A 56122-nucleotide genomic window follows, 5' to 3' on the forward strand; every position below is an offset into this window, starting at 1 on the left:
CTCCAGGGTGTGAACGATGTCCCGACTCACCGGTGAAGCATCAACTGGGAACGATGTCCCGACTCATGTGAGAACTATGTCGTGAAACTAGACACCCCCTCGCGCACGCATCGATGTTTCAAGAAATCGCACAACACCCCCGGTCTCAGGACCGGGGGTGTTTTTGTTTTCCGATGCGCCGGATTCGGCCCCGGGCTAGGCGGGCGGGCGAGGGCTCTCCGGCTGCCACCACCCCATGTTGGGGTTGATTACGAACCGCCGGCCCGTCACCTCCGTGGGCGTGATCCGCACCAGGTGCGCTTTCACGCCGGGTTCCCACTGTGCCAGCCCGAATGGGGCGTCAGCCGGGTCCACGTGTTCCGGGGTGCCTTTTACCACGACGCTCCACGCTATGGTGCCGTAATCATTCAGACCGTCCGCTTCCATGACAACCGGCGAGCCGACGGTGACTGCATCGAGCTTGGTTCCGGGTGCCGTGCGGAAGAGGATGGTGGCATTGTCCGGCATGAAGTTCACCGGAAAGATCTCCGGCTTCCCGCCGCTGAGGACTGCGAGCCTGCCGATCGAGGAACTTTGCAGGCAGGCCCAGCAGTCGTGGAGGCTCATGTTTTCTGTTTCAGGGTGATCTGCTGGGTTGTTCATGGCCTGAGAATACCTACGGACAGCGGGGGCCAACAGGGCCCTTAGGCCTGCCGTTCCGGAACTCCGGCAGCCCGCTCCGCGGCCGTCAGCGATTCGGCCAGGGTGGCCACCGCTGCCGGGTAGCCGGGGTGGCCGCTCTCGGCAAGCCGGTCGGCATCCCGCATGGCCTTGATCAGGGCTGACGTCTCCGGGAGGCTCACGTCTGTGAGTCCCGGATACTCGATGGCACAGCCCGGGTCCAGCTCGTAGCGCCGCCACCGCGCCAGTAGTTCCTGATGTTGCACCTGCGCCGCCCGGTGGCGGGGGAGCCGCAGCCTGGCATCCCGCCGACGTTCGCGCCATTGCGAGAATCTGGGAGCTCCCCGGTAGCCTGCCACGCCGGCCGCAGTGGCGGCCAGACCCAGCAGCAGGCCAGCTGGAGGGGCCATGAGCGTGGGGATCAGCAGGGACGGAACGGCAACGGCTGCCCCCAGGAAGACATCCCAGAAGAGCTGGTCGGGGCGTTCCGCCATCGTTCCGTCGTCCGCATGCCGCCTGACAACCAAGGCAGTACAGGCCACGCTGACCAGCAGGACTGTGCCGCACACGAAGAAGACCCAAGCACCCTGGAACAGGAACAGAGCCGCGGCAGACATCGAAAACACCTCCACCTGCCCGGCCGGGGAATGGCTGGACTGGTAATTCCATTGCATCCCGTGTGGACCCCGGGGTCAATGGGCGGAGGACCGGCCCTGTCAGAGCCCGGCCAGAAGTCCTGCCGCGCGTTCCAGGGCTCCCGGCACCAGTGAGTAGTAGGCCCACGTGCCCCGCTTTTCGCGGTGCAGCAGGCCAGCGTCCACCAGGATTTTCAGGTGGTGGGACACCGTCGGCTGGCCGAGGCCCAGCGGCCCCGTCAGGTCGCACACGCAACGTTCCCCGGCTGCGGAGGCCTTGACAAGGGACAGCAGCCGCAGCCGGTTGGGATCGGCGACCGCCTTGAAGATGCGGGCCGCCTCGGCGGCCGCCGGGGCGGACAGCACAGGGCCTGCTTCCGGTGGGCAGCACGCGGCAATGGAATCCTGGACTGTCGGGGCGGTCATGGGTCCATTATCCCCTGAGATCGACACGCATCAATATATGCGGGGTGCGCGGTCAGTCGTCCGCCCGGTGCGGCACTACGACGTCGTCTGCCGCTTTGCCGGCTGTGGGGAACAGCAGCAGGACCAGAGCCAGACCTACCGCACCGCCCACCGCCTGTGCCGCGATGTATCCGGGGGCCGAGCCGGGTGCGATGCCGGCGAAGGTGTCGGTGAAGATGCGGCCCACGGTGACCGCAGGGTTCGCGAATGACGTGGAGGAGGTGAACCAGTAGGCGGCGCCGATGTAGGCACCCACGGCCGGCGCCGCCAGCATGCCACGTGAAGTGCGGGCCAAGGCGAAAATCAGCAGGATCAGGCCGGCAGTGGCCACCACTTCACTCAGCGCGTGCGCGCCGGTGAGGCGGTCCTTACTGGAGAAGGAGGTTCCGACGTCGAACATTGCGTTCGCGAGCACGCTTCCGCCGATGCCGCCCACCACTTGCGCCGCGCTGTAGACCCCCACTTCGGGGAGGGTCAGTCCGGCCCCACTGCGCCGCCCCAGGAGCCAGTCCGCCAGGGAGACCACCGGGTTGAAGTGTGCCCCGCTGACCGGCCCGAGCATCAGGATGAGGATGGTCAGCCCGAAGACAGTGGCAGTGCTGTTTTGCAGCAGTTGCAGGCCGATGTCGTTCGGAGACAGCTGTTCCGCCATAATGCCGGAACCCACCACAATGGCCACGAGCAGTCCGGTTCCGAGCAGTTCAGCGGTGGCGCGACGCCAAAGCGGCGGTTGGAAAGAAGTCATGCACCACAGCTTGACGCATTTGCATTACCTCAGTCAAACTTGAGGCAATGAAATTTGAGGAAAATTCAGCCCTGGAGGAGCGCGTGGCGAAGCACGCTGCCCTGGCTGATCCCGCACGCCTTCGCATCGTGGATCTGCTGACCCTCGGCGACCTCTCGCCCTCAGAGCTGCAGGCCGAACTCGGGATGGCATCCAACCTGCTGGCGCACCACCTACGCACGCTGGAGCAGGCGTCAATGGTGACGCGCGGCCGGTCGGAGGCTGACCGGCGCCGGACCTATATCCGGCTTGCTCCCGCTGCCCTGGACGGGCTGGCGCCCGGAGTAACGCACGCGGCCCGGCGGGTCCTCTTCGTATGCACAGCGAACGCAGCCCGCTCCCAGTTGGCGGCGGCGCTGTGGAGCCGGATGAGTGAGATTCCTGCGGTCTCGGCGGGCACGCATCCGGCAGAGGCGGTCGCGGCCGGCGCGGTGGACATCGCGTGGCAGCACGGGGTCAGGTTGCCGGACGCGGTGAAGCCGCAGCACCTGGACGAGGTGGCGAGTGCGGACGACTTCGTCGTTACCGTCTGCGACAACGCCCACGAGGAACTACCGTCCCTCCATGCCGTGCACTGGTCTGTGCCGGATCCCCTCCGCCGCAACAGCAGCCAGGCTTTTGCGGATGCCTACCGGGACCTGGAAGCCCGGATCGCGGGGCTGGCACCCCGCTTGCGGGCCGCATAAAGAACATATTGACATCCATCGATATCTCCGGCCATACTCGCTGTATCGATCCTCATCAATGTATTTGTGGGGACGGCAGCGGCCGGATGCAACCCATCCACAGCACCATTACTCAAGGAGAACTCCAGTGACCACTGAAACCCCCAAGAAGCCGTCCGTCCTGTTCGTCTGTGTCCACAACGCCGGCCGCTCCCAGATGGCTGCCGCGTTCCTGACCACCCTGGGCAAGGGAGCCATCGAGGTCCGCTCGGCCGGGTCGCAGCCCGCCGACAAGATCAACCCCGCTGCGGTGGAAGCCATGGCGGAGCTGGGCATTGACATGTCCGCCGAGGTTCCCAAGGTCCTCACCACCGAGGCGGTCAAGGAGTCCGACGTGGTGATCACCATGGGCTGCGGCGACGAGTGCCCCTACTTCCCGGGCAAGCGCTACGAGGACTGGGTGCTGGAAGATCCCGCCGGCAAGGGCGTGGAGTCTGTCCGCCCCATCCGCGACCAGATCAAGACCCGCATCGAGCAGCTGATCACCGAACTCGTGCCTGCGCAGCACGCGGACGCCCAGTAGCCCGGCCACTACCCCAGGAGATCCCATGAGCAACGAACAGCTGATCATCGTCGGTTCCGGCCCGGCGGGTTACACGGCGGCAATCTATGCGGCGCGGGCAGGGCTGCGGCCATTGGTCCTGGCCGGCTCCGTCACCGCCGGCGGTGCGCTGATGAATACCACCGAGGTGGAGAACTTCCCCGGCTTCCCGGGCGGAATCCAAGGCCCTGAGCTCATGGACGGGCTGCAGGAGCAGGCTGAGAAATTCGGCGCGAGGGTAGTGTTCGATGACGCCACGTCAGTTGACCTGACCGGCCACCTCAAGCGCGTGGTCACCGGAGCCGGCGAGACCCACGAGGCACCCGCCGTCATCCTGGCCACCGGCTCCGCGTACAAGGAACTCGGGCTGCCCGAGGAGAAGAAGCTCAGCGGGCACGGGGTGTCCTGGTGCGCGACGTGCGACGGTTTCTTCTTCCGTGAGCAGGACATCATCGTGGTGGGCGGGGGTGACTCCGCAATGGAGGAAGCGACCTTCCTGACCCGGTTCGCGAAGTCCGTAACCGTCGTCGTCCGCAAAGACGAACTGCGTGCCTCCCGCATCATGGCCCAGCGCGCCAAGGACAACCCCAAGATCAGCTTCGCCTGGAACTCTGCCGTCACCGCCATCCACGGCGAGGAGAAGGTCACGGGCGTCACCCTGACGGACACACGCACCGGTGAGACGCGTGCCCACGCTGCCACGGGCCTGTTCGTCGCGATCGGGCACGTTCCGCGTACCGAGCTGCTCACCGGCCAAGTGGAGCTGGACGATGAAGGCTACATCAAGGTTGATTCACCCACCACGGTCACCAACCTCTCCGGCGTATTCGCGTGCGGCGACGCAGTCGACCACCGTTACCGGCAGGCCATCACCGCCGCCGGAACAGGATGCGCCGCCGCGCTGGACGCGGAGCGCTACCTGGCGGCGCTGGAGGAAGCGGACAGCATCGCCACCGCTCTTGTCGAGGAACCCACCCACAACTAAGGAACCGCCATGAACGGACAGAACAACCTTCCAGTCGCCGTGATCGGAGCGGGACCGGTAGGCCTTGCGGCTGCGGCGCACCTGCTGGAGCGCGGCCTTGAGCCGGTCGTCTTCGAGCAAGGCACGACGGCGGGTGCTGCCGTTGCCCAGTGGCGCCACATCCGCTTGTTCTCTCCGTGGCGGTTCAACCTTGATGCCGCAGCGGTGCGGCTCCTGGAGGAATCCGGCTGGGAAGCGCCGCGTCTGACGGCGCTTCCCTACGGCGGCGAACTCCTGGACAACTACCTTGAGCCGCTGGCCGCGCTGCCGCAGATCGCATCCCGGTTGCACACCGGTGCTCGGGTCACTGCCGTGTCGCGGCAGGGCCTGGACAAAACGCACGTGAAGAAGCGGGATGACGCGCCCTTCGTGGTCCGGGTCCAGCACGCAGACGGGCGCATCCGGGACCACGCCGTGGCAGCTGTCATTGACGCCTCCGGCAGCTGGTCTGCCCGGAATCCGCTGGGAACGTCCGGCCTGCCCGCAATCGGGGAAGAGGCCATGGCGGACCGAATCTCCGCTCCCCTCCCGGACGTCCTGGGCCGCGACCGTGCCATGTTCGCCGGCCGCCGGGTGCTGGTGGTGGGCGCCGGCCACTCCGCGGCGAACACCCTGATCAATCTCTCGGACCTGGCCAGGGAAGAGCCCGGTACGCGGATCCTCTGGGCCGTCCGCGGCGGGTCGGCGGACAAGGTCTACGGCGGCGGGGACGCAGACGGCTTGCCCGCACGGGGCCAGTTGGGCTCCCGCCTGCGGCGCCTCGTCGAGGCGGGCCGGGTCGAATTGCACACCGGTTTCGGCATCGCGTCGCTTACTTCCGCCGGGCCGGGCGTCACCGCCGGTGCGGTAGACGGCCGCGCCTTGGAGGCCGACGTCGTCATTCCCTGCACCGGGTTCCGCCCTGACCTGGACATCCTCCGCGAACTGCGCCTTGACCTGGACCCTGCGGTGGAAGCGCCGATGCAGCTCGGCCCACTGATCGACCCCGAATTCCATTCGTGTGGAACTGTACCGCCGCACGGCGCGAAGCTCCTGGCCCATCCGGACAAGGACTTTTACATCGTGGGCATGAAGTCCTACGGGCGGGCCCCGACCTTCCTGCTGGCTACCGGCTATGAACAGGTCCGGTCCGTGGCGGCCGCCCTGGCCGGAGACCGGGAAGCGGCAGACACCGTCCAGCTTGAGCTTCCGGAAACCGGCGTCTGCTCCACGGATGCGGGCAGCAGCTGCGATACCCCGGCACCGGGAGACATCCGGGGTATGGAGGAAGCAGAGGCAGCATGCTGCGGCGCGCCGGAGCCAGTCCTGGTCGGCTTTCCCACCGGGCTGGTCCACGGCCGCTCCGGCGCCAACTGACAAATCCGGCATGGCAGTAGACGACGGGTCGAAATGACCGAACAACGCACAGCCCTCGGCTTGCAGGACAACGCCGAGGTTCTACACCGCATCGCCGGCGACCGCTTGAGTCCGCTCCGCCGGGTCCGATCTACTCCGGCAAGCGATACGAGGACTGGGACCTTGCAGACCCGGCCGGCCGGTCCTTGGAAGCCGTCCGGGAAATCCGTGACCTAATCCATGACCGGGGCAAAGTCCTGGCTGCCTCCCTGCTTACTAATCAGACCAAGGAAGAAGAATCCTCATGAGCACTCCAGACATTGCACACGCCGGAACCAAGCCGGCAGTCCTGTTCGTCTGCAGCAAGAACGGTGGCAAGTCGCAGCTGGCGGCCGGACTGATGCGGCAGCTCGCGGGGGGTTCAGTGGACGTTTATTCGGCCGGGACCAAGCCCGGAAAGGACCTGAACCCCTTAGCTGTCGAGTCGCTCGCGGAGCTCGGCATTGACCTGTCCGGCGAATACCCCAAGCCCGTCACCGGCGCGGTGGAAGACACCGTGGATGTCGTCGTCGTACTTGGCACCGAGGCGAAACTCGACCCGAGGGAAGGGGTTCGCATGGAGGTCTGGGAGACAGATGAGCCGTCGGAGCGGGGCATTGAGGGCATGGAACGCATGCGCCTTGTCCGTGACGACATCCGGCAGCGTGTGGAGCAGCTTCACCAGGAACTGACACGCAGCTGAGTTCAGCCGGTACGCTCGAAGCCATGAGACTCAAAATGTGCAGCATCCACGTTAAGGAACCCGCCGCCGCCTACGAGTTCTACACGGGGACCCTTGGCTTCGACACGCTGATGGCCATGCCGGAACACAACCTGTTCATCATCAAGGACCCCGGTGCGGCGGAAAACGCAGCGGGCCTGCTGCTGGAACCCAGCGACAATCCCATCGGTGCGGACTACATGAATGCCGTGCACGACGCCGGCCTCCCGGCAATCGTCTTCGGGGTGCCCGACGTCCGGGCCGAGCACGAGCGGCTGGTGCAGGCCGGCGTGACGTTCAAGCAGGAGCCCGAGGAGGGCCCGTTCGGCGTCACCGCAGTGTTCGACGACGGCTGCGGCAACTACGTCCAGCTGCACCAGGACTAGATCCCAGAGGCTTGTTCTCACATCCGCGCCGTCCAGGTCCAGATCCGCGAACAAGCCTCTGGTTCGTGTGGGTGGCGTGCTACTGCGCCTTGCGGGCTTCCTTCTTGGCGGCTTCTTCCTTAACGCGCTGCGCTTCGGCGCGGACGGCGGCGTGCGTGGCGCGCTCGGTGACCAGCCACTGGGGCGGAGCCTGTAGCAGTGCGGTGATTTCCGCCGTCGTCAGCGCATCCTCAACACCGCCGCGGGCCAGGCCGCTGATGGAGACATTCAGCTTCTGTGCCACCACGGGACGGGGGTGCGGGCCGTTGCGGCGGAGCTCCGCGAGCCACTCGGGCGGGTTTGACTGGAGCTCGGCGAACTCTGCCCGGGTGATAGTGGATTCCTGGAACTCCTGGGGCGTGGCGGGCAGGTAGATGCCAAGTTTCTTGGCAACGGTGGCCGGCTTCATGGACTGGGAGTTTGCAGAGGTCATGCTTCAAGGGTATCCGGGCGGGCGGTACTGTGAAGACGTGCCCACTGACAACACCGCCCCGCCGAACGCTTTCGAAGACGCTGACGCGGGGGAGCAAGCGGCGCCCCGGACCCTCCGCATCGCGTATGTGCCGGGGGTGACGCCCGGCAAATGGATCCGCAGGTGGGAAGAGCGGATGCCGGGGGTGCCACTGGAGTCATTTATGTCCGACGACGGCGCCCAGACCGCCGCCGTTCGTAACGGTACGGCGGACATGGCCTTCGTCCGGCTTCCCATCGAGCGCGAGGGCCTCAGCGTCATCCCCCTGTACGAGGAACAGCCCGTTGTGGTGGCGCCCAAAGGGCATGAAATTTCGGTGTTCGAGGAAGTGGCCCTGGCCGACCTGGAGCAGGAGTCCTTTCTGGATGTTGCTGCCCTGGGCGGGCCGGAAGCCACGCTCCAGGTGGTTGCCGCGGGCGCCGGGCTGGTGGTCCTACCCATGTCCGTGGCCCGCCACTTCAACGTCAAGGACACCGTGGCGCGGCGGCTCACCGGCGCCGAAGGGACGGAAATCGCGCTGGTGTGGCCGGCCGATGCAACAGACGAGATCATCGAAGAATTCATCGGGATCGTCCGCGGGCGCACGGCCCAAAGCTCCCGGCAGCCGTCCGCCCAGCCGGTCAAGGAGAAGAAGGAGCCAAGGCCGGACCGGCGCGGAACCGGAACAAAGAAGGCGCCGAAGGTGGCCCAGCGGTACGCGCCCAACCCTGACAAAGGCCGCGGGAAAGGCTCGCGCAAGAAGGGCAAGCGCTAGTTCCGGGACGGAAGCTAGTACCGGTTTCGCTGAGGAGGCCGGCCCGCCCGGGCCTGGCGCACCTTCCGGGCCCGCAGGACGCGGCTGATGATCGTGGGCAGCAGGGCGAAAAGCAGCCTCTTCATGGCGTGGCTCCTTGGCTGGGATGTCGGGGAAAGGCGAGGGCCACCCTTCCCGACGGAAGAGCGGCCCCCTGTGGTTTGTCCTAGGTGTTTTGGACGTTGGTTTTGGCGTCGGTGGCGCGGTCTTTGACGTCGGTCGCGGCGTGTTGGCTGTCGGTCTTGACGTGGTCGGCTGCGTCGGCCGCGGTGGTTTTGAGGTTTTCCATGGCTTCGCGGGCTGGTTCTTTGAGGTCTTCGGCCATGTCTTTGGCGGCTTCGGTGACCTGGTTGGCCAGGGGTTGGGCTGCGGTTTTGAGCTGGTCCGCGGCTTCGCGTTCTTTTTGGCTGGCCGGGATCAGGGAGGAGACGATCATCCCGGCGCCGAAGGCGATCAGGCCCGCGGCGAGGGGGTTGCCCTGGGTTTTGGCTTTGACCTGGTCCGGGGCGTGGGAGACCGCGGTCCCGGCGTCGGAGAGCCGGGCGGCGGCGGTGTCCTTGGCGTCGTGGAGGGTGCCGGTGGTGTGTCCGGTCCCGGTGTGCAGGGTGTCCTGGACGCGGGTGGTGGCGTGGTCTGCTGTGCCCATGATTTTCTCCTTCACGCCGGTGAGGGCCTCTTTGGCCTTGTCGGTTTGGCGGTGGACGATGTTGGACGGGCTGACTTTGTCCGCGACGGCGTCCACGTTGGTTCCGAGGCGGGCGCGGGTGGCTTCTATGTCGGAGCGGATGGCGTCCGGGTTCTCGTTGGTCATCGGTTTACCTCACCTGGTTTGAGGGTCGGGGGGATTTCGGAGAGTGTTTCGCCTGTCTGGGGCAGGCCTTTGACGTGTTTGAGTTCCTTGCGGCCGGTCGCGGCGAGGACCGCGGCGGTAATGCCCCAGATCACCGCGAGGATTAGGGCGGCCCAGCCCAGGGGCATGAGGGCGCCGAGGGCGAACATCAGGGCCAGGGAGAGGAAGAGCAGGACGAAGTGTCCGGCCACGCCGGCGCCGGCGAGCATGCCGCCGCCTTTCCCGGCGCGGGTCGCGGATTCTTTCGCTTCGGCCTTGGCCAGTTCCACTTCCTGGCGCATCAGCGTGGACAGGTCCCGGGTCACTTCACCGAGCAGGTCACCGAGGGAGGTGTTCTCCGCTTTCTGGTGCGCCGCGCTGCCCTCGCCACTGACTGGACCCGCGCCGGCGGGAAACTCCGAATACTGGCTACTCACAGGTGCCGTCCTTCCTGAGTCCCGTACGGGTCGTTGCCCGCCCGGGTGCTGTCAGTGCTGAAGGGGTCATCCTCGTAGCGGAGTGGGGTGTCCTCTGCTGTACCGCCCGGAAGGGTGGAAGTGGATACCGGGGCGCCCGAGCCGACAGTGGGCTCGTCGAACAGACCGGCGTCTGTTCCGGCTGCGAAGACGGTCTCCTGCCGGATGCGCTCCTGCTGCGGCTGGTAGTGCCGGGGCGCGGTGCCCTGGCCCACTTGCGAGGCTGAAGTTTCGGGGGCTCCGGCGGTAAGGCCACGGGTGAGGCGGCCGGTGAGGACTCCGGCCCCTGCGGCGAGCAGGAGGAAGGTCCCGGGGCGGTTCCGGGCGAACGACTGCACCTCGGTCAGCAGCGAGCCCGGGTCGCGGTTTTCCAGCCAGTCGGCCAGCGTTGAGGTGCGCTGGGCGGCCTCACGGACCAGGTCGGCGGCGACTCCCGGCTGGTCCGGGGCGGTGGCCATGCGGTGCAGTTCGCTGGAGATGTTCCGGATTCCTTCGGCGGCCTTCTGCTGCTGCGCCCCGGCCTGGCTGCTCAGCCCGGTCCGGGCCTGCTCCAGCAGGTCCTGGGCGCTGGCCTTTGCCTCGGCGGCAACGTTTGCCGCTTCCTCCTTGGCCGTGGCGGCAACATCCTGCGCCGCGGACTTCGCCTGCCCGGCAACCTGCGAAGCCTCTTCCTTCGCAGCATCCTTCCGGGAGGCGCCCGCGGTCCCGGAAGCGTCAAGCGTTCCGGGGGTGCCTGCAGCGGGGGGCGCGTAGGTTTCCGGTGCTATGCCCGTTTCCGTTCCGTACGGGTCCGCAGCATACGGATCTGCCGCGTACGGGTCAGTCGAGGCGGGCTTGGGGGTCTGGGGCCATTGGTTCTCTGTCATCGGGCTCTCTTTCAGGAAATGTCAGCTGGCGATCAAGAACCAGCAGTGCTGGCGGTTAGTAAGCAAGGTTACTAATCCGATACTAAGCACACTTCCCATTCGATGCGCAAGGGGTTCCCGACTGCAGGCCCCGTTTCACCGCGACCACTTGCATGCATGATGGTAAGCATGCTTATTGTAGAGGGGTAGCGACGAAGGGTAACCCGCCATCAACAGGAAGGCTGGGAGAATGACCAGCGATCTTGATCCGGACGCCCGGGACAGCTATCGCCTGATCACTGTGGCGGCCAGGATGGTTCAGCGGCGCCAGGACGACGCCCTGGCTCACCTGGGCCTGACCCGCGCGGCCGTCATCGCCCTTGAGGGGCTTGCCGACGGGCCGTTGAACCAGGAGCGCCTCGCAGAGGCTGTGAGGGTCCAGAGTCAGACCCTGGGCCGTGTCCTCACTCGGCTTGAATCGGCCGGCCACATCACCAGGCGCCGCCAGCCCACGGACCGGCGCCAGTTCAAAGTCGAGTTGACCGACGCCGGCATGGCCGCGCTGGAAGCCGCGCGCCAGGCGGAGGTCAACGCCTACCCGGACGATCCCACTATTGACTGGAAGATGCTCCGCGAAGAACTGTCCAAGTTCGTTCGCGCCGTGCCCGTGGGCCGGTCGGCCGGAGTCATCCCGCTGGTGCAGCCCGAAGACCGCTGGGGGAACCAGGGGCATGAGCCCCCGCGTCGGCCGGAACCGCCGCATCACCGGCGCTTTGGCCGGCCCCAGGGATAGGACGCCCCCAGCGTAGGCGGGCTACGCTCCGCAGGCCTCCCGCAGGGAGTTGACGGAGTCTGACGGCACCTGGTCTCCGGACTCGGCGATCTGGCGCATCGGCGTCGTAATTTCTGCGGGAAGGCCTGCCGTGGCGGCTGCGTCCACGAGTCCACCCAGGACTTGTTTGTCGGACGTACTGACCAGACCGTCCTTGATGACAGCGCAAACCTGGCGGGTCACTTCGTCCGCGGCGGCGGATGCCACCTTGGACCCGGCCTCGCTGGCGGCGCTGCCGGCCGCATCCCCGACGGCACCGCAGCCGGTGAGGAGGAGGAGGGCGGCAAGGGGCAGGGCAGCGGGTTGGAAGTTCATGGTTCCAGCGTATCCGGCCGGACCGCCAGACGGGATTTTGGCCTCCCGGGAGGAGCGCGCAGGTGCCGCGGGTTTATCGTGGGAGGAAAGACAGCCACGCCTGCCCCTGATCGGGCGGGCGTCTTGGTGTCTAATTCCACTTGAGAGAGAGCTATCCAATGAACCGGTCTGCCTGCTGCCGCATCTTGCGCGGCGTAGTCCATGCCCCCGCCGTCCGGAGCGTGCACGCATGAGCACCCAGGGACCCGCCGCGCCGGTGAAGCGCGAGACCTTCTCGACCCGCAGACTCTTTATCCTGTCCGCCATCGGCTCCGCCGTGGGGCTGGGCAACATCTGGCGCTTCCCGTACATCGCCTACGAAAACGGCGGCGGCGCATTCCTCATCCCGTACCTGGTGGCACTACTGACCGCCGGTATCCCCCTGCTGTTCCTGGACTACGCCGTTGGCCACAAATTCCGCGGCTCCGCGCCCCTGGCCTACCGGCGCCTCCACCGCGCCGCCGAGCCGCTGGGCTGGTGGCAGGTGCTGGTCTGCTTCGTCATCGCCGCCTACTACGCAGTGATCATCGCGTGGTCCCTGATGTACATGATCTTCTCCTTCACCGAGGCGTGGGGCGACGACGCCGAGGGCTTCTTCTTCGGCAACTTCCTCGCCGTGGCCGAGACGCCCGGGGTGGGCTTCGATTATGTGCCGTCCGTATTCTTCCCGCTGCTGGTGATCTGGGTTGCGGTGATCGCCATCATGGTGGCCGGCATCCGGAAGGGTATCTCCCGGGCCAACTCAATTCTCCTGCCGCTGCTGATGGTCATGTTCCTGCTGCTGGTGGTCCAGTCGCTCTTCCTCCCGGGTGCGGCACTGGGCCTGAATGCCTTCTTCACCCCGGACTGGACGGCACTGGGCAATGCTTCGGTATGGGCCGCAGCATATGGCCATATCTTCTTTTCGCTCTCCGTCGGCTACGGCATCATGGTCACCTACTCCTCCTACCTCAAGCGCCGCACCGACCTGACCGGATCCGGCATGGTGGTGGCGTTCTCCAACTCCGGCTTCGAGATCCTTGCCGGTATCGGCGTGTTCGCGGCCCTCGGCTTCATGGCCCAGGCAGCCGGCTCCGGCGTTGATGACGTAGTCACCGGTGGCATTGGACTGGCATTCATCGCCTTCCCCACCATCGTGTCCCAGGCGCCGTTCGGCGCCGTCATGGGCGTACTGTTCTTTGGCTCGCTGGTGTTTGCCGGAATCACGTCGCTGATCTCCGTGCTGGAAGTCATCGTCTCCGCTGTCCAGGACAAGCTGGGCTGGGCCCGGGTGCGCACCTCCGTGGTGGTGAGCGTCCTGGTGGCCGCCGTCTCGCTGCTGCTGTTCCCCACGGCCACCGGCCTCTACCTGCTGGACACGTCGGACGCCTTTGTGAACAGCTTCGGCATCACCCTGGGCGCGCTGGTCACGGTTGTTGTGCTGGCATGGTTCCTGCGCAAGCTGCCCTTGCTGGCCCGCCACCTGAACCGGACCTCCACCATCAGGATGCACCGGGGCTGGATCGCCCTGATCGCAGTGGTGGTCCCGGCCGCCCTCATCTACATGGTGTACAACGAGTTCGCCACCAAGATCGCCGAGCCGTACAGCGGCTACCCGGACTGGTTCCTGGCCGTGTTCGGCTGGGGCATGGCGGCGGCGCTGGTGGTGCTGGCCCTCGCGCTGACCTTCATTCCATGGAGCAGCCGGTCCAAGTTGAACTATGACCCTGAATACGACGCCCTGGTGGCGGAGGAAGCAAAGGAAACAGCACCGTGACACCCGTTGCCATCACCATGATGATCATTGCCATCCTCACCGTGTGGGGCGGCCTGGCGCTGTCCCTGCTGAACCTCAAACGCCACCCCGAGGACGAGGGCGCCCTCCCGGAAGAAAACGCCTGGGAGCTCTAGCAAGGGACTTTTGGCCCCCTGTGGGATGCGTGCCGGTGATGGGATACTGAGGCATCATCAGCACTTCGGCCCATGGGGGGCTCCGCGTCATGATCCTGGACATCGCCACGCTCCGCGTCGCCTTCGTGGTAATAGCGGTGGTCCAGTTGTTCCTTTTCTACTTCTCCGCCTACCGAGTCACGCGCTCCTCCTACAGTGGATGGTGGTGCGTGGCGCTTGGCTTTTTCCTGGCCGGGTCCGCCGCTTTCCTGCTGGACGGCACCCCGCACCAGGCGTGGGCCAATCCGGTGGGCAACGCGCTGCTGGCCCACGGCGGAGTGGCGGTGTGGGCGGGAGCCCGTTCCCTGCGGACAGCACCGCCCAAGGGCTGGATCTCCGCTGCGGTCCCGTTGTCAGTTCTCGTGGCGGGCCTGGTGGACGATCCCGCGAACAACAGCTGGGCCGGCGGAGCGGTCTTCCTGGCCGCGATGAGTTTCACCGTGGGACTCTCCGCACGCGAGCTCTGGCGGCTGGGTCCTGACTACTCACGGGTGCGCATCCCGCTCGCCTCGGCCGCAGGCATCCTTGCTGCCTTTTATGCAGCGCGGCTGGCGGTGTTCCTGGCGGAAGGGGCGGAAGGGGAGCTTTTCAACGGCCTCTTCGGGTCCGGTACCACCACCCTGCTGAGCATGATGCTGCTGGTGGTGGCTTCGTACAGCATGCCCGCCCTGAGCAGCGAGCAGCACACCCGGGCACTCCGCCTGGTGGCCTCCCGGGACGACCTGACCGGACTGCTGAACCGCAAGGCGTTCCTCAGCCTGGCCGCCGCCCAGCTCGGTTCGCGCCGCGCAGCAGGCCCGGGGGGTGCGCTGGTCCTGGCTGACCTGGACCATTTCAAGTCCGTGAACGACACCTACGGCCATGCGGCGGGGGATCACGTCCTGCAGCGTTTCGCGGATGCCTGCACCGCCACGGTCCGGAAGACGGACCTGGTGGGCCGCTACGGCGGCGAGGAGTTCGTTCTCCTTATTCCGGGCGCCGACGCCGAACGGGCGGAGGACGTTGCCGCCGGCATCAGCGCGCGCCTGGCGGAAGCATCGGAGGCCGAAGGGTTCGAAATGCCCACCGTCAGTTACGGGATTTCAACGTACGACGCCGGGACGTCCACCCTCGAGGACGCCATCGCCTCCGCGGACAGGGCCTTATACGTGGCCAAGTCGCGGGGCAGGAACAGGAGCGCGCGCAGCGAAGGCTGAGCTGACCCGGGTGGGAAAGCCGCGCGGGTTCAGGCGAGTTCGCCGAGCCGCGCAATGAGTTGGTCGGCCTGCGCCAGGTTGCGGGCCAGCTTGGCGCGCTGGTGAACCGCCTTCTCCTGGAATGCCGCGAGTCGGGCGCGGTCCCGGTCGGAAAGAGTTCCGGGGCCTGCCGTAAGGACGGGAATCAGTTCCGCCATTTCCTCCAGCGAAAACCCCAGGGGCTTCATCTGCATGATAACCAGCAGCCGCTCGCAGTCCGCGTTCGTGTAGACGCGGAAGCCGCCCTCGGTGCGGGACGAGGCCGGAAGCAGTCCCACTTCGTCATAGTGCCGGATGGTTCGCAGCGAAAGCCCGGTGCGGTCGGCCAGCTCCCCGATATGCATGGTGGCGGTGCCGGTGTTGGTAGAAATAGTGTGCCTCCTGGTCAATCGGCTTAAACCCTACCATCACGTTAGGGTAGAGTTTGAGCGAGGTGGGACCAAGCTTAAAGGTGTTCCCCCCTTTTCGGTGCATTGATGCGCCCCCACATTCTTCGAAAGTGCGATGGCGCTGTAGTGCGTCCTCCCGACCATGAACGGAGCCAGCAATGGCCGTCAAGACCGCCGGGGATGCCCCTGCCTACACGCCGGAACAGCTTCAGTCTGTCCGGGAAACCCTGAAGTCGCCGGGGCGGCTGAAGACCGAGGTCCTCGCGGGCCTGGTGGTGGCGCTGGCCCTGATTCCTGAGGCTATCGCCTTCTCGATCATTGCCGGCGTGGATCCCCGGCTTGGCCTGTTCGCCTCCTTCACCATGGCCGTGACCATCGCCTTCGTGGGAGGCCGCCCGGCGATGATTTCCGCGGCCACCGGGGCGATCGCGCTGGTCATCGCCCCGTTGGTGAAGTCCCACGGTGTCGACTATTTCATCGCCGCCGTCGTCCTGGCCGGCGTCTTCCAGGTCGTCCTGGGCGTCTCCGGCGTCGCCAGACTGATGCGATTCATTCCGCGGTCCGTCATGGTGGGCTTCGTCAATGCCCTGGCCATCCTGATCTTCATGGCGCAGGTTCCTGAACTGATCAACGTGCCGTGGCTGGTGTACCCGCTGACGGCGCTGGCCCTGGTCATCGTGTTTGGGCTGCCGAAGCTCACCAGGGCCGTTCCAGCTCCGCTGGTGGCGATCGTGGTGCTGACGCTTATCACCGTCCTTGCCGCCGTCGCCGTTCCCACCGTGGGGGACAAGGGCGAGCTGCCCGAATCCCTGCCGTCCCTGTTCATCCCCAACGTGCCGTTCAACCTCGAGACCCTGCAGATCATCTTCCCGTTCGCGCTGGCTATGGCCTTCGTGGGGCTGCTGGAATCGCTGATGACTGCAAAGCTCGTGGATGACGTGACAGACACGCGCTCCAACAAATCGCGCGAGGCGTGGGGCCAGGGCGTGGCCAACATCGTTACCGGCTTTACCGGAGGCATGGGCGGCTGCGCGATGATCGGCCAGACCATGATCAACGTGAAGGCGTCCGGCGCCCGCACCCGCATTTCCACACTCCTGGCTGGCGTCTTCCTGCTCATCCTGGTGGTGGTGTTCGGCGGAGTAGTGTCCGTCATTCCCATGGCCGTGCTGGTGGCCGTGATGATCTTCGTGTCCTGGGCAACGTTCGACTGGCACAGCATCCACCCGCGCACGCTGAAAATGATGCCCAAGAGCGAAACGCTGGTCATGGTGGCGACCGTCGTGGTCACTGTTGCCACGCACAACCTGGCCATCGGCGTCGGCGTCGGCGTGCTGGTGGCGATGGTCCTCTTCGCCCGGCGCGTGGCGCACTTTGTCACGGTCGAGCGCACCGTAAAAACAGTGGAGGGCCGGGAAGCCGCCACTTACGTGGTCAACGGTGAGCTCTTCTTCGCGTCCTCCAACGACCTCTACACCCAGTTCGAGTACGCCCACGACCCGACGCAGGTGGTGATCGACATGCACGCCTCGCACCTGTGGGACGCGTCCACCATCGCCGCCCTGGACGCCATCATCGAGAAGTACCGACACCACGGCAAGGAGGTGGAGGTGGTGGGACTCAACGACGCCAGCCTGCAGATCCGCCACCGCCTGGGCGGAAAGCTCGGCGGCGGCCACTGACAAACGCGCCACTGATAAAATAGCGGCGCTGCAAGGCGGCCATTTTGCTGGTCAACCAGCGCCGTACCAAAGTAGGGAACCACACACATCATGACGGCAGGCGGTTCACCCCTCGGAACCTCGGAGAGCCGCCCGGGCGCGCCGGAAGCCGGCACCGCGCCCGCCGGCCACCGCGCCTACATCGGCACCGCCCAGGGTTTCCTCGGCGCCCTGATGATGTTCGTGGGATCCATCGGAACCGGTTGGATCGCCAACGGCTCGCCCATGATCCGGCAGCCTGTGGTCATCGCGTTGCGGACCGAAGGCTGGGGCGTGGCCGTGTCCACCATCCTTCTGACCGCTGGAGCCATGCTCCTGATCCGCTCCTGGCTCCGGCTTGGCCAGCGGGTCGCCGGCTGGGGACAGCATTCCCTGCGGTCCGTGGTCATCGCGGTGTCCGCCTGGTCGCTGCCCCTGATGTTCTGCGTCCCCGTCTTCTCGCGGGATGTCTACGCGTACACCGGGCAGGGCCGGCTGGTCCGGGAGGGACAGAACCCCTACGAGGTGGGCATCTCCACCCTGAGCAATTGGTTTTCGCTCGGAGCCGACCCCGCCTGGGCGGAAGCCCGCACCCCCTACGGCCCGTATTTCCTGTGGCTGGCGCGCGGGGTGGTGGGGCTGACCGGCGCCCAGCCGGACCTGTCCGTCCTGCTCTTCAGGCTCTTGGCCGGCGTCGGCGTGCTGCTGTGCGTGATCTACGTGCCCAAGCTGGCCGAACTCCACGGCATCAATGGTGCCCGGGCGCTCTGGATCACCGTGGCCAACCCGCTGTTCCTGATCAGTTTCATCGCCAGCGCGCACAATGACGCGCTCATGGTGGGGCTAGCCGTCGCCGGCGTGTACTTCGCCGCTACCCGCAGGTACATCCTGGGCATCCTCTTGGTGACCGCCTCGATCGGCATCAAGCCCATCACTGTACTGCTGCTGCCCTTCCTCGGCGTGATGTGGGCCGGGGCCTCCGCCACCTGGCCGCGCAAGTTCCTCATCTGGGCCGCAACGGCGGGGATCAGCTTCGGAGTCCTGCTGCTCAGCGGCCTGCCGTACAACCTCGGAACGGGGTGGGTGTGGGCCATCATGGACCCCACGCCCGGGTACACCGGTTATTCACCGTCAGGCTTCCTGGGCCAGCAGGTGGAGATGCTGGCCAACGCGCTGGGGCTCCCGGGCGGGACGTTTGCGGACGTGCTGCGTACGGGCCTGAAGTGGATCGCCATCGGCCTGGTGCTGCTGCTGATGTTCCGCGGCGACTATTCGCGGGCGGTGCGCCGGATGGCATTGGCGTTCACCGCCGTCGTGATGCTTTCCCCCATCATCCAGCCCTGGTACATCCTGTGGTTCCTGCCGTTCCTCGCCGTCACCGGCATCCGCGACGACTGGCAGATCCGCTCGCTCTACGTAGTGGTCACGTTCTTCGTGGTGTTCGGCGCGCAGGACCAGCTGTCCGTGTGGTCGTTCGTGGAGCTGCCCATCGACGCGTCCTCGCTGGCGTTCGTCACGGCCCTGGCGTTCACGTTCTACCTGCTGGTGCTGGATATCCACACCCGGAAGCTGCTGATCGAAGGGAAGCCCCAGGACCTGGCCAGGCAGGGGTGGCGCTGGGTCCAGGAGCGGCGCGCAGCCGCCCGTCAGGCGCCATAGCGGCGGCCCGCTAAGCGCCTAACCTAAGCGCCTACGCGGCGATCCGCGCCGCAGGCTTCCGGCCGAGCTCGGCCGTCCGTTGTACCGACCACCACAGCAGCACCACCAGGAGCACGTTGCGGGCGGTGAGGACAGCTGCCATCACTGGGTGCGCGTGGATCAGCGGGGTGTAGAACAGCGGGTAAATCACGAAGGTGGTCATCGCGATGCCCATGAGCAGCGCGGCGGGCACCTTCCAGCGGTCCCAGTCGTGGGTGAGGCCGGCGATGATCACCGGGGCCAGCCAGATGATGAACTGCGGCGAGCCCACCTTGTTGAACACGATGAACGCGGTGACCATCATCAGCGAGCCTTCGAGGAACAGTTCCTCGCGCTCGGCGCCGCGTTTCATGGCGCGGACCAGCAGGATCGCGGCGCCCACAGCGGCCAGGATGAGGAGAGGCTGCATCAGCACGGCGGCGGCGGACGCACCCGGGCCGTAGACCTCGGTGGAGTTGATGGCGGTGTTGTCCGCCATCTTCGATCCGGCAATGTTGAACACGCTCAGCCACACCCAGGGCGTGGAGAACGTGGCCTCCAGCTGCATGCCGCGGTCGCCCTGGTTCAGGAGGAAGTCCAGGATGTGCGGCAGGCCGCCGGACAGCCAGGTGCCGAGGGCCACTACGGCGGTGACGGCCACGCCGGACAGGAACACCTGCACCCGCTTCTGGCTGGCGATCAGGATGGGCACAAGCACGGCCGCCGGCCATACCTTGATCCAGGTGGCGATGCTGAGCAGGAGGCCGGCCGCCACGGGCCGCTGCGCCGCGTACAGCAGTGCGACGAGCACGATAGGGGCGGTGATGCCCTCCACCCGGGCAAAGCTGAGGTAGCCCATGAACACGGTGAAGAACAGCCACCACCAGGCAGGGGCAACGCCACTCACGCGCCGCCGGCCGCGGGTCAGGATGTAAAGTCCGGCGGCGTTCAGCACCGTGATGATCAGGAACCAGCTCAGCAGGTACATGCTGGGCCCGGCGATATTTGCCAGGAAGATCGGCACCTGCGCCAGCACCGGATAGACCCAGGGGCTGATCTTTCCTTCCAGGTCCGCGGGGTTGTACCCGTCCATGGCCCACTGGCGGTACTGCTCGGTGTCGCTGAACGTCTCGCCGTTGAGGAAGAAGGACGCCATCCAGCCCAGGAAGTAGAGATGGACGACGGCGAATCCCCACCACACGCTCGAGGGGCGGGCGAACCAGTCCACCACCTTGGCGGGGAGGACTGTGCTGCGGACCGTCACCAGGCGGTCAAAGAACCTCGTGGAAATCTCAGGACTCCTTGAGCGCGGGGGCGGCGGCGGGGGTCTTCCTGCCCAGCAGGTACAGCCGGCGGACGCTCCAGAGGAACAGCACCACCAACAGGACGTTGCGGATGCTGAGCACCAGAGCCATCCAGGGATTGTTGTGGCTGAGGGCGTCATAGAACAGCGGGTAAATGAAGTACGTGGCCACCGCGATGACAATCAGCATGGTGGCCGGCACGCGCCATTCACGCCAGCTGTGGGCCAAGCCCACAGCGACGGCCGGGCCCAACCACACCATGAACTGGGGGGAGCCCACCTTATTGAAGACCACGAACGCCGTGGTGAGGCTGAGCGCGCCGGCCAGGAGCAGCTCGGTGCGGTCCACGCCGCCGTACTGGTTGCCGTTGTGCAGCGCCCAGAAGGTCAGGCCGGCCACGAGCAGGGCGGCGAGGACCAGCAGCGGCTGCATCAGCACGGACATGGCGGCGGTGCCCGGACCGTCCACCTGCATCGAGTTGATGTCCGTGTTCATGTACATCCGGGAATCCCCGATGTTCAGGACGGACAGCCACAGCCACGGCGTGGTGAAGGTCGCCTCCAGCTGCATGCCGCGGTCGCCCTGCTGGGTGAGGAAGTTCAGCAACCTGGGGACGCTGCCCAAGGTGGCTGCCAGCGCGACGACGCCCGCCGTCGTCGTCATTCCTGCCAGTACCACCAGCAGGCGGTTCCGGAGCACCGCGAAGAGGGCCAGCATGACGGCGGCCGGCCACACCTTGATCCAGGTTCCGATGGCCAGCAACACGGATGCGATGAACGGGCGGTTGACTCCGTAGGCGAGGGCCACCAGGACCAGGGGAGCGGTGAGGCCGTCCACGCGGGCGAAACCGAGCCAGCCCATGAGGAAGGTGAAGGTGAGCCACCACCAGGCTGCGGGGATGGCGGAGGTGTTGCGGCCGCGTTCGGTCAGCTTGAGCAGCGCCCAGGCATTGAGGAAGGTGGTCATGAGCACCCAAAGGAAGAAGAACGGGCCCGGTCCGGCGATGCCGGCGACGGCCATCGGGACCAAGGCAAGGATGGGATAGACCCAGGGGCTGGGGCCGCCGGCGAGGTTGGCGTCGTCGAACCCGGCCGCAGCCCAGTTCCGGTAGATGTAGGTGTCGCTCAGTGCCTCGCCCCGTAGTGAGAGCGATGCGGAGAAGACCAGGAAGACCAGGTGCACCACGATGAATCCGGCCAGCAGGCCCAGCGGCGTGTTCAGCGCCCTGCGGGCGGGGGCGGGAAGGACCACGTTGCGGATCCGGGTCAGTCTGCCGAAAAAAGCATCCATGGGAATGGCGGGACCTTGTCAGGTTGGGGGTTTCGGTGGGGCCAGGAACAGCCCGCGCCCGCAGTCAACTCTAATTGACCGGCGATTGGCGGCCGTAATTGCGGCTCCCCGTGTGAGCTTTGTCGCGCAGACCGGCGCTCGGCGCACAATCCCGCCCGCTGGCCGATATCTAAAGTTGCTGGCGCCGCCACGGTGGGGGACTATGGGGCAGGGCACTTTACGGGTGCCCTGCCGCGTTTGCAGCCTGGGGGAGCGCAACCGTTGAACGAACACCCTGCCCCTGACGATCCACAAAGGCTTTTCCCATGAATTTTCCCCTGACCCTCACCGTCGCCGACCGCAAGAGCATGGACAGCGAGCTCGAAGCCGCAGTCTCCGCTGCCAAGGCGCACGCGCTCGCCGGCAGGCAGCACGGCATCCTGGTCACCCGGCACGCGGCTGACAAATTCACCGTGGCGCTGAGCGAGGCCGTTCCGTTCGGCCTGACGCGCGAACACCAGGCCTGGTAGCAGCCAGCCGGATGGCCACCGAGTTGGTGGCCACAATCATCCCCATTCCCAGCCACTCATGCAGCACCAGGACCTGGCCCAGCGCCACGGTCCCGCCATCGCGGTGCTTCCGCACTGGGCTAAAGATGCATCCGTATGCACAGTTTCCCGGCGCTGCCGAGCCTGGTTGAGGACTTCATCCGCCTGGCAGGGGGAGGCCTATGGGCCTGATGCGCGGCAGCCATGGAGCACTACACTGGGTCGCATGACCGAGCCTGCGCATTTGGCAGATCCGGACGCCGTGGACACCTCCGTGCGCAGCCCGGCGGAGCGCTCACGCACCTTCGCCGGAATCCTCGTGAACACCGCGCTCGCAAACATCACTACCAGTTATCTGTGGTTCGCGCTCACGTTCTGGGTCTACCTGGAGACGCGCAACGTGATTGCCACGGGTGTGGTGGGCGGCGCCTACATGCTGCTGATTGCGCTGTCCAGCATCAGCTTCGGCACCTTCGTGGACCGGTACCGCAAGCTCACGGTGATGCGGTTCGCTGCCGCCTTCACACTGGCCATGTTCGTGCTGTCCGGGGTGGTGTTCCTTCTCGTCCCCATGGAACGTCTGCTGGACCTGACCCGGCCGTGGTTGTGGATCTTCATGCTGATCATCCTGATCGGCGCGGTGGTAGAAAACATGCGGAACATCGCCCTCTCCACTACGGTCACCATCCTTATCGAGCCGGACCGGCGGGCCAACGCCAACGGCATGGTGGGGATGGTGCAGGGCCTGATGTTCATTGTGACCTCCCTGCTGTCCGGCCTTTCGGTGGGGCTGCTGGGCATGGGCTGGACCATCGTCGTCGCCCTGGTATTGACGGCAGTGGCTTTCGCGCACCTGCTGACCCTCACGATGCCGGAGGAAATCCGGGCCGCTGCGACGGACGCCAAAGGCGGCTTCGACCTGCGCGGCGCCCTCGCGGCCGTCCTGGCCGTCGGCGGACTGTTCGCGCTGATCCTGTTCTCCACCTTCAACAACTTCATCGGTGGCGTCTATATGGCGCTGATGGACCCCTACGGACTGGAGATGTTCTCCGTGGAGGTGTGGGGCGCGGTCTTCGCCTTCGGCGCCACGGGGTTCATTGTCGGTGGGGCCCTCATCGGCAAATTCGGGCTCGGCAAGAATCCGCTGCGGACCATGCTGTTGGTCGTGGTCATCATGGGGTTCCTCGGGGCCGTTTTCACCCTGCGCGAATGGCCATGGCTCTACGTCGCGGGAATCTGGCTCTACCTGGTCCTGATACCTTTCGTCGAGGCCGCGGAGCAGACAGTCATCCAACAGGTGGTGCCGCTGCAGAAGCAGGGCAGGGTCTTCGGTTTTGCGATGGCGTTTGAGTCCGCGGCTGCACCGCTTACTGCGTTCGTTATCGCCCCGATTGCGCAGGTCTGGATCATCCCGTACGCCCGCTCTGCCGAGGGTGCCGCCCAGTTGGCACCCTTGTTGGGCGAGGGAATCTCCCGGGGCATTGCCCTCGTCTTCCTGGTGGCAGGCATCATCGTGATGGCTGCCGCGCTGCTGGCCTTCCTGACGCCGGTCTACCGCCGGGTGTCCGCATCGTATGCCGGGGCGGCGCCCGCTACGGCAGACGGTCAGGCCTGAGCCGGCTCGGTGCCCCGGCCTGCGCGGGGTCCAGCGGGACCGGACTGACCAGCACGGCCGGGCCGCGGCGCAGGAAACCGCCGGAGAGGACCCGGCACCGGATTCCGCCCCTGCCCCGCAGTGCTGCATGCGCGCCCGGGGCGAGCATTTCGTTCATCCAGGCACATGGCTGTGCATGCCGGCCGCCGTGGAAGGCCACCGTGGAACCGCCCGACTCCAGCGAGAAGTCCTGACCCAGCAGGGGAGCCAGTTGAGCTCCGCGGAGCACCAGGTTGCGCCGTGTGAGCAGCGGGTCAAAGGGCCCTGAGGCCAGTTCGGCGGCTACCGCCTCAAGGGCCTCGACGGCGAACAGCGTGACCGCCGCGTCCATATGCGCGGCCTTGCCGAAGAACCGGTCACCCACGATGCCCTTGCCCGCCACCACCTCCGCAACGTCAGCGTCCGCGGTGGGCACATCGGCGGCTCCGTCCTTGGCCCGGCCAAAGTACGCGTGCCCGGGTGAGACCAGCAGATGCAGAATCTCGACGTCGTACCGGAAGTTCCCGTTCATACCCCCACCGTACGTGGGACTCAGGCCCCGACGTAGGCCGCCAGGTGTTTGCCGGTGAGCGTCCCTTTCCCGGTGACAAGCGAAGCCGGCGTGCCCTCGAAAACGACTGTGCCGCCGTCGTGCCCGGCCCCCGGCCCCAGGTCGATGATCCAGTCGGCGTGTGCCATCACCGCCTGGTGATGCTCGATCACGATCACCGACTTCCCGTCGTCGACCAGCCGGTCCAGCAGGCCCAGGAGCTGCTCCACGTCCGCCAGGTGCAGCCCGGTGGTGGGCTCGTCGAGGATGTAGACGTCACCCTTCTCCGCCATCTGCGTGGCGAGCTTGAGCCGCTGGCGCTCGCCGCCGGAGAGGGTGGTGAGCGGCTGCCCGAGCGTGATGTATCCCAGTCCCACATCCGCGAGGCGTTCGAGGACCTTGTGCGCGGCCGGGGTCTTGGCCTCCCCTTCGGCGAAGTAGGCGAGTGCGGCCTCCACGGACATGTCGAACACGTCCGCGATGTTCTGCCCGCCAAGCGTGTACTCCAGGACGGCGGGCTGGAAGCGGCGGCCCTCGCAGTCCTCGCAGGTGGACTCCACCGTGGCCATGACGCCGAGTTCGGTGAAGATCACGCCCGCGCCGTTGCAGGTGGGGCAGGCGCCCTCCGAGTTGGAGCTGAAGAGTGCCGGCTTGACGCCGTTAGCTTTCGCGAATGCCTTGCGCACCGGCTCGAGCAGGCCCGTGTACGTGGCGGGGTTACTGCGGCGGGAGCCCTTGATGGCGCCCTGGTCGATGACGACGACACCCTCGCGTTTGGCCAGCGAGCCGTGGATGAGGGAGCTCTTGCCGGACCCGGCCACGCCCGTGACCACGCAGAGGACGCCCAACGGAACGTCCACGTCCACGTTGCGCAGGTTGTGCATGGACGCGCCCCGCACCTCGAGGGCCCCGGCGGCGTTCCGCACCGCATCCTTGAGGCGGGCCCTGTCATCCAAGTGCCGTCCGGTGACGGTATCGCTGGAACGCAACCCGCCGACGCCGCCCTCGTAGACAATCTCGCCGCCGCCGGTGCCGGCGCCAGGGCCGAGGTCGACGACGTGATCGGCAATCGCTATCGTCTCCGGTTTGTGTTCCACCACCAGGACGGTGTTGCCTTTGTCGCGCAGCTGCAGCAGGAGGGTGTTCATGCGCTCGATGTCGTGCGGATGCAGGCCGATGCTGGGTTCGTCAAACACATAGGTGACGTCGGTCAGGGAGGAGCCCAGATGCCGGATCATCTTGGTGCGCTGCGCCTCCCCGCCGGAGAGGGTCCCGGCGGGGCGGTCCAGGGAGAGGTAGCCAAGGCCGATTTCGGTGAAGGCGTCCAGCAGGTCCCGCAGACCGTCCAGCAGCGGCTTCACCGATGGTTCGTCGAGTTCCCGGATCCATTGGGCCAGGTCGCTGATCTGCAGGCCGCACAGATCCGCGATGTTCCTTCCCTTGATCCGGCAGGAGAGCGCTTCCGGGGTCAGCCGGGTTCCCAGGCACTCGGGGCAGGTGGCGAACGTAACGGCCCGCGCCACGAACCGGCGTACGTGCGGCTGCATGGCCTCCACGTCCTTGGAGAGCATGGACTTTTGGATCTTGGGGATGATGCCCTCGAACGTGAGGTTCACGCCCTCCACCTTGATTTTGGTGGGTTCCGCATAGAGCATCGTGTCCAGCTGCCTGGCGGTGAACTTGGCGATGGGTTTGTCCATGGGCAGGCCCATGCCCTCGAACAGCCGGCCGTACCAGCCGTCCATCGAGTAGCCCGGAACGGTCAGTGCGCCGTCATTCAGTGATTTGGAGTCGTCGTAGAGAGCCGTCCGGTCGATGTCGCTGATATTGCCCATGCCCTCGCAGCGCGGGCACATGCCGCCCAGGTAGGTGACTTGGCGGACCACGCTCTTTTCCACCCGTCCGCCCTTTTCCGTGCTCATCACGCCGCTGGCCTTGCGGGTGGGGACGTTGAAGGAGAATGCGGTAGGCGGACCGATGTACGGCTTTCCTAGCCGGCTGAAAAGGATGCGCAGCATGGCGTTGGCGTCCGTGGCCGTGCCCACGGTGGAGCGCGGGTTGGCGCCCATCCGCTCCTGGTCCACAATGATGGCGGTGGTGAGCCCTTCCAGCCGGTCCACGTCCGGGCGGGCCAGACTGGGCATGAAGCCCTGCACGAAGGCGCTGTACGTCTCGTTGATCATCCGCTGGGATTCGGCGGCAATCGTGGCGAAGACCAGGGAGCTCTTGCCGGAACCCGAAACGCCGGTGAATACGGTGAGCCTGCGCTTGGGCAGCTCAACGCTGACATCCTTGAGGTTGTTCTCCCGGGCACCCTGCACCCGGATGATGTCGTGGGTGTCGGCGGCGTGCAGGCCGCCCTTCCGGCTGGCTGCAGTGGTTTCGGTGCTCACACGTCAGATCGTGCTACGCGCCGGAGGAGATGTCCAGATGCGCCGGCTCCTGCACGTTTTCCCAGAACCGTTGCCCACGGATCAGCTGGAACCTAGCGTAAATGGGTGCACGCTCCCACTTCCGGGGGCGGACGTTGATACGAAGAGGTTTCCGATGTCCCAACGCATTTCCGTTTTTCTCGCGGCGCTCGCCCTGTTGGCCGGGACGCTTGCCGGGGCCGCGCCCGCTTCCGCCGATACGGCAGACATTTCGCCCCCCGGCGCCAACAACTGGGCCTGCAAGCCCTCCGCTGAGCATCCTTATCCGGTCATTCTCGTTCCCGGGACCTTCGAGAGCATGCTCAAGAACTGGTCCACGCTCTCGCCGGTCCTTGCCGGGCAGGGATACTGCGTCTTCGCACTGAATTACGGCACCACCAACGGGGTTCCGGCCACGGGGCCTGTAACTGAGTCCGCCCGCGAGCTGTCCTCCTTCGTCGATGCAGTTCTCGCTGCCACCGGCGCCAAGAAGGCTGACCTCGTGGGGCACAGCCAGGGCGGCATGATGCCCCGTTACTACATGGGGTTCCTGGGCGGCGCCCGGAAGGTCAACCACCTGATAGGGATTGCGCCCTCGAGCCACGGCACCGAAGGCGTGATCGCCCCGGCACCGGAAGACTTCCCGGCATCCACCGGGGACATGGAATTCGTGTGCCAGGCGTGCGCGGACCAGGAAGCGGGCTCGGCGTTCATGACCGAGCTGAACTCCATCGGCGATACCGTGGCGGGTCCGTATTACACCGTCATTTCAACCAAGTACGACGAAGTGGTCACCCCCTACACCAGCCAGTTCCTGGCCGGCTCCGCCCGGCAGGTCACCAACATCACCATCCAGGACAAATGCCCCCTCGACCTGGTTGAACATGACCAGGCTCCGAACGATCCCGTGGTCCACCGGCTGGTCTCGCACGCCTTGGCGTCACCCGGCCCTGCTGACCCGACGTTCCAGCCGAGCTGTATCTAGCCCCGCCCGGCGGGAGGACGCCTGCGCCGCAGCCAGGAACCGCTGGTGGCCCGGTAAGTCCCCGAAGCACAAAGAGGCGGCACCCTTGCGGATGCCGCCTCTTTGGCGTGGACGGTTTGTCGGGCCGGTTACAGCCCGGCGCCGACCTCTTCCTTGGAACCTGCGCCCTCGGCCTGACCTTCGCCCTGGCCTGCGAGGCGGAGCCAGGTGTCCACCACGGTGTCCGGGTTCAGGGAGACGGAGTCGATGCCCTGGCCGGCGAGCCACTCGGCGAAATCGCTGTGGTCGCTCGGGCCCTGGCCGCAGATGCCCACGTACTTGCCGCGGGCCTTGCAGGCCTTGATGGCCATGGACAGCAGCTTCTTGACCGCGGGGTTGCGCTCGTCGAAGCCGCCTGAGACGAGGGCCGAGTCCCGGTCCAGCCCCAGCGCCAGCTGGGTCATGTCGTTGGAGCCGATGGAGAATCCGTCGAAGTACTCCAGAAACTCGTCCGCGAGCAAGGCGTTGGACGGCAGCTCACACATCATGATGACTTCGAGGCCGTTTTCGCCGCGCTTGAGGCCGTTCTCCGCAAGCAGGTCGATGACGCCGCTGGCCTCGTCCAGGGTCCGCACGAAGGGGATCATGAGCTTGACGTTGGTCAGGCCCATCTCGTTCCGGACGAAGGACAGTGCCTCGCACTCCAGGTCGAAGCAGTCCCGGAAGGACGGCTCCAGGTAGCGGGACGCGCCGCGGAAACCAATCATCGGGTTCTCTTCGTGCGGTTCGTAGGCAGGCCCGCCGATGAGGTTCGCGTACTCGTTGGACTTGAAGTCGGACATCCTGACGATCACCGGTTCCGGCGCGAAGGCAGCCGCAATGGTGGCCACGCCCTCCGCCAGCCGCTTGATGTAGTAATCGCGCGGACCTTCGTAGGCCGCGATCCGTTCGCGGATTTCCGCGGCAACATCGGCCGGCTGGTCCTCGAGGTTGAGGAGGGCCTTCGGGTGGATGCCGATCTGGCGGTTGATGATGAATTCGAGCCGGGCCAGGCCCACGCCGTGGTTGGGCAGCTGGGCGAAGGTGAACGCCTGCTCGGGGGTGCCCACGTTCATCATGACCTTGACCGGAACTTCGGGCAGCTGGTCAACCTCGGTCTCGTCCACGCTGAAGTCCAGCAGGCCTTCGTAGATCAGGCCCGTCTCGCCGTCGGCGCAGGAGACGGTGACTCCCTGGCCGTCGCGGAGCGTTTCGGTGGCGTCGCCGGTTCCGACCACGGCGGGGATCCCCAATTCGCGGGCGATGATCGCTGCGTGGCAGGTACGTCCGCCGCGGTTGGTCACGATCGCGGCGGCACGCTTCATGATCGGTTCCCAGTCCGGGTCCGTCATGTCCGCCACCAGCACGTCGCCGGTCTTGAAACTGGCCATCTGGTCGATGGCGGTGAGGATACGGACGCCGCCGGCGCCGATCCGCTGGCCGATCGCGCGCCCTTCGGCGAGGACCGGGCCGGTGCCGTTGAGGCGGAAACGGCTCAGGCTCCCTGCGGCGCGCCGGGACTGCACGGTTTCCGGGCGTGCCTGCAGGATGTACAGGCCGCCGTCGATCCCGTCCTTGCCCCACTCGATGTCCATGGGACGGCCATAGTGGTTTTCGATGGCGATGGCGTGCCGGGCGAGCTGCTCGACGTCTTCATCGCTGAGGCTGAACCGGTTGCGCTGCTCGGCGGCAACCGGGACCAGGTCGATGGTGCGCCCGATTTCCTGGTTGGCGGTGTAGGTCATCTGCAGGGCCTTCTCGCCCAGACCGCGCTTGAGGATCGCGGGCCGGCCGGCACGCAGCGCCGGCTTGTAGACGTAGAACTCGTCCGGGTTCACGGCACCCTGGACCACGGCCTCGCCCAGGCCGTAGGAGGACGTGACAAACACAGCGTCCTGGAACCCCGACTCGGTGTCCATCGTGAACATCACACCGGAAGCCCCGACGTCGGAGCGGACCATGCGCTGGATGCCCGCTGAGAGCGCCACTTCGGCGTGCTCGAACTTGTGGTGCACCCGGTAGGCGATGGCGCGGTCATTGTAGAGGGACGCGAACACATCCTTGATGGCCAGCAGGATGTTGTCGATGCCGCGGACATTCAGGAACGTCTCCTGCTGCCCGGCGAATGACGCATCCGGCAGGTCCTCTGCCGTGGCGCTCGAACGGACAGCCCACGACAGGTCCTCGTGGCCGCCGTGCTTGTCCACCAACTGCTGGTAGGCGTCGCGGATCTGCGATTCGAGGTTGGGGAGGAACGGGGTGTCGCGGATCAGGCCGCGGATTTCCTTGCCGGCGGCGGCGAGGGCTGTGACATCGTCGGTGTCGAGCCCCACCAGCCGGTCGGCGATCTTCTGGTCCAGGCCGGAGCCGGCCAGGAAGTTCCGATAGGCATCCGCAGTGGTAGCGAAACCGTCCGGCACCTGCACCCCGGCGGAGGTCAGGTTCTGCACCATCTCACCGAGCGAGGCGTTCTTGCCGCCCACCCGGTCCAGGTCCTTGAGTCCCAATTCCGAGAACCACAGGATCTCTGTTGTCATTCTTACTGCTCCTTCGCAGGTAATGGCATGCCTAGCTGCGTCCCGCCCCGGCGATGGCCGGTAAAGAGGGCGCAAGTCCGTCCACAGTGACAGGTCTGCGGCGGTCTTTCCATATGACGTCCGCCACATGGAGTTTGTGAAAACTTTCCCTAATGCTTGAGGTTCATTCGCTGGAGGATCGTCGCAGCCATTTCCTCCACCGAGACCGTTGCCGAATTCAGGTACGGAATCCTGTGGGAGACATACAGCTGCTCGGCGCTCCGGAGCTCAAATCCACACTGTCGGAGCGACGCATATGAGGAACCGCGGCGGCGCTCGGTGCGGATCTGGCTCAGGCGCAGCGGGTTGGAGGAGAGACCGAAACACTTCGCAACGTAGGGGCGCAAGGGCTTGGGGAGGCCCTCCCGGCCGAAGTCCTCGTCCACCAGCGGAAAATTGGCGGCGAAGATGCCGTGCTGCAGGGCAAGGTACATCGTGGTGGGGGTCTTGCCGCAACGGGACGGCGCCACCAGGATCACCTGGGCCTTTTCCAGCGCGCGGAGGCTCTGGCCGTCGTCGTGCTCCATGGCGTACTCCACCGCCGCCATCCGCTTTTGGTAGAGCTCGGCGTTCCCCACGCCGTGCGCCCGGCCCGGTTCGCCGCTCGCCGGGGCGCCCAGGGCGTGCTCGAGCTGCCCCACATGCGTGCCGATCAGGTCAACGATGGTTCCCTTGCATTTGCCCACGGCCTCGCGGATGTCGCTGCTGACCGCGGTGGAAAAGACGATGGGCCGCAGCCCGTGGGCAGCCAGCTTGTCAATGCCGTCCACCACCTTGCGCGCCTGCTCCACGGACGTAATGAACGGGACGGTGATGCGGTCAAAGCGGTTGCCCGGAAACTGGGTCAGGAGGGTGTTTCCGAGGGTCTCGGCGGTGATTCCCGTGCTGTCCGAGAGGAAATAGACAGGCCGAACGTCATTGTTGGTCATGCCCTCATTGTTCATCAGGACGGGTCCGGCGGGCCATTCGGCGGCCAGCCGCCCTACTTCTTGGTCAGCCGGTACCGCTCGATCTGCCGTAACCGCCGCAGGAGGCTGTCGCGCCGCGGGTGCGGGACGGCGTCGGGCGCTTCCGCAGTGAGGTCGATGTGCTTGGTGCCGTACTGCCACAGGAGGAGGTCGTCCAGGAGGCGGTCCGGGCCGGGCGAGTAGCGGTGGTCCAGGGCCTTGCGGACCTCGGTGATGCGGTTGGCGCTGAGCAGCCCGGCCAGCTGCATGGTCTGGTTAAGGCCATGGGCTGCAAGGAGCTCCGCGGCCCAGCCCCAGTCGTCATCCACCTTGCGGTCCACGTGCGGAAGCAGCGTGCGCCAGACGTCGCGGATCCGGTTGGGGGTCAGGGGAGCCGCACCCTCGCCGTCCATGTCCCAGAAACTCCGGACTTCCTCGTAACGTTCGTGCAGGTCGGCGAAGGCGGTTTCCACGGTTTCCAGCATGGCCGCGGTGGCGGTGAACTGGCGGTCGAAGTGCGGCGTCCAGGCCCGCGGGTCCTCGGCCTTGAAGCGGATGTCGTGCTCGATCTCGCTCCAGGCATGGGCGAAGATGGTGCGGATCTGGCACTCGAAGAAGTAGCTGCCGTTGGGCGGAATGTCCGGGTTGAACACCTGCTGGTACTCCTTGACAGCCTCGTTCTGGAGGGTCCGCAGGATCAGGTGCCGGCTGGAGTAGCCGTAGGTGCCGGACTCGATGGAACCGATGTCCTTTTCCCGATCTCCGCGGCAGTCAAAGAGCTGGCGCTGGCGTTTGATGATGTTGGCCACCACCGCATTTTCGGCCGGCAGCTTGGTGATGACCCGGATGCCCACCATGTCATTCAGGGTGCGGAACGGGTCCGGGAACTTCAGCACCGGCGGCCCACCGGGCTCCAGCGGCTCCTCCACCCGTGAGATCTTCTCGCGGAACGATTCCACGGTCTTGGTCCGGCCCGTGACGAACAGCGGGGTGACCTCGGTGTCCTTAAGCATGTCCCTGGTCAGCGTGAGAACGTCCCGGGTGACCAGTTTCAGGGCAGGCCGAACGCGCTCGTAGATCTCCACGTTGTGCTCTACGGATTCGCGGAGCGTGGCGTCCAGGCTGTCCCAGTTACTCGGCATGGCTCCAGCTTACGGCGGGGGTGTGACAGGCAGGCCAAAAGGCCGCCCCGGACTGCTTTCCAGCAGCCCGGGGCGGCCCAGGGTCCACGAGGTTTAGCCAGGCTAGCGGCTGCCGACGCTTTCTTTGGTGCTTTCTTCCAGCGGCTGCATCTCAAGCCGGCGACGAACGCGGTTGACTGTCTCGGGGGCAAGGATCGCCGAGACTACCGTGATGACTCCGATGACGCTGAAGTAGAGGATCACCCAGCCCGGTTCACCGCCGCCGGCGTTGAGCAGGGCAACAGCCACCAGCGGGGCGATGCCGCCAGCCAGAACCGAGCCGAACTGGTACCCCATGGAGGCGCCGCTGTAGCGCAGTTTCGTGGAGAAAAGCTCTGCAAAGAAGGCGGCCTGGGGCCCGTACATCGAGTTGTGGAAGACGGCGAGCCCGATGATGATGGCGAGCGTGGCCAGCAGGGCGCTGCCCGTGTCCGTCATCACGAAGTACAGCGGGAAGAACAGGAGCCCGCCGATGGAGCCGAAGAGGTACAGCGGCTTGCGGCCGATCCGGTCCGAGAGCGCTGCCCAGAGCGGCACGGCGATCACGCCGATGGCAGAGGCGATGAGGACGGACATGGAACCTTGGGTGGCGCGCTCGGGCCCGAACGTGCGCATGATGTAGACCACGGAGAACGTGGTGTAGAGGTAGAACGCGGAGTTCTCCGCCAGACGCATGCCGATGACCAGCCAGACCCCCTTGGTTTCCTTCTTCAGCGCCTCGCCCAGCGGGTTGTGGGCGGTCTGCTTGCTGGCCACGAGCTCCTTGAAGTCGTTGGAGTCTTCCAGCTTCGCCCGGACTACCAGGCCCACCACAATCAGCAGCACGCTGAGCAGGAACGGCACGCGCCAGGCCCAGGCGTCGAAAGCGGCGGCCGGAACCATCGCCTGAACGGCCAGCACGGAGGCGTTGGCGAGCAGCATACCGGCAGGGACGCCCATCTGGGTGAAGCTGCCGAAGAAACCGCGGCGTCCTTCAGGGGCGTGCTCGGTGGAAATAATGGCGGCACCCGCCCATTCAGCACCGGCACCGAAGCCCTGCATGAGCCTCAGGACGGTCAGCAGGACCGGAGCCCACACCCCGATCTGGGCATAGGTCGGCAGAAGGCCCATGGCCAGGGTGGCGAAGCCCATCAGGAGCAGGGAGAGCACCAGCATCGGCTTCCGGCCGATCTTGTCGCCGTAGTGCCCCGCGAACATGCCGCCGAAGGGCCGGGCCACGAAGCCCACGGCGTACGTCAGGAAGGCGAGCAGCAGGCCCGTTGCAGGGTCCTGTTCCGGGAAGTAGAGCCGGCTGAAGACACCGGTCGCTGCCAGGAGGCCGAAGATGTAGTAGTCGTACCATTCGATGGTGGTTCCGGCGAAGCTGGCGAGGGATACCCGCCAGGACACGCGGCGTGCTTCGCCGGTGCTTGTTGCAGGGTTCGTCATTGGTCTTGTCTTTCGATCGTTGTTAGGGAGAGGAGGCTGGCTGCTTCCGGTGCCCGGTGCGGGCCCGGGCTACCAGTCGAGGGCGATGTATTTGGTTTCGGTGAAGTCCAGCAGGCCCTGATGGGCGCCTTCACGGCCCAGACCGCTCTGCTTGACTCCGCCGAATGGCGCGGCCGGGTCCGACACCAGTCCGCGGTTGAGCGCCACCATCCCGCTTTCAATGCGCTCGGAGACGCGCAGTCCGCGCCGCAGGTCCTCGGTGAAGACGTAGGCGGCGAGTCCGTATTCGGAGTCATTGGCCGCGGCAATCACCTCGTCTTCGGTGTCGAACCCGATAAGGGAGGCCACGGGTCCGAAGATTTCTTCGCTGACCATCCGCGCGTGCGGCGGCACATTGGTCACCACGGTGGGCGGGTAGAAGTAGCCCTCGCCGTCGGGGAGCTGCCCGCCGGTGAGCAGGCGTGCGCCCTGGCTGAGGGCGTCGCGGACCAGCGCGTCGACTTTCAGGACGCTGGCTTCGTCTACGAGCGGCCCCACCTCGGTGGCAGGGTCGGTGCCCGGACCGACGTTCAGGGCGGCCATGCGCTCTGCCAGGCGGCCGGCGAACTGCGCCTGGATCCCGCGCTGGACGTAGATCCTGTTTGCTGCCGTGCAAGCCTGCCCGCCGTTGCGCATCTTGGCGATCATCACGCCGTCGATCGCCTTGTCCAGGTCAGCGTCGTCGAAGACCACGAACGGCGCGTTACCGCCCAGTTCCATGGAGCACTTGAGGACGTTGTCGGCCGCCTGGCGCAGCAGGTGGCGCCCCACGCCGGTGGAACCGGTGAAGGAAAGCTTGCGCACCCGCGGATCGGCGAGGATCGGGGTCATGACGTCGCTGGTTTTGCTTGTGGTGATCACGTTGACGACCCCGGCCGGGACGCCCGCGTCGATCATCAGCTGGGCGATGGCCAGCGCAGTGAGGGGGGTGAGCGTGGCAGGTTTGAGGACAGCGGTGCAGCCGGCAGCCAGCGCGGGCGCCAGCTTGCGGGTGGCCATTGCGGCGGGGAAGTTCCACGGCGTGATCAGGACACAGACGCCGACGGGCTGGTGCTGGACCATGATGCGGTTGGTCCCCGACGGGGCGATGGAGATGTCGCCGATCATCCTGACCGCCTCTTCCGCGTACCAGCGGAAGAATTCGGCAGCGTAGGCCACTTCACCGCGTGCATCGCGGAGCGCCTTGCCGTTTTCCAGGGAGATCAGGCGGGCCAGGTGCTCGCTGCGTTCGGTCATGAGTTCGAAGCACCGGCTGAGGACCTCGGCGCGGCGTCGGGGCGGAGTCGCGGCCCAATCCGGGAAGGCCTGCGCGGCGGCATCGACGGCGGCCAGGCCGTCTTCGACGTCGGCATCGGCGATCGCGGTGATGACCGACGTATCGGAGGGATTGATGACGTCGACGGTTCCGCCGCGCTTGGCGTCGCGCCAGTTTCCTGCGATGAGCAGCTGCCGGGGAACGGCGGTGTCGCCGGCTGCGGGCGGTTCCTGGGTGGATAGGACAGTCATGGATGATCCTTTGGGTCTGGTGAACGGATACAGGGGGACGGACAGCTCAGGCGATGTCGCGGTCACCGTGGTAGGCGGACCGCACGATCGAGGTCACGGCCGCAAGGTCAAGGGGCACGGGGTTGTTGTCGATAAGGCGCTTGGAGTTCATCGAGAGCTGCGCGATCTGGTCAAGGTCGTCCTCTTGCACGCCGAGGTCCTGAAGCGTGGCGGGCAGTTCGATGGCGGCGAGGATTTCGTCAATGGCCTCCACTCCGGCAATGCCGGCCTGGCGCGCGTCCAGGCCTTTGATGTCCCTTCCCAGGGCTTCGGCCACCTGCGCCAGCGGCGCTTCGATGGCGCTGAAGTTGTGCCGGACGACATAGGGAAGCAGCAGGCCGACGCCAACGCCGTGTGGTGTGTGCGTCAGTGCGCCGACTGGGTACTGGATGGCGTGCGCCGCCGCGGTTCCCGCATTGCTGAGCACGATGCCGCCATAGAGGGCGGCCAGCATCATGTCAGCGCGGGCCTCGGTATTGCCTGGGTCTTTGTATACGGTGGCCAGGCTGCGGCCCAGGAGCCGGATTCCCTCCAGCGCCAGGGAGTCGGTGAGGACGTTCTTGCCGGCCAGCACGCGCTCGCTGACGAGGCTGGGGGTGGCCTCCCGCGTGACGGCCGTGAAGGATTCCACCAGGTGCACCAAGGTGTCCGCTCCGGTGGCCGCAGTGAGCGGCGCCGGGCAGGTGTAGGTCAGTTCCGGGTCGCAGACCGCCGCGTGGGGAATGATGTGCGGGCTCGAGATGCCCATCTTCATGCCCAGTGCGGGGTCGGATACGACGGCGATGGCGGTCGCCTCGGAGCCGGTTCCTGCCGTGGTCGGGAGTGCGATGACCGGCTTGACGGGGCCGGGGACGGCGAATTCTCCGTAGTAGTCGCCGGGCTCACCGCCGTGGGTCAGCAGCACGGCCACTACCTTGGCCATGTCCATGCAGCTGCCGCCGCCGAAGCCGATGATGACGTCGATCTCCCGGCCCTGGAGTTGCTCGATGCAGGCCATGATGCCCGGGGTGGGAAGCTCTGCCTGCGTTTCCCCGTAGACCGTGACTGCCAGGCCGCGGCGCCGCAGGCTGTCGACCAAGCCTTCCAGCTCGTCCGAGACAGCCAGCCGCGGGTCGGTGCAGACAAGTACGCTCCTGCCGAGCTCGGCGGCAATATCCGCCACGGCAAACCGCTGCTGTGCGCCCACGACTATTGTCCGCGGCAACCGCAAGACGCCGAAGGCTGACGGGCGGATGCCGGATTCCTGCGCACACGACATTGTGACTACTCCTAAAGATGGGATGTGCAGCTACGTGGAAAAGCCGCGCATCCCATCGTTCCAGCGGAGTGTGACTTGGCCTATGGATGTTCCGGCCACATTAGGAGCTCAAACATGTGAGCAGGTGACATGGAGGGGTAGGGTTTCTTAGTGCCGGTCCCGGCCGACCCCTTGGGACTGCAACCGCCACAACCGAAGCGCCACCTGGACGTCAAGGGACCTGCTGCCGCGGCGCCAGCTTCCGCCCAGGACGCTGTCGATCCGGTCGAGGCGCTGGCGGAGGGTGTTGGGGTGGATGTGCAACGCGGTGGCGACGGAGTTAAGGGACGCGTCGTTTTCCAGGAAGGTCCACGCCGTGTGGACAAGGTCTGTTCCCCGTCTGCTGTCGTATTCGAGGAGCGGTCCGAGCTGGGAGGCCAGCAGTTGCGCGGCGAACGGGCTGTCCATGGCCCCGAGCAGCATCCCGGCGGTACCCAGGATGGCCCGGTCTGCCGACTCCCCTTTCCGGTTCAGCGCAGCGAGGGCCTTCAGCACCGAGTGTGCTTCGGCGTGGGCGGCCGACAGGCGGCCGAACCCGATCACCGGCTGGGAGGAACCGACGGTGCACTCAATGCGGTGGCGCTTCAGGGTCTCGATGATGTCCCGGCCGGCGTCAGTGGTCCCCGCCTGGTCTGCGCTTTGCCATGCAGGAGGTTCGATAACGCACAGGTGGGATTCATGCAGCGCAGTGATTCCGGCACCGCCGGAAGGCCGCCCTTTCAGTACGGCGAGGGCGCGTTGGCGCTGGTCATCCCCGACACCGACCACCCGGACCACCAGCGGGACATTGTCCGCCAGGCCGAACCGCCCGGCACGCCGTTTCAGTGCGTCGACGTCACCTGCCCGGGGATGCAACAGTTCGTCAATCAGTTCCAGCTGCAGCCGGTACTGGGCGTCCTGGTAGGTCCGTTCGAACAGCAGCGCGGCGCTGAGCACCAGGGCGCTTCGTTCGAGGATGGCGAGCCCGGATTTTGTGAGCTCGCCGGCAACGACCAGGGAAGCGAGGTGCTGGTCGCCCGCAACGGCGGACATCATGGTGTACCGGCTGCCCTTCACCGCGAACGGAACGGGCACTGCCCGGGCCGCGGAGGCTTCGGCCGCCTTCAAGGCGGCAGGCGAACCGAAGTCCGCGCCCGGGGCGGCGCCGTGCAGTGGTTCCCCCATCGGGGAGACGACCGACACTTCTTTATCGAGGGACTGCGACAGGAGGACGAGAAGGTTGGAGATGCTGTCCGTGGACGCCAGGGTCTCCATGAGTCTTTGGTCCAGGGACGAAAGCTCCTCGAGGGTCCGTACGTGGGCGAGGTTTTGGCGCCGGGCCTGGTCCAGCCGGGAAAGGGCGTCCGCCATCTCCGTGAAGTGGCGGGCGTTCTCCAGGGCAACAGCGGCGTGGGTGCCGATGGACTCCATGAGGGCGACGTCGTCACTGCTGAAACTGTGTGCGTGCCTGTCGGCAACGAGCAGTGCGCCGATGACGCGGCCTTCGGCCAGCAGGGGCACGCCCATGATGGCCTTGACTCCCTCGGCGGCCACGGCTGCATCGATCGGTTCAAGGTGGGTCTTCGACATATCGCTGAGATAGTCCGGGCTCTGTGACGGTGCCTCTCCGGTAGCGACCGCCCCGAGGACCCCTTCACCCAACGGCATGCGGATGTTGCGGAACAGGGCAGTGGCCGCGCCGTCCGTGACGCGGATATAGGACTCGCCCCGTTCGTAATCATTGAGGCTCAGGTATGCAATGTCGCTGCCGATCAGGGCGCGCGTCCTCCTGACGATGGCCTTTAGCACCGCTTCCACGTCGCGGATCCCAGTCAGGTCCGTGGCGGTGTCGTAAAGAACGCGGAGAAGGCTCTCTCTGCGGCCTGCTTCCCGGAGGCGTGCGTTGAGGTTGCGCACCGCTGCTGCGCCGGCCGCGTCCAGCAGGGATGCATCCTGGAGGGCACCCAGCTGTGCTTCAAGTTCGGCTTCGGAAATCCCGTCACCCAGCAGCGACAGGAGGCGTCCAAGCGTCATGACCGTAGTTCGGCCAGTGCTGGCCGGGCCTGACGTACCGCCGGAGAGTCCCATAGGGCCATGTTAAGGCGGCAGGAGGGCCGCCCGCGCGCGAAGGTCGTTTCCTGCTGGAACCCAACGCTCCGGAAGCGGACTACCGCGCGTCCGCGCGGGCGGCCAGTCAGGGACCGCCGAATATGCGTTTGCCGCCCCGCCACTGCGGCGGTCCGGTCCGGTGGAGAAGGCCACGCTGGAACAGGCGGCGGCGAGCCTGGGCGTTGACCCCGTACGGGTCCTGGGCAGCAACTGGGTGGACAACGGTCCGGGCTGGATGGGCATTAGGCTGGACTCCGCGGAAACCGTCTTGGGCCTGCGCCCGGACTTTGCGGCCATGGGCTCCTTGAACCTTGGCGTCATTGGCGCCTATGGCGCGGGCGGACGGTCATCAGCGGCCAGGTCACCATTTAGGTCAGGTAGCCATTTAACCGGCAGCATCCGTCGGAGCGGCCCGGTCATCAATCCCGGCGGCCAGCCCATCGATCCGTTCCAGTGCGCCGGTGAGCCGTTCCACGGTGGACCACAGTGCGGGATGCTGCCGACGGATGTCCTCCAGCGTGCTGCCGGCAGAGCGGAGCGCGCCAAGGTCGAAGCTGACATTGGTGCGCGCCCCGGCCACCGCTGCGCGCAGGGCGCCGAAGGCCACCACGACGTCGGCAACCAGGGCGCGGTTGCCGTTGGCTGCCAGCCAGGCAAGGTCATCCACGGCAGCGATGGCGCGGTCGCCGAGCACCGCGGAGGCCTTCGCGGCTTCCACCGAGGCGGCCCGGATGGCTTCGTCGCGCTCTGGCCCCGATTCCAGCCGGAAGGCGGCACCGAAAGCCTGCGACGCCGTCGCATCCTCGTCTGCCAGCCGCAGCGCCTCCGCCCGAAGCGTCTGGGCGCGCGTCCGGATGCGCTCCACCTCGCCGCGGGCCCCGCCGTCGGCCTCTGTATAGCCGGCCACCATGGAGGTGAGCGACGCCGCCACCGCCAGCATCAGGCCGGTCCCGGCGCCGCCGCCGGGGGAGCCGGTGGACTCGGCCAACGCGCGCGTCCACTCCTCAACGGTGGAGCCTTGGGTGGTCACGGCAGCAGAATCATCCATGGCATCCAGTGTGCCCGCTCACCGAGGCGACGGCGTGGTATTCCCACCGAGTGGCGGCGTCCGCGGCGGAACGGTGCGCCGCTGGCGGGTGGCCTCGATGGCCGAGGCCAGGTGCAGCAGGGTGCTGTCGGTGTAGGCCCGTCCGGCGATGGTCAGCCCCACCGGCATGCCAGTGTCGGCCATGGTCCCCATGGGAACCGTGACGGTGGGAATGCCCAGGTGCCGGACCGCCAGGTTGCCGTTTGCAACCCATACGCCGTTGCGCCATGCCAGCTCTGCCGAAGCCTCGTTTGTGTCGGCGTCCGCAGGTCCAACATCGGCTGCCGCCGGAAAGATGACGGCGTCCAGGCCGAGCCGGTCCATCCAATCCTCGAGGTCGATCCGCCGGGTCTCCTCCAGCCCGCGCAGGCCTTGGGCCAGATGCGGAATGTCCTCCAGGGCCGGGATCCCGCATTCGCGTGCCCGCTCCACGTACCCGGCAGGGTCGAAATCCAGTTCGGCGTAGCGGTCCGGCAGCGCCCCGTCCGGATGCGGAAAGATGCGGGGACCGTCGACGTCGGCAAGGCGGTTCAGGGACGGGTCGCCGTTGGCGTCGAGGAAGTCGTTCCAGGACCACATGGACAGATCCCAGAGCTCGTATTCGAGGTATGCCGTGCTAACAAGTCCGCGGGTGGCGATGGTGGGTGCACCGGGGCGGTCCCCCTCGTAATTGCTGACCACGGGAAAATCCACCTCGACCACCTGGGCGCCTGCGGCCTCCAGGTCACCCCTCAGGCGCTGCCACAGCTCCAGCACTGAGGGCCTGGTAAGGATTTTCTGGCCGGTGGGGCCGCCAAAACCCGGTGCCGGGTTCGTTCCAGCACCGGGATCGGCATTGATGTACATCCGCGGAACTCCGAAGCGCCGCCCGTCGAGGGCGCGTTCGGCCGAGTCCCTGTCCGCGACCGCAAGGGAAGCATAGTCAGCAGGCCGCACGCTGTCCGCCGTCGGGATCTCCACCCAAGGCTGTGTGCGCCAGAAGTCACCGCGGGTCCGGCCGTCGTCGGCGACGATGACGTCCAGGACCTCAAGGAGGTCCGGCATGCTGCGTGTATGCGGAACCACCACGTCCATGGTGGGTACCAGTGGCCAGTTCCCGCGGACGGAGATGACTCCCCGGGACGGCGTGTACGCGCACAGGGCGTTGTTGGAGGCCGGGGCCCGGCCGGAGGACCAGGTTTCCTCGCCGAGTCCGAACGCGGCGAAGCTGGCCGCCGTCGCGGTTCCGGAACCGTTGGACGAACCCGAGGCGAACGCCGCCGTCAGGTACTCGGCGTTATAGGGGCTTTCCGCCCGCCCGTACAGCCCGCGCTGCATGCCGCCGTTGGCCATCGGCGGCATGTTGGTCAATCCGATCAGCACCGCTCCGCCCGCCCGGAGCCGTTCGATGGTGAAGGCATCCGTGCGCGCCACAAGATGTTCGAAGGCAGGAGAACCTGCGGCGACCGTCAGCCCCCGGACTTGGAAGCTGTCCTTCGCCGTGTACGGTATCCCGTCCAACGGCCCCAACAGGGCACCGGCAGCGCGTCGTCCATCCGATGCCCGCGCTTCGGCGAGGACATCGGGGTTCATGACCACCAGGGCGTTCAGCCGAATTCCATCCTGGTCATATGCCGCGATCCGCGCCAGGTATTGGCGGACCAGCTCCTCGCTGCTCACGAGTCCGGTTTCCATGGCATCGCGGAGCTCCGCAATCGAGGACTCGACGACGTTGAAGTGGCTCATCGTGCGCCCCTGCCGGCAGGCTGCTGCTGGGTGATGCAGTGGATGCCGCCGCCGAAGGCGAAGATATCGCGGGCATCCACGAGTTCCACCGCGCGGCCCGGATACGCCTCGGCCAGGATGTCCGCGGCCACCTTGTCGTTCGGGTCTTCAAAGGCGCAGAGCACCACAACGCCGTTGGCGACGTAGTGGTTGATGTAGGACCAGTCGACGAAACCGCTTCCGTCGTCCAGGACTGTCGGGGCGGGAACGTCGATGATGCGCAGGCGGCGGCCTGCAGCGTCCACCGCATCCTCGAGGATGCTGCGGAGCTCCCGGGTGACCCGATGGTCGGGGTGGCGCGGATCCTCCTGCCGGTGCAGCAGGACGGTGCCGGGTGCTGTGAATGCGGCCACGATGTCGACGTGTCCGCGTGTGCCGAACTGGCCGTAGTCGCGGGTGAGCCCGCGGGGCAGCCAGATGGCTTTGGTGGTGCCGAGCCGGGCGTGGACTTCCGCCTCAACCGTTGCTTTGGTGGCGCCTGGGTTGCGGCCAGGGTCCAGCTGCACGGTTTCTGTCAGCAGGACTGTACCTTCGCCGTCCACGTGGAAGCCGCCGCCTTCATTGACCAGGCTGCTGCTGCGGACGGTGGCGCCGACCCGGCCGGCGATAAATGCCGCCAGGTGCCGGTCTTTGTCCCATGCGGCCCAGTCCTGGCCTCCCCACCCGTTGAATGTCCAGTCGACGGCCGCAACTTGTCCTCCCTCCCCGAGCACGAAAGTGGGGCCGGAGTCACGGAGCCACGCATCATCGAGAGGCGTTTCGACGACGGCGATGTCGCCGCCCAGTTCGGTGCGTGCGGTCTCGGCATCGGCCGGGCGCGCCACCACAGTGACCGGCTCGTACCGGGCCAAGGTCCTGGCAACGGTTCCCCAGGCGTTGCGGGCTCTTGCCAGCGTGCTGCTGCCGGCCGTACCGAACGTGGCGTTGGCCGGCGGAAATGCCATCCAGGTCCGGGTGTGAGGATGCCATTCGGCGGGCATCAGGGGCGCTGCGGGTGAAATGGGCTCCATGGTTCGGAAAGTCCTCGTATCGGAATGGTGCAGCTTCATTGCTGCACTATAAATGAATGACGTTCATTTATAGTGCAGCATGAGGCAGCCGGGATGCAAGGAAGGGCCGGGAGCTGGGTGTTCTGGTGGTCCGGTTACGCGGGCAGGAGTGCGGCGAGACCGTCGATCAGGGCTTCGAGTCCGAGTGTGAAGGCGGCATCCGCCGACTTGCCGCCTGAGTGGGCCGCGCTGCGTACGGCGGCGGTGAAGTGCGGGGTGGACTCCGCCATGGAGCCCGGGTCAAAGATGTCCGCCGGTGCGGTCACGTCGTAGGCGGATCCGAAGATAAAGGACTCAAGAGCCACGATGGACGGCACGATCCGATCCTCGGGGAACCCCGCATCGGCGAATCCTCGGGTGACGGTTTCGTACATGGCCAGCGTCTGCGGTGCGTCGGTGACGGGCAGGACTGCGATCACCGGAATCAGTGGGGTATGTTCCGCAAAAACATTGCGGTAGCTCCACGCCCAGCCGCGCACGGCGTCACTCCAGGGCGCCGTGCCGAACAGGGAAACATCCACCAGTGACGCGAGATGGTCCTCCACGAGAAGGAGGACGTCGCGCTTTGCCGCCACGTGGTTATAGAGGGCGGACGGGGCCACGTCCAGCTCCTTGGCCAGGGCGGCCATGGTGAGCCCGTCGTAACCCTTGCGCTTGACGAGCTTCAGTGCTGCCGCCGTAATTCCGGCTTTGTCCAGGACTGCCGCGGAGGGTCGGCCGGCACGCCGTTTTCCGCCGCCCGGGGTGTCGGTGGAGGGTCCTTGGGCAGCAGGTACTGCAGGCATTACGGCCCTTTCTGTGGTGGTTCCTGCATTATTCCACCCGCCGCCTTCCGGTCGGGCCAGGAAGCGGTTACGCTAAATAATGAACGCCGTTCATTTAGTCGGCATTCATCGACTTGGACCCACGCTGTGTGGGCTGCAGAGAGGACATCATGCTGAACCTGAACCGAGACGTCGTGGTCGTCGGAGCGGGACCGTCGGGGCTTACAGCTGCACGCGAGCTCAGGCGGGCCGGCCTTACCGTTGCCGTGCTGGAGGCGCGCGACCGCGTCGGGGGCCGGACCTGGACCGACACCGTGGATGGTGCCGTGCTGGAGATAGGCGGTCAATGGGTTTCGCCGGACCAGACCGCGCTCCTCGAACTGCTGGATGAACTGGGGCTGGAGACCTATCCGCGCTACCGCCGCGGCGAGTCGATATACATCGGCGCGGACGGCATTCCCGTGCGCTACGCCGGCGGTTCGTTTCCCGTGGACCCGGCCACTGCCGTCGAAATGGCACGGCTGACCGGGCTGCTGGATGCCCTGGCCGCCGAAATTGGCGCGGCAGAGCCATGGGCCCATCCCAAAGCCCGCGAACTGGACACCATCTCCTTCCACCAGTGGCTGCGTGCGCAGTCGGACAGCGAGGAGGCGTGCAACAACATCGGCCTGTTCGTTGCCGGCGGCATGCTGACCAAACCGGCGCACTCCTTCTCCGCCCTGCAGGCCGTGCTGATGGCCGCGTCGGCAGGCTCCTTCAGCCATCTCACGGATGAGGATTTCATCCTGGACCGGCGCGTGGTGGGCGGGATGCAGCAGGTCTCGCTGCTCCAGGCGGAGGAGTTGGCGGACGACGTCGTCCTGGACAGTCCCGTCCGCACCATCCGGTGGGGCGGGGGGGACAGCGCCGGCGTCACCGTCATGTCCGACCGCGCCACCGTCAACGCCCGCTTTGTCATCATGGCCGTGCCGCCCAACCTGTACTCCCGCGTATCCTTCGACCCGCCGCTGCCGCGGCGCCAGCACCAGATGCACCAGCATCAGTCGCTCGGCCTGGTGATTAAGGTGCATGCGGTCTACCGGACGCCCTTCTGGCGGAACTCCGGGCTTTCCGGCACCTGCTTCGGTGCCGGATCCCTGGTCCAGGAGGTGTACGACAACACCAATCACGGGGATGCGCGTGGGACGCTGGTGGGTTTCGTTTCGGACGAAAAAGCCGACGCCGTCTTCGAATTGGGTGCCGACGAGCGCAAGGGGGCCATCCTGGCGTCCATTGCCGGCTTCCTGGGCGCCGAGGCCCTGGAGCCCGAGGTTTACTACGAATCCGACTGGGCCTCCGAGGAATGGACCCGCGGTGCGTATGCCTCAAGTTACGACCTGGGAGGGCTTCATCGGTACGGCAAGGACCAGCTGGCTCCGGTTGGCCCCATCTACTGGTGCTCCTCGGACCTTGCCGCCGAGGGCTACCAGCACGTGGACGGCGCTATCCGGATGGGCCAGTTCACCGCCGCGAGGATTTCAGCTGTCGCGGGGACATCCGTTGACGCGATGACGGGAGTTCCGGGAGGAATCTAGCCGGACCCGCTACAGCTGAACAACAAAGCGGGGCCCGTCCGGAGAATCTCCGGACGGGCCCCGCTTTATGCCGTGGCTCTGGATCTACTCCGGAACCACCAAGGCAGGAGTGTCCTGCCGAAGGGTCTCGCCGCGGAAGAACCCGGGCCGCAGCCGGGACATGATGACCATGAAGACGGCCCCGAGGGCGAGGATGCCGACGCCGAGCACGAAGACCAGCCCCACTCCGAAGAGTTCCGATCCGCTGCCGAATTCCGGTGCCAGGCTGTCCACCGCCGTCTGCAGGAACACCACCAGCAGGCCGAGTCCGCCCAGCAGCGGGCATGCCAGCCGGAACACGAAGTTGCGGATGCTGCTGAAAACGCTGTTGCGGAAGTACCAGGCGCAGGCGAATGCCGTGAGGCCGTAGTAGAAGCAGATCATCAGGCCGAGGGCAAGGATTGTGTCATTGAGGACGTTTTCGCTGACCACATGCATCACGGCGTAGAAACCCGCGGAAAGAATCCCGGCCGCTATGGTGGCGAAGCCCGGCGTCGCGAATCTGCTGAGCCGGTTGAACGGCGCGGGCAGTGCGCCATAGTGCGCCATGGCAAGCAGGCTGCGGGACGGAGAGGTGAACGTGGACTGAAGCGAGGCAGCGGAGCTGGACAGCACGGCCAGGGACATCAGGATGGCGAACGGACCCATGATGGGTGACGCCAGCGCCGTGAAGATATTCGCGTGGTTTTCCTCGTTGTTCAGGCCCAGGCCCTGGGTGCCTACGCCGGCGAACATCATGGTGGCGATGCTGACCAGCAGGTAGATGCCAAGGACAATAACGGCGGTGAGGGTTCCGGCGACGCCGGCCGTCTTCTTGCCGTTGGCTGTTTCTTCATTAACGGTCAAACACACGTCCCAGCCCCAGTAAACGAAGATGGACAGCGAGATGCCCGCTGCGACCTGGCCGAACGTCTCGATCCTTGTAACGTCGAACCATTCCCAGCTGAACGGGATGGACGTTGCGGACGAGTTCCAGTTGGCGAATGCCATGGCGACAAACATCCCGAGCACCAGCAACTGGAAGCCCACGAGTCCGTACTGCACCACCTTGGTGGCGTGCAGCCCCCGGTAGCTCACCCAGGCGGCCAGCGCCACGAAGACGAAGCACGTCGCGATGTTGAGGGGTTTGTCTGCTGCAAGGTCCGCCAGTCCCGGCAGGCCCGTAAGTTGCGCCATGAAGAGGTAGAAGAAGTCGACGGCCACCGCTGCAAGATTGGACAGCACAATGATGTTCGCGGCGAGCAGGCCCCACCCGCCCATCCATCCCACCCACGGACCGAACGCCTTGGTGACCCAGGTGAAGGTGGTGCCGCTGTCCGGCGAGTCGGCATTGAGCTCGCGGTAGGCCAGGCATACCAGGATCATGGGGATGAACCCGATGAGGAAGATGACGGGCAGTTGGAGCCCGGCTTCATTGATGGTGGGGCCCAGCGCGCTCGTCAGCGTATACGCCGGGGCGATCGTGGAGATGCCAATGACGACGACGGCGAGAAGGCCGAGTTGCCCGCCTTTCAGTCCTTTCGGACTAATGCCGTGCGGCGCTGGGGCCACGGCGGCTCCGTTGCCGCCGGAGTTGGTGCGGATGCTTTGGGTCATGTCGCTCCCTTTCTGGGTATCGGCACAGCTCCATGAAACAGCAGTTTGCTGCTGAGGGGTGCCGTGGGACGCAACCGTCGCGAATGTTGCATGAGACGGCCGTCACTAAATGAAGGACGTTCATTTAGTATTGACTGGGTGGGGGCGTGAGGCAAGCTAAAAATGAATAAAGTTCATTTGAGACAGGCCGATTGGCCGGCGCCACCGGTCCTATCCGCAGTGATGGAATGGAGGGGCTCTGTCACTTAGCCAGGGAGGACCCCATCACGGCAACCCCAGTCCAGCGCCACCGGTACAGCTACGGGGCGGATCCCAGCCAGTGGGGCGAGCTCTTCCTGCCCGGTACATCCGAAAACCGCGGCGTCGCCGTCGTCATCCACGGCGGCTACTGGCGCTCCCGCTACGGTGCGGAGTTGGGCGAACCGCTCGCACTGGATTTGGCCCGCAGCGGCATCCCCGCGTGGAACCTGGAATACCGGCGCGCAGGCAATGGCGGCGGTTGGCCCGCCACGTTCCAAGACATCCTGGCCGGGATCGGCAAGCTCCGGGACCTCGCGGACGGGCACGGCCTGGACCTGGGCCGGGTGGTGGCGCTGGGACATTCTGCCGGCGGACATCTCGCCGTCTGGGCGGCCGGGCAGCAGGCGGAACACGGCGTCCGCCTCACCGGCGTGGTCAGCCAGTCGGGCGTGCTCAACCTGGCCCTGGCGGAGGAACTGAACCTCAGCGATGGTGCCGTGGCCAACCTGCTGGGCGGGCCGTCGTCGGCCGTTCCGGAACGGTACCGCAGCGCGGACCCCATGGCCGCGCTGCCGCTGGACGTGCCGGTAGTGGCCGTCCATGCCGAGGACGACGCCGACGTCCCCCTCGCGCTGTCCGCCACCTACGTTGCGGCGGGCGCAGCCGGCGGGGTCCCCGCGCGGCTGGTAATCGTCCCGGGGGACCACTTCGCGCTGATCGACCCTACCGCGGAGGCCTACCGGACGTGCCGGGAGCTGGTCCGGGAGCTCTTAACGTAAGCCCCGAAACGCGAATTCTGGCAGAGTATGTCCATGCTCACAGTGATCGGCGAAGGCCTTGTTGACGTTGTCCAGCGCGCTTCCGGAATTGAGGCGCACGTGGGCGGCAGTCCGCTCAATGTCGCGGTGGGGCTGGCCCGCCTTGACCACCCCGTACAGTTCATCGGCCGCTACGGACGCGACGCGTACGGCGACTCCGTGGCCGCGCATCTCCGCTCCAGCTCGGTGATGCTTCCGATGGGTGCCGATGACCTCCCCACGAGCGTGGCCACCGCCCTGATTGACGACGACGGCGCCGCCACCTACACCTTCGACCTCACCTGGGAGCTTCCCGGACTGCCCGAGCGGCTCGCCTTCATGCTGCAGGGAACCACCCTGCTGCACACCGGATCCATTGCGACGATGCTGGCGCCGGGGGCCAAAGAGGTACTTGCCGCCGTCGAATTCGCCCATCCGCACGCCACCATCAGCTTTGATCCGAACTGCCGGCCCAGCATCATCACGGACGTGGATTATGCCCGGAGGCAGGCGGAAAAGTTCGTCACGCTGGCGGACGTGGTGAAGGCTTCGGACGAGGACCTGGAGTGGCTCTACCCGGGCCAGGACCCGCTGGAATCCGCACGCCGCTGGCTCAAGCTGGGCGGCTCGGAAGGGCCGGCCATGGTGGTGGTGACGCGCGGCTCCGCGGGCCCGTGGGGTATTACCGCGGCCGGGGAAGCGCACGCCGCGGCGCCACGCGTGCAGGTGGCGGACACCGTGGGTGCGGGCGATTCCTTCATGGCGGCGCTGCTCTCCGGGCTGGTGGACCGCGGCCTGGACGGGGCCCAGAACCGCAAGGACCTGCGGGAAATGCCCGCCGAAACCCTCGCCGAACTGCTCGCCCACGCGGCGCGCGCTGCCGCCGTTACTGTCTCCCGGCCCGGCGCCAACCCGCCCACGCGTGAGGAGATGAACGCAGCGCCCGTGGAGTAGTCGGGGAGATTGTCCCTAAGGCCTGCGGGCCCAACGGCCCTATCGCTGGTCCGCCACGGCGCCCATGCTGGGCAGATGACCGGTGAACTGGCACTGCCCCCCGCTGTCGAACGCCATCCGTCCGCTAACTATGCCTTGCACCCGGACCGTCTCTGGGTCCGCCTGCTGCGCGCCGCCGTCGGTATCTTCGTGCTCGTGGCCATCATCCAGAAGACCTACGATGCGACGCTGCCAGGCAACGATGTGGACATCGCCCAGCTCTATTCGGAATTCACGGTGCAGGCGAACCTCGTCCTTGGACTGGTGCTCCTGGTTTCCGCCGCGCGGCCAAGGGCAGGGTTGCCGCAGTGGTGGGACCACCTGTTCGGCGCCCTCGTCCTCTATCTGGTGATGACCGGCATCATCTACATCGTCCTGATAGCCCCTGCAGACGAGCCCTGGTGGAGCTGGGACCTCTACTGGCCGCAGATGGCGCACCACCGGCTGGCACCCGTGTTCGTTGCGCTGGACTGGCTGCTGGTGACCAAGACTGCCCGCGGCGCGTGGTGGCGTCCCCTGGCGTGGTTGGGCTACCCCACCGCTTTCCTCGTCTTTTCCTGGCTGCGCGGCGGCATGGATGGCTGGTACGTCTATGACTTCCTTGATCCGACCCTCGAAGGTGGTTGGTCGGCCGTCCTCATCACAACGGCGGAAGTACTTTTCGCGTTCCTCCTGGCCGGCCTCCTGGTGCACCTGGCCGGAAACCTTCGCGCCGGGCATGGGGGCCTTGGGTCCCGGGATGCACCGGCGTCGCTTTCACCATAGGCTGGCCGGGTGGATACAGGTACCGTGAATTCCCGCGAACAGGGCGGGCAGGTCGACAGGCAGTCGCGCATTCTTGAAGCAGCGCTGGAACTGCTGTCGCGCCACGGGATCTCTGGTGTCAGCATGCGCGCGGTGGCGCGCGAAGCGGGAGTCGCCCTCGGCCTGGTGAACTATTACTACGAGGACAAGTCGAGCCTGATCCGCGCGGCACTGCACAGTGTAGACAAGCACGACCTCGCACTGGTTGCGCCGGACCCTGCACTGCCCCCGGACGAGCAACTCCGGAATGCACTCCACCGTGTTGCGGGTCCGGACCTCTTGACCACGCGCTACCTGTCCCTGCGCCTCCATCTGTGGGCGCTCGCGAAGGCGGACGACGATTTCGCCCTGATCAATGCCGCGGCGTTCGACCGATACCTGGACGGGCTTGCGGCGCTGATCGGGAATGCCAAGCCGCAGCTGTCCGCCAAAGAATGCAGGGAGCGGGCTGCCGACATCGTTGTCCTGCAGAACGGCATGTGGCTCACTGCGCTCCTTGGTGTGGACAAGGAATCGATCCGCCGGAGCATCGCCCGCACGGAGGAGATCGCCTTCGCGGCGTAGTGAATAACAGTTGCAGTTTCCACGCGACTTTGCCGTGCCCGAAAAAATTTGAACACTTGTCCAGTTTTCCTATTGAACACTTGTTCAAGGTGCACTAATCTCCTTGGATATGACCTGCACCACATCGGCTGAGGTCAGCTAGAAGGAGTCTGCAGCATGACAAGAAACAGCTACGACTACGTCATCGTCGGCGGCGGAAGCGCGGGTTCCGTACTCGCCAACCGGCTGAGCGACGGCGGCCGGGCCAGCGTCCTGGTCCTCGAGGCCGGGCGGAGCGACTACCCCTGGGACCTCTTCATCCAGATGCCCGCCGCGCTCACTTTCCCCAGCGGCAACCCGCTTTATGACTGGCGCTACGAGTCGGACCCGGAGCCCTACATGGGCGGCCGCCGCGTCGCTCACGCCCGCGGCAAGGTCCTGGGCGGCTCAAGCTCGATCAACGGCATGATCTTCCAGCGCGGCAACCCCCTCGACTACGAGCGCTGGGGTGCCGACCCCGGCATGGAGACCTGGGACTTCGCACACTGCCTGCCGTACTTCAACCGGATGGAAAACGCGCTCGCCGCCGACCCGGACGATGAACTCCGCGGGCATGACGGTCCGCTGGTCCTGGAACGCGGTCCGGCCACGAACCCGCTCTTCCAGGCGTTCTTCAAAGCCGCGCAGGAAGCCGGCTACCCGTTGACGGACGACGTCAACGGCTACCGCCAGGAAGGTTTCGCAGCCTTTGACCGCAACGTGCACAAGGGCCAGCGGCTTTCGGCGTCGCGCGCCTACCTGCGGCCCAATTTCGGCCGGAACAACCTGACGGTCCTGACCCGGGCACTGGCCACCAAGATCAACTTCACGGGCAACGTGGCCACCGGCGTCACCTACCGCCGCAACGGCAAGACCCACCAGGTGAACGCGGGTGAGGTCATCCTGGCCGGCGGCGCCATCAACACCCCGCAGCTGCTCCAGCTCTCCGGCATCGGCGACGCCGCCCACCTGAACACCCTGGGCATCAACTCGGTAGTCAACCTGCCCGGCGTCGGACAAAACCTGCAGGACCACCTGGAGGTCTACATCCAGCACGCCTGCACCCAGCCGGTGTCCATGCAGCCGGCCCTGGACGTCTGGCGCATGCCGTGGATCGGCATGCAGTGGCTCTTCGGCCGGAAGGGCCCGGCCGCCACCAACCACTTCGAGGGCGGCGGTTTCGTCCGCTCCAACGAGGACGTGGCGTACCCGAACCTGATGTTCCACTTCCTCCCGGTGGCCGTCCGCTACGACGGCCAGAAGGCGGACGCCAAGCACGGCTACCAGGTGCACATCGGGCCCATGTACTCGGACGCCCGCGGCACCCTCAAGATCAAGTCCACCGACCCCACCGTGCACCCGTCCATGGTGTTCAACTACCTGTCCACGGACCAGGACCGCCGCGAATGGGTCGAGGCCATCCACGTGGCCCGCGACATCCTGGGCCAGTCCGCCATGAGCCCCTTCAACGGCGGCGAACTCTCGCCCGGCCGTGCGGTGCAGAGCGACGCCGAGATCCTGGACTGGGTTGCCCGCGATGCCGAGACGGCGCTGCACCCGTCCTGCACCGCCAAGATGGGCCCGGACTCCGACCCGATGGCCGTGGTGAATCCCCTGGACATGACCGTGCACGGCACCCGCGGCCTCCGCGTTGTCGACGCCTCGGCCATGCCCTACGTCACCAACGGCAACATCTACGCCCCCGTGATGATGCTCGCCGAAAAGGCCGCCGACCTGATCGCCGGCAAGGCACCCCTGGCGCCGCAGCACGCGGAGTTCTACCGGCACGGCATCAGCCCGCTGGAGCGGAATGCCGCCGCTGCCCCGGCAGGGGCTAGGCATGAGTGACGCTGGAAAAGGAGCAACCATGACAGCCACTGTTGAGCAGGCACCCCAGGCCAGCCAAAGGCAGGACATCATCAAGGGACTCTTCATCGACGGCACCTGGCAACAGGCGTCCGACGGCGGCACAACAGTCGTGCGCTGCCCTGCGGACGGCAGCGAGGTGGCAGTTGTCGCCAAGTCGACGCCGGAGGACGCGGAGCGGGCCATCGCCAGTGCACGCACCGCGTTCGACGACGGCCCCTGGCGGCGGCTCACCGACCTTGAACGCGGTGCGGTCATGCTCTGCGTGGCTGAACTCTTGGAGCGGGACAAGGCCGCCTATGCCCGGGCCGAGGCGCTCGACACGGGCAAGCGCCTCGTCGAAGCCGAATACGACATCGACGATATTGCCGCCTGCTTCCGGTACTACGGAAAGATCGCTGGCCTCGACGCCGGCCGGGTAATCGACACCGGCCGACCAAACGCCATCAGCCGTGTGGTCTACGAGCCACTGGGCGTGTGTGCCCTCATTGCACCGTGGAACTACCCGCTCCTCCAGGCCGCCTGGAAGGTGGCCCCGGCGCTTGTCGCGGGGAACTCTTTCGTGCTCAAACCCAGCGAGCTCACGCCCTCCACCGCCATCCTGCTCATGGAGACCCTTGCGGAAGCCGGGGTTCCCGCCGGCGTCGCAAACCTGGTGACCGGAAGCGGGTCGAAGGTGGGCGGCCCGCTCAGCTCCGACCCGCGCGTCGACCTCGTCTCCCTGACCGGCAGCCTGGCCACCGGCCAGACCATCATGGCCGCCGCCGCGGAGACGGTGAAGCGCGTCGCCTTCGAGCTCGGCGGAAAGAACCCCAACGTCGTCTTCGCGGACGCGGACTGGGACGCCGCCGTCGACAACGCCCTGACCGCCGTGTTCCTGCACTCCGGCCAGGTCTGTTCGGCAGGGGCACGGCTCGTCGTCGAAGAGCCGATTGCGGAACGGTTCGTGGCTGAGGTGGTGGAACGGGCCCAAAGGATCCGGATGGGCGGGCCGTTTGATCCCGACGCGGAGACGGGGCCGCTCATCTCCGCAAAGCACCGGGACCAGGTCCACGCCTATGTCCAGGCCGGCATCGCGGAGGGCGCCGAACTGTTGTGCGGCGGCTACATCCCGGACGACGGCCCGCTCGCGGACGGCTTCTTCTACCCGCCCACCGTGCTCGGCAACTGCCGCTCCGGCATGAGCGTGCTGCGGGAGGAGTCATTCGGCCCGGTGCTGACCGTCGAGACATTCCGGACCGAGGACGAGGCCGTGGCCATCGCCAATGACACGGAGTACGGCCTGGCCGGGGCAGTCTGGACGTCGGACGCGTCGAAGGCGCAACGCGTCGCAGCCGCGCTGAGGCACGGAACTGTATGGATCAACGACTACCACCCGTATGTTCCCCAGGCGGAGTGGGGCGGTTTCGGGAAGTCCGGTATCGGGCGTGAACTTGGCCAGGCAGGCCTTAATGAGTACCGGGAGGCGAAGCACATCTGGCAGAACATCCAGCCCGCGCCCAGCGGCTGGTTCGGCTCATTGCCGGAGGAAGTGGAGGCGGCCGACGCCGACTAGGCAACAGCATTGGGGGAAACGCCAGGGCGCCGCAACGGCGCGGCGCCCTGGCCGAGTGTTTCACCTGCGTCCAATGGCGGCCGCAGGTCATCACCGTCGTGCTTTTCTGACTTAGGAGTTCAATTGATGGAACCCAGCAAGAGTACTGATTCAAGCGGCATGGACCAGTTCGGTTATGCCCAGACCCTGGACCGCAGCATCGGCAAATTCGCCAGTTTCGCGGCCGGAGTCAGCTACATCTCCATCCTCACGGGCGTTTTTCAGCTGTTCTACTTTGGTTTCGCCATGGCCGGCCCGGCCTACGCCTGGTCCTGGCCGCTTGTTTTCGCCGGACAACTGATGGTGGCCCTGTGCTTCGCGGAACTGGCGGGACGCTACCCCGTGGCAGGTTCAGTGTATAACTGGGCCAAACGGCTCTCCTCCGGTACCTTTGCCTGGCTGGCAGGGTGGCTGTTGTTGATTTCCTCCATTGTGGCGCTGGGCGCCGTAGCCCTTGCCCTGCAGCTCACCCTGCCGCAGATATGGTCCGGGTTCCAGGTCATTGGCGATGGTACGGGCCCCTACGACTACGCCGTCAACGGCGTCCTGCTCGCGAGCATCATGATCGGGATCTCCACCCTGATCAACGCCTTCGGCGTGAAACTCATGACCAAGATCAACAGCGTGGGCGTGTTCGTTGAACTTGCGGCCGCTGTGCTGCTGATCCTGGCCCTCGGCTGGCACATGCTCCGCGGCCCCGGCGTGCTCTTCGAAGCCAAGGGATTCGGGGAAGACCACCCGCTGGGCTTCTTCGGAGTGTTCATCATCGGCGCCATGGCATCGGGCTACGTGATGTACGGCTTTGATACCGCCAGTTCATTGGGTGAGGAAACCAAGGACCCGAAGCGCACCGCGCCCAGGGCAATCCTGCGGGCCATTACCGCTTCTTTCGTATTGGGCGGACTGATCCTGCTCACGGGCCTCCTGGCCGCTCCGGACCTGGACGATCCCAAGCTTGGCTCCGCCGATGGTGGGCTGCAGTACATTGTGCTCTCCGTTTTGGGCGGCCCGTTCGGCAAGGCATTCCTGGTCTGCATCGTGGTGGCCGTTATGGTCTGCACGCTGGCCGTCCACGCCGCCGCCATCCGCATGATGTTTGCAATGGCCCGCGACAACAATCTTCCGTTCAGCCGGCACCTGGGCAAAGTGCATCCGGTCCGGAAGACTCCCACTGTCGCCGCCATCGTGATCGGAATCATCGCGGTCATCCCGCTGATCGTGAACGTTTCCCAGCCAGCCATCTTCACCATCCTCTCCAGCATCAGCATCGTCCTGATCTACCTCTCCTACCTGCTGGTGACCGTACCCATGCTCCGTAACCGGCTGGCAAAGAAGTGGCCGCTGTCCGACGACGGCACGGAGCCCGGCTTCAGCCTGGGCAAATGGGGACTGCCGGTGAATGTCCTTGCCGTGGTCTGGGGCGGTGCCATGACGCTGAACCTGATCTGGCCGCGGCCGGAGATCTACAACTCGGTGCCACCGTTCGAGTGGTACCTGCAGTGGGGCGGGGTTATCTTCGTCGCCGCAGTCACCGTTACCGGGGTCCTGATGTACCGCTTGAAGCTTCGGCACCAGACAGGTGTCCTCGCCGAGCACGCCGCGGCAGCCGTCGTGCCCCTGTCCAGAGGTTCCGTAGAGGCTGAATCTTCGGCTGGAATCCAGCTCGTGTCGTCCACGGCAGGCCATGGTGTTGCATCAAGGGCAGGCACCGGCTCCTAGGTTCTGCACCTGCAGCGCACAGGAAAGGGCATCCCTTCGCGGTGGAGATTCGCGAAGGGATGCCTTTCCCTGGGTCAGCCGCCGTGGGGCTGGAAGGAGGCTCCGCCGTCGTCCGATACGAATACCCCGGTGGACGTCGCAGCGAAGATGCGCAGGCTGTCGCCGGAACCCGTGGCGGCGACAGCCATGGCCTGGCCCTCCAGACGTCCCTTAGGTGCCCACGCGGTGCCGCCGTCGGACGAGGTGTGCACTGTTCCGTTGGGCTCCACGCCCACCGCGTCCAGCCCGCCGGCGAACGCGGCGAACTGGATCACCGGCCCGCCCTCCTGCAGCGCCCATGTCCGGCCGCCGTCCGTGGAGCGCTGGATGCCCGCCTCGGTGGTGGCCAGGACGGTGTCGGATTCCGGGTTACCGGCCAGCGCGGCGGGGGCGAACCCGGCATTCACCGCCTCCCAGGTGGAGCCGTCCTGGCTGATGCGGACCGTCCCGTCGAAGGCGACGATTCCGGACTTGGTGGTGGTCAACGTGTGGAAATCGGACTCGCCCTGCCGCGAGACTTCCTCCCAGGTGGCGCCGCCGTCCGTGCTGCGGATCAGGCCAACCGGGTTGGGGAGGGTGGAGTCATGGCCGGGATGCCCGGATGCGTAGAAGGTGCCCGGGTCCTTGGCGGCGGTAAAACCCATGAGGTCGATGGTGGGGCCGACCTTGACGGGGTCGGCGGTGACATCGAACAGCCCTTCGTGCGTGGCCAGCAGGACCTTGCCGTCCGCGCCCACGCTTAGTCCGTGGACGTGCGCACTGGGCAGCGCGGACTGCGCGGCTGACGTTGTTGTCCTCTCGGGCGCAGCCCCGGGAGCGCAGGCGGCGAGGGAAAGGGCAAGGACGACGGCGGCTGCCGCGCTACCGGCGGCGCGCAGACGGAGCGTGGGGTTAGACATGGGGACAAGCCT

The 56122-nt window shown here is 66.3% G+C and carries 51 protein-coding genes; 24 read left to right on the top strand and 27 right to left on the bottom strand.

The features are described 5' to 3' along the window. Window positions 1-195 precede the first annotated feature (195 nt). The 4 genes from ACIQC0_RS03345 to ACIQC0_RS03360 all read right to left on the bottom strand — a co-directional run bounded on the left by ACIQC0_RS03345 (window position 196) and on the right by ACIQC0_RS03360 (window position 2505). Window positions 196-642: a pyridoxamine 5'-phosphate oxidase family protein gene (locus tag ACIQC0_RS03345; RefSeq protein WP_377216405.1), complete on the bottom strand. Its 447-nt coding sequence runs from the start codon at window positions 640-642 to the stop codon at window positions 196-198. A gap of 41 nt (window positions 643-683) precedes the next feature. Continuing rightward, entirely contained in the window at window positions 684-1277 is a 594-nt protein-coding gene (locus tag ACIQC0_RS03350; RefSeq protein WP_377216406.1) for a hypothetical protein, read from the bottom strand. Between the two features lie 99 nt (window positions 1278-1376). Next, on the bottom strand, window positions 1377-1721 hold the full coding sequence (locus tag ACIQC0_RS03355) for an ArsR/SmtB family transcription factor (protein ID WP_377216407.1): 345 nt from the start codon (window positions 1719-1721) through the stop codon (window positions 1377-1379). Between the two features lie 52 nt (window positions 1722-1773). Continuing rightward, a complete protein-coding gene (locus tag ACIQC0_RS03360; protein WP_400532613.1) occupies window positions 1774-2505 on the bottom strand; it encodes an aquaporin in 732 nt (243 codons plus the stop codon). A 47-nt stretch (window positions 2506-2552) separates the two neighbouring features. Here ACIQC0_RS03360 and ACIQC0_RS03365 point away from each other — a divergent pair, with 47 nt between their 5' ends. The 6 genes from ACIQC0_RS03365 to ACIQC0_RS03390 all read left to right on the top strand — a co-directional run bounded on the left by ACIQC0_RS03365 (window position 2553) and on the right by ACIQC0_RS03390 (window position 7315). Then, window positions 2553-3230, top strand: a complete 678-nt coding sequence (locus ACIQC0_RS03365; RefSeq protein ID WP_377216409.1) for a helix-turn-helix domain-containing protein — start codon at window positions 2553-2555, stop codon at window positions 3228-3230. Window positions 3231-3357: 127 nt separating this feature from the next. After that, window positions 3358-3792 (top strand): arsenate reductase ArsC, encoded by a 435-nt coding sequence (locus tag ACIQC0_RS03370; protein WP_377216410.1) that lies wholly within the window; start codon window positions 3358-3360, stop codon window positions 3790-3792. A gap of 25 nt (window positions 3793-3817) precedes the next feature. Then, window positions 3818-4795, top strand: coding sequence for a thioredoxin-disulfide reductase (trxB, locus tag ACIQC0_RS03375; RefSeq protein ID WP_377216411.1), 978 nt, complete (start codon window positions 3818-3820; stop codon window positions 4793-4795). 9 nt (window positions 4796-4804) lie between these two features. Beyond that, entirely contained in the window at window positions 4805-6190 is a 1386-nt protein-coding gene (locus tag ACIQC0_RS03380) for an FAD-dependent oxidoreductase (RefSeq protein WP_400532616.1), read from the top strand. A 283-nt stretch (window positions 6191-6473) separates the two neighbouring features. Then, window positions 6474-6911: a low molecular weight phosphatase family protein gene (locus ACIQC0_RS03385; RefSeq protein ID WP_400532618.1), complete on the top strand. Its 438-nt coding sequence runs from the start codon at window positions 6474-6476 to the stop codon at window positions 6909-6911. A 23-nt stretch (window positions 6912-6934) separates the two neighbouring features. Further along, on the top strand, window positions 6935-7315 hold the full coding sequence (locus ACIQC0_RS03390; RefSeq protein ID WP_377216414.1) for a VOC family protein: 381 nt from the start codon (window positions 6935-6937) through the stop codon (window positions 7313-7315). A gap of 79 nt (window positions 7316-7394) precedes the next feature. Here the strand turns inward: ACIQC0_RS03390 and ACIQC0_RS03395 are convergent, their stop codons facing one another. Continuing rightward, complete coding sequence (locus ACIQC0_RS03395) at window positions 7395-7787, bottom strand: DUF5997 family protein (protein WP_377216415.1); 393 nt, start codon at window positions 7785-7787, stop codon at window positions 7395-7397. Here ACIQC0_RS03395 and ACIQC0_RS03400 point away from each other — a divergent pair. Further along, complete coding sequence (locus tag ACIQC0_RS03400; protein WP_400532621.1) at window positions 7750-8580, top strand: LysR family substrate-binding domain-containing protein; 831 nt, start codon at window positions 7750-7752, stop codon at window positions 8578-8580. The genes ACIQC0_RS03395 and ACIQC0_RS03400 overlap by 38 nt on opposite strands. 205 nt (window positions 8581-8785) lie before the next feature. On the opposite strand, the gene ACIQC0_RS03405 is transcribed toward ACIQC0_RS03400, so the two are convergent. From ACIQC0_RS03405 to ACIQC0_RS03415, 3 genes are read right to left on the bottom strand one after another with little or no spacing between them, the layout of a single operon-like run. Next, window positions 8786-9430, bottom strand: a complete 645-nt coding sequence (locus ACIQC0_RS03405; RefSeq protein ID WP_377216417.1) for a DUF3618 domain-containing protein — start codon at window positions 9428-9430, stop codon at window positions 8786-8788. After that, the gene (locus ACIQC0_RS03410) at window positions 9427-9885 is read right to left on the bottom strand and encodes a phage holin family protein (RefSeq protein WP_400532623.1); all 459 of its coding nucleotides are present in this window, start codon (window positions 9883-9885) and stop codon (window positions 9427-9429) included. Before ACIQC0_RS03410 ends, ACIQC0_RS03405 begins: the two co-directional genes overlap by 4 nt. Beyond that, entirely contained in the window at window positions 9882-10790 is a 909-nt protein-coding gene (locus ACIQC0_RS03415) for a hypothetical protein (RefSeq protein ID WP_400532625.1), read from the bottom strand. The genes ACIQC0_RS03410 and ACIQC0_RS03415 overlap by 4 nt, the downstream gene beginning before the upstream one ends. A 229-nt stretch (window positions 10791-11019) precedes the next feature. On the opposite strand from ACIQC0_RS03415, the gene ACIQC0_RS03420 reads away from it, so the two are divergent. Next, window positions 11020-11562, top strand: a complete 543-nt coding sequence (locus ACIQC0_RS03420; RefSeq protein WP_377216420.1) for a MarR family winged helix-turn-helix transcriptional regulator — start codon at window positions 11020-11022, stop codon at window positions 11560-11562. Window positions 11563-11583: 21 nt separating this feature from the next. On the opposite strand, the gene ACIQC0_RS03425 is transcribed toward ACIQC0_RS03420, so the two are convergent. Then, the gene (locus ACIQC0_RS03425) at window positions 11584-11916 is read right to left on the bottom strand and encodes a hypothetical protein (protein ID WP_377216421.1); all 333 of its coding nucleotides are present in this window, start codon (window positions 11914-11916) and stop codon (window positions 11584-11586) included. A 229-nt stretch (window positions 11917-12145) separates the two neighbouring features. On the opposite strand from ACIQC0_RS03425, the gene ACIQC0_RS03430 reads away from it, so the two are divergent. From ACIQC0_RS03430 to ACIQC0_RS03440, 3 genes are all read left to right on the top strand, one after another. Further along, complete coding sequence (locus ACIQC0_RS03430; RefSeq protein WP_377216422.1) at window positions 12146-13711, top strand: sodium-dependent transporter; 1566 nt, start codon at window positions 12146-12148, stop codon at window positions 13709-13711. Further along, on the top strand, window positions 13708-13845 hold the full coding sequence (locus ACIQC0_RS03435) for a methionine/alanine import family NSS transporter small subunit (protein WP_400532628.1): 138 nt from the start codon (window positions 13708-13710) through the stop codon (window positions 13843-13845). The genes ACIQC0_RS03430 and ACIQC0_RS03435 overlap by 4 nt, the downstream gene beginning before the upstream one ends. Before the next feature lie 89 nt (window positions 13846-13934). Then, complete coding sequence (locus ACIQC0_RS03440) at window positions 13935-15080, top strand: diguanylate cyclase (protein WP_377216424.1); 1146 nt, start codon at window positions 13935-13937, stop codon at window positions 15078-15080. Window positions 15081-15109: 29 nt separating this feature from the next. Here the strand turns inward: ACIQC0_RS03440 and ACIQC0_RS03445 are convergent, their stop codons facing one another. After that, a complete protein-coding gene (locus tag ACIQC0_RS03445; RefSeq protein WP_377216604.1) occupies window positions 15110-15463 on the bottom strand; it encodes a MerR family transcriptional regulator in 354 nt (117 codons plus the stop codon). Window positions 15464-15666: 203 nt separating this feature from the next. On the opposite strand from ACIQC0_RS03445, the gene ACIQC0_RS03450 reads away from it, so the two are divergent. Next, window positions 15667-17190 (top strand): SulP family inorganic anion transporter, encoded by a 1524-nt coding sequence (locus ACIQC0_RS03450; RefSeq protein ID WP_377216425.1) that lies wholly within the window; start codon window positions 15667-15669, stop codon window positions 17188-17190. Between the two features lie 90 nt (window positions 17191-17280). After that, window positions 17281-18867: a polyprenol phosphomannose-dependent alpha 1,6 mannosyltransferase MptB gene (gene mptB, locus ACIQC0_RS03455; RefSeq protein WP_400532630.1), complete on the top strand. Its 1587-nt coding sequence runs from the start codon at window positions 17281-17283 to the stop codon at window positions 18865-18867. Window positions 18868-18898: 31 nt separating this feature from the next. On the opposite strand, the gene ACIQC0_RS03460 is transcribed toward mptB, so the two are convergent. Both ACIQC0_RS03460 and ACIQC0_RS03465 read right to left on the bottom strand, forming a co-directional pair. Beyond that, the gene (locus tag ACIQC0_RS03460) at window positions 18899-20149 is read right to left on the bottom strand and encodes a glycosyltransferase 87 family protein (protein WP_400532632.1); all 1251 of its coding nucleotides are present in this window, start codon (window positions 20147-20149) and stop codon (window positions 18899-18901) included. Between the two features lie 28 nt (window positions 20150-20177). Then, a complete protein-coding gene (locus ACIQC0_RS03465; protein WP_377216428.1) occupies window positions 20178-21479 on the bottom strand; it encodes a glycosyltransferase 87 family protein in 1302 nt (433 codons plus the stop codon). A gap of 305 nt (window positions 21480-21784) precedes the next feature. On the opposite strand from ACIQC0_RS03465, the gene ACIQC0_RS03470 reads away from it, so the two are divergent. Together ACIQC0_RS03470 and ACIQC0_RS03475 are read left to right on the top strand one after the other, a co-directional pair. Then, window positions 21785-21988, top strand: coding sequence for a hypothetical protein (locus ACIQC0_RS03470; RefSeq protein WP_400532635.1), 204 nt, complete (start codon window positions 21785-21787; stop codon window positions 21986-21988). A 244-nt stretch (window positions 21989-22232) separates the two neighbouring features. Continuing rightward, a complete protein-coding gene (locus ACIQC0_RS03475; protein WP_400532637.1) occupies window positions 22233-23621 on the top strand; it encodes an MFS transporter in 1389 nt (462 codons plus the stop codon). On the opposite strand, the gene ACIQC0_RS03480 is transcribed toward ACIQC0_RS03475, so the two are convergent. Beyond that, complete coding sequence (locus ACIQC0_RS03480) at window positions 23599-24171, bottom strand: MOSC domain-containing protein (RefSeq protein WP_377216431.1); 573 nt, start codon at window positions 24169-24171, stop codon at window positions 23599-23601. The genes ACIQC0_RS03475 and ACIQC0_RS03480 overlap by 23 nt on opposite strands. Before the next feature lie 20 nt (window positions 24172-24191). Further along, window positions 24192-26582, bottom strand: a complete 2391-nt coding sequence (locus tag ACIQC0_RS03485) for an ATP-binding cassette domain-containing protein (RefSeq protein WP_400532639.1) — start codon at window positions 26580-26582, stop codon at window positions 24192-24194. Window positions 26583-26736: 154 nt separating this feature from the next. Between ACIQC0_RS03485 and ACIQC0_RS03490 the strand changes: the two genes are divergently transcribed. Beyond that, a complete protein-coding gene (locus ACIQC0_RS03490) occupies window positions 26737-27585 on the top strand; it encodes an esterase/lipase family protein (protein WP_400532641.1) in 849 nt (282 codons plus the stop codon). Window positions 27586-27713: 128 nt separating this feature from the next. Here the strand turns inward: ACIQC0_RS03490 and ppsA are convergent, their stop codons facing one another. From ppsA to ACIQC0_RS03545, 11 genes are all read right to left on the bottom strand, one after another. Continuing rightward, window positions 27714-30140 carry a phosphoenolpyruvate synthase gene (gene ppsA, locus ACIQC0_RS03495; protein WP_400532643.1) on the bottom strand — a complete coding sequence of 809 codons (2427 nt, stop codon included), beginning with the start codon at window positions 30138-30140 and terminating at the stop codon, window positions 27714-27716. A 149-nt stretch (window positions 30141-30289) separates the two neighbouring features. Further along, entirely contained in the window at window positions 30290-31108 is an 819-nt protein-coding gene (locus tag ACIQC0_RS03500; RefSeq protein ID WP_377216435.1) for a pyruvate, water dikinase regulatory protein, read from the bottom strand. Window positions 31109-31161: 53 nt separating this feature from the next. Next, entirely contained in the window at window positions 31162-32268 is a 1107-nt protein-coding gene (locus ACIQC0_RS03505) for a GTP pyrophosphokinase family protein (protein ID WP_400532645.1), read from the bottom strand. 102 nt (window positions 32269-32370) lie between these two features. Beyond that, entirely contained in the window at window positions 32371-33735 is a 1365-nt protein-coding gene (locus tag ACIQC0_RS03510) for an MFS transporter (RefSeq protein WP_400532647.1), read from the bottom strand. Between the two features lie 69 nt (window positions 33736-33804). After that, the gene (locus ACIQC0_RS03515; protein ID WP_400532649.1) at window positions 33805-35280 is read right to left on the bottom strand and encodes an NAD-dependent succinate-semialdehyde dehydrogenase; all 1476 of its coding nucleotides are present in this window, start codon (window positions 35278-35280) and stop codon (window positions 33805-33807) included. A 46-nt stretch (window positions 35281-35326) separates the two neighbouring features. Further along, window positions 35327-36577 (bottom strand): iron-containing alcohol dehydrogenase, encoded by a 1251-nt coding sequence (locus ACIQC0_RS03520; protein WP_400532651.1) that lies wholly within the window; start codon window positions 36575-36577, stop codon window positions 35327-35329. A gap of 147 nt (window positions 36578-36724) precedes the next feature. Then, a complete protein-coding gene (locus ACIQC0_RS03525; RefSeq protein WP_400532653.1) occupies window positions 36725-38629 on the bottom strand; it encodes a helix-turn-helix domain-containing protein in 1905 nt (634 codons plus the stop codon). A 460-nt stretch (window positions 38630-39089) separates the two neighbouring features. After that, window positions 39090-39752, bottom strand: a complete 663-nt coding sequence (locus ACIQC0_RS03530) for a cyclodeaminase/cyclohydrolase family protein (protein WP_377216437.1) — start codon at window positions 39750-39752, stop codon at window positions 39090-39092. Window positions 39753-39770: 18 nt separating this feature from the next. Continuing rightward, window positions 39771-41516 carry an amidase gene (locus ACIQC0_RS03535; protein ID WP_400532655.1) on the bottom strand — a complete coding sequence of 582 codons (1746 nt, stop codon included), beginning with the start codon at window positions 41514-41516 and terminating at the stop codon, window positions 39771-39773. Further along, on the bottom strand, window positions 41513-42604 hold the full coding sequence (locus ACIQC0_RS03540) for an agmatine/peptidylarginine deiminase (protein WP_400532657.1): 1092 nt from the start codon (window positions 42602-42604) through the stop codon (window positions 41513-41515). The genes ACIQC0_RS03535 and ACIQC0_RS03540 overlap by 4 nt, the downstream gene beginning before the upstream one ends. A 95-nt stretch (window positions 42605-42699) precedes the next feature. Next, window positions 42700-43389, bottom strand: coding sequence for a TetR/AcrR family transcriptional regulator (locus ACIQC0_RS03545; RefSeq protein ID WP_400532659.1), 690 nt, complete (start codon window positions 43387-43389; stop codon window positions 42700-42702). Between the two features lie 149 nt (window positions 43390-43538). Between ACIQC0_RS03545 and ACIQC0_RS03550 the strand changes: the two genes are divergently transcribed. Then, the gene (locus tag ACIQC0_RS03550; RefSeq protein WP_400532661.1) at window positions 43539-44942 is read left to right on the top strand and encodes a flavin monoamine oxidase family protein; all 1404 of its coding nucleotides are present in this window, start codon (window positions 43539-43541) and stop codon (window positions 44940-44942) included. Window positions 44943-45026: 84 nt separating this feature from the next. On the opposite strand, the gene ACIQC0_RS03555 is transcribed toward ACIQC0_RS03550, so the two are convergent. Continuing rightward, window positions 45027-46577, bottom strand: coding sequence for an APC family permease (locus tag ACIQC0_RS03555; protein ID WP_400532663.1), 1551 nt, complete (start codon window positions 46575-46577; stop codon window positions 45027-45029). 227 nt (window positions 46578-46804) lie between these two features. On the opposite strand from ACIQC0_RS03555, the gene ACIQC0_RS03560 reads away from it, so the two are divergent. From ACIQC0_RS03560 to ACIQC0_RS03590, 7 genes are all read left to right on the top strand, one after another. Then, a complete protein-coding gene (locus tag ACIQC0_RS03560; RefSeq protein ID WP_400532665.1) occupies window positions 46805-47596 on the top strand; it encodes an alpha/beta hydrolase in 792 nt (263 codons plus the stop codon). A gap of 33 nt (window positions 47597-47629) precedes the next feature. Beyond that, complete coding sequence (locus ACIQC0_RS03565; RefSeq protein ID WP_400532667.1) at window positions 47630-48568, top strand: carbohydrate kinase; 939 nt, start codon at window positions 47630-47632, stop codon at window positions 48566-48568. A gap of 75 nt (window positions 48569-48643) precedes the next feature. After that, complete coding sequence (locus ACIQC0_RS03570; RefSeq protein ID WP_400532669.1) at window positions 48644-49372, top strand: Pr6Pr family membrane protein; 729 nt, start codon at window positions 48644-48646, stop codon at window positions 49370-49372. A gap of 9 nt (window positions 49373-49381) precedes the next feature. Further along, entirely contained in the window at window positions 49382-49975 is a 594-nt protein-coding gene (locus ACIQC0_RS03575) for a TetR/AcrR family transcriptional regulator (RefSeq protein WP_377216446.1), read from the top strand. Between the two features lie 156 nt (window positions 49976-50131). Next, on the top strand, window positions 50132-51841 hold the full coding sequence (gene betA / locus ACIQC0_RS03580; protein ID WP_400532671.1) for a choline dehydrogenase: 1710 nt from the start codon (window positions 50132-50134) through the stop codon (window positions 51839-51841). Window positions 51842-51860: 19 nt separating this feature from the next. Then, a complete protein-coding gene (locus ACIQC0_RS03585; RefSeq protein WP_400532673.1) occupies window positions 51861-53414 on the top strand; it encodes an aldehyde dehydrogenase family protein in 1554 nt (517 codons plus the stop codon). Window positions 53415-53540: 126 nt separating this feature from the next. Further along, window positions 53541-55172: an APC family permease gene (locus ACIQC0_RS03590; protein WP_400532675.1), complete on the top strand. Its 1632-nt coding sequence runs from the start codon at window positions 53541-53543 to the stop codon at window positions 55170-55172. Window positions 55173-55246: 74 nt separating this feature from the next. On the opposite strand, the gene ACIQC0_RS03595 is transcribed toward ACIQC0_RS03590, so the two are convergent. Beyond that, window positions 55247-56110 carry a F510_1955 family glycosylhydrolase gene (locus ACIQC0_RS03595; RefSeq protein ID WP_400532677.1) on the bottom strand — a complete coding sequence of 288 codons (864 nt, stop codon included), beginning with the start codon at window positions 56108-56110 and terminating at the stop codon, window positions 55247-55249. Window positions 56111-56122 lie beyond the last annotated feature (12 nt).

It is taken from the genome of Pseudarthrobacter sp. NPDC092419, from assembly GCF_044755045.1.
Lineage (GTDB): Bacteria > Actinomycetota > Actinomycetes > Actinomycetales > Micrococcaceae > Arthrobacter.

Bases quoted from the DNA above. Each gene is read 5' to 3' on its own strand.
- mptB (WP_400532630.1), top strand. From the start codon at position 17,281: ATGACGGCAGGCGGTTCACCCCTCGGAACCTCGGAGAGCCGCCCGGGC.
- ACIQC0_RS03470 (WP_400532635.1), top strand. From the start codon at position 21,785: ATGAATTTTCCCCTGACCCTCACCGTCGCCGACCGCAAGAGCATGGAC.
- ACIQC0_RS03380 (WP_400532616.1), top strand. From the start codon at position 4,805: ATGAACGGACAGAACAACCTTCCAGTCGCCGTGATCGGAGCGGGACCG.
- ACIQC0_RS03390 (WP_377216414.1), top strand. From the start codon at position 6,935: ATGAGACTCAAAATGTGCAGCATCCACGTTAAGGAACCCGCCGCCGCC.
- ACIQC0_RS03500 (WP_377216435.1), bottom strand. From the start codon at position 31,108: ATGACCAACAATGACGTTCGGCCTGTCTATTTCCTCTCGGACAGCACG.
- ACIQC0_RS03520 (WP_400532651.1), bottom strand. From the start codon at position 36,577: ATGTCGTGTGCGCAGGAATCCGGCATCCGCCCGTCAGCCTTCGGCGTC.
- ACIQC0_RS03475 (WP_400532637.1), top strand. From the start codon at position 22,233: ATGACCGAGCCTGCGCATTTGGCAGATCCGGACGCCGTGGACACCTCC.
- ACIQC0_RS03490 (WP_400532641.1), top strand. From the start codon at position 26,737: ATGTCCCAACGCATTTCCGTTTTTCTCGCGGCGCTCGCCCTGTTGGCC.
- ACIQC0_RS03480 (WP_377216431.1), bottom strand. From the start codon at position 24,171: ATGAACGGGAACTTCCGGTACGACGTCGAGATTCTGCATCTGCTGGTC.
- ACIQC0_RS03360 (WP_400532613.1), bottom strand. From the start codon at position 2,505: ATGACTTCTTTCCAACCGCCGCTTTGGCGTCGCGCCACCGCTGAACTG.
- ACIQC0_RS03560 (WP_400532665.1), top strand. From the start codon at position 46,805: ATGGAGGGGCTCTGTCACTTAGCCAGGGAGGACCCCATCACGGCAACC.
- ACIQC0_RS03440 (WP_377216424.1), top strand. From the start codon at position 13,935: ATGATCCTGGACATCGCCACGCTCCGCGTCGCCTTCGTGGTAATAGCG.
- betA (WP_400532671.1), top strand. From the start codon at position 50,132: ATGACAAGAAACAGCTACGACTACGTCATCGTCGGCGGCGGAAGCGCG.
- ACIQC0_RS03545 (WP_400532659.1), bottom strand. From the start codon at position 43,389: ATGCCTGCAGTACCTGCTGCCCAAGGACCCTCCACCGACACCCCGGGC.
- ACIQC0_RS03465 (WP_377216428.1), bottom strand. From the start codon at position 21,479: ATGGATGCTTTTTTCGGCAGACTGACCCGGATCCGCAACGTGGTCCTT.
- ACIQC0_RS03565 (WP_400532667.1), top strand. From the start codon at position 47,630: ATGCTCACAGTGATCGGCGAAGGCCTTGTTGACGTTGTCCAGCGCGCT.
- ACIQC0_RS03590 (WP_400532675.1), top strand. From the start codon at position 53,541: ATGGAACCCAGCAAGAGTACTGATTCAAGCGGCATGGACCAGTTCGGT.
- ACIQC0_RS03595 (WP_400532677.1), bottom strand. From the start codon at position 56,110: ATGTCTAACCCCACGCTCCGTCTGCGCGCCGCCGGTAGCGCGGCAGCC.
- ACIQC0_RS03550 (WP_400532661.1), top strand. From the start codon at position 43,539: ATGCTGAACCTGAACCGAGACGTCGTGGTCGTCGGAGCGGGACCGTCG.
- ACIQC0_RS03540 (WP_400532657.1), bottom strand. From the start codon at position 42,604: ATGAAGCTGCACCATTCCGATACGAGGACTTTCCGAACCATGGAGCCC.
- ACIQC0_RS03355 (WP_377216407.1), bottom strand. From the start codon at position 1,721: ATGACCGCCCCGACAGTCCAGGATTCCATTGCCGCGTGCTGCCCACCG.
- ppsA (WP_400532643.1), bottom strand. From the start codon at position 30,140: ATGACAACAGAGATCCTGTGGTTCTCGGAATTGGGACTCAAGGACCTG.
- ACIQC0_RS03430 (WP_377216422.1), top strand. From the start codon at position 12,146: ATGAGCACCCAGGGACCCGCCGCGCCGGTGAAGCGCGAGACCTTCTCG.
- ACIQC0_RS03365 (WP_377216409.1), top strand. From the start codon at position 2,553: ATGAAATTTGAGGAAAATTCAGCCCTGGAGGAGCGCGTGGCGAAGCAC.
- ACIQC0_RS03420 (WP_377216420.1), top strand. From the start codon at position 11,020: ATGACCAGCGATCTTGATCCGGACGCCCGGGACAGCTATCGCCTGATC.
- ACIQC0_RS03395 (WP_377216415.1), bottom strand. From the start codon at position 7,787: ATGACCTCTGCAAACTCCCAGTCCATGAAGCCGGCCACCGTTGCCAAG.
- ACIQC0_RS03425 (WP_377216421.1), bottom strand. From the start codon at position 11,916: ATGAACTTCCAACCCGCTGCCCTGCCCCTTGCCGCCCTCCTCCTCCTC.
- ACIQC0_RS03415 (WP_400532625.1), bottom strand. From the start codon at position 10,790: ATGACAGAGAACCAATGGCCCCAGACCCCCAAGCCCGCCTCGACTGAC.
- ACIQC0_RS03505 (WP_400532645.1), bottom strand. From the start codon at position 32,268: ATGCCGAGTAACTGGGACAGCCTGGACGCCACGCTCCGCGAATCCGTA.
- ACIQC0_RS03405 (WP_377216417.1), bottom strand. From the start codon at position 9,430: ATGACCAACGAGAACCCGGACGCCATCCGCTCCGACATAGAAGCCACC.
- ACIQC0_RS03515 (WP_400532649.1), bottom strand. From the start codon at position 35,280: ATGACTGTCCTATCCACCCAGGAACCGCCCGCAGCCGGCGACACCGCC.
- ACIQC0_RS03345 (WP_377216405.1), bottom strand. From the start codon at position 642: ATGAACAACCCAGCAGATCACCCTGAAACAGAAAACATGAGCCTCCAC.
- ACIQC0_RS03535 (WP_400532655.1), bottom strand. From the start codon at position 41,516: ATGAGCCACTTCAACGTCGTCGAGTCCTCGATTGCGGAGCTCCGCGAT.
- ACIQC0_RS03445 (WP_377216604.1), bottom strand. From the start codon at position 15,463: ATGCATATCGGGGAGCTGGCCGACCGCACCGGGCTTTCGCTGCGAACC.
- ACIQC0_RS03385 (WP_400532618.1), top strand. From the start codon at position 6,474: ATGAGCACTCCAGACATTGCACACGCCGGAACCAAGCCGGCAGTCCTG.
- ACIQC0_RS03525 (WP_400532653.1), bottom strand. From the start codon at position 38,629: ATGACGCTTGGACGCCTCCTGTCGCTGCTGGGTGACGGGATTTCCGAA.
- trxB (WP_377216411.1), top strand. From the start codon at position 3,818: ATGAGCAACGAACAGCTGATCATCGTCGGTTCCGGCCCGGCGGGTTAC.
- ACIQC0_RS03555 (WP_400532663.1), bottom strand. From the start codon at position 46,577: ATGACCCAAAGCATCCGCACCAACTCCGGCGGCAACGGAGCCGCCGTG.
- ACIQC0_RS03585 (WP_400532673.1), top strand. From the start codon at position 51,861: ATGACAGCCACTGTTGAGCAGGCACCCCAGGCCAGCCAAAGGCAGGAC.
- ACIQC0_RS03350 (WP_377216406.1), bottom strand. From the start codon at position 1,277: ATGTCTGCCGCGGCTCTGTTCCTGTTCCAGGGTGCTTGGGTCTTCTTC.
- ACIQC0_RS03450 (WP_377216425.1), top strand. From the start codon at position 15,667: ATGGCCGTCAAGACCGCCGGGGATGCCCCTGCCTACACGCCGGAACAG.
- ACIQC0_RS03570 (WP_400532669.1), top strand. From the start codon at position 48,644: ATGACCGGTGAACTGGCACTGCCCCCCGCTGTCGAACGCCATCCGTCC.
- ACIQC0_RS03530 (WP_377216437.1), bottom strand. From the start codon at position 39,752: ATGGATGATTCTGCTGCCGTGACCACCCAAGGCTCCACCGTTGAGGAG.
- ACIQC0_RS03510 (WP_400532647.1), bottom strand. From the start codon at position 33,735: ATGACGAACCCTGCAACAAGCACCGGCGAAGCACGCCGCGTGTCCTGG.